The organism is Acinetobacter sp. GG2 (assembly GCF_000292385.1).
Classification (GTDB): Bacteria; Pseudomonadota; Gammaproteobacteria; order Pseudomonadales; family Moraxellaceae; genus Acinetobacter; species Acinetobacter seifertii.
The window spans coordinates 1-57671 of the sequence record NZ_ALOW01000025.1; the positions used below are offsets into that span (position 1 = coordinate 1).

56 protein-coding genes, 2 tRNA genes and 1 riboswitch (1 of these 59 running past the window's edge) are annotated in these 57671 nt (G+C 38.7%); of the genes, 23 read left to right on the forward strand and 35 right to left on the reverse strand.

The features are described from left to right. The first annotated feature begins 2 nt into the window (after positions 1-2). The 6 genes from B554_RS0103795 to panD all read left to right on the forward strand — a co-directional run bounded on the left by B554_RS0103795 (position 3) and on the right by panD (position 2738). Positions 3-77: transfer RNA gene (locus B554_RS0103795), tRNA-Gln, on the forward strand. A 92-nt stretch (positions 78-169) separates the two neighbouring features. Beyond that, positions 170-244, forward strand: a tRNA-Gln gene (locus B554_RS0103800). A gap of 36 nt (positions 245-280) precedes the next feature. Further along, positions 281-1231 carry a ribose-phosphate pyrophosphokinase gene (locus tag B554_RS0103805; RefSeq protein ID WP_002050293.1) on the forward strand — a complete coding sequence of 317 codons (951 nt, stop codon included), beginning with the start codon at positions 281-283 and terminating at the stop codon, positions 1229-1231. Positions 1232-1328: 97 nt separating this feature from the next. Then, entirely contained in the window at positions 1329-1625 is a 297-nt protein-coding gene (gene rplY / locus B554_RS0103810) for a 50S ribosomal protein L25 (RefSeq protein ID WP_002050375.1), read from the forward strand. 20 nt (positions 1626-1645) lie between these two features. Continuing rightward, entirely contained in the window at positions 1646-2227 is a 582-nt protein-coding gene (pth, locus tag B554_RS0103815; protein ID WP_002050315.1) for an aminoacyl-tRNA hydrolase, read from the forward strand. 130 nt (positions 2228-2357) lie between these two features. Continuing rightward, the gene (gene panD / locus B554_RS0103820) at positions 2358-2738 is read left to right on the forward strand and encodes an aspartate 1-decarboxylase (RefSeq protein ID WP_004703382.1); all 381 of its coding nucleotides are present in this window, start codon (positions 2358-2360) and stop codon (positions 2736-2738) included. Positions 2739-2791: 53 nt separating this feature from the next. Here the strand turns inward: panD and B554_RS0103825 are convergent, their stop codons facing one another. Both B554_RS0103825 and B554_RS0103830 read right to left on the reverse strand, forming a co-directional pair. Then, complete coding sequence (locus tag B554_RS0103825) at positions 2792-3352, reverse strand: GDYXXLXY domain-containing protein (RefSeq protein ID WP_019457031.1); 561 nt, start codon at positions 3350-3352, stop codon at positions 2792-2794. Continuing rightward, on the reverse strand, positions 3352-5133 hold the full coding sequence (locus B554_RS0103830) for a DUF2157 domain-containing protein (protein WP_019457032.1): 1782 nt from the start codon (positions 5131-5133) through the stop codon (positions 3352-3354). Before B554_RS0103830 ends, B554_RS0103825 begins: the two co-directional genes overlap by 1 nt. Positions 5134-5309: 176 nt before the next feature. Beyond that, positions 5310-5460: riboswitch (FMN riboswitch) on the forward strand. A gap of 90 nt (positions 5461-5550) precedes the next feature. Here B554_RS0103830 and ribB point away from each other — a divergent pair. Next, on the forward strand, positions 5551-6210 hold the full coding sequence (ribB, locus tag B554_RS0103835; protein WP_019457033.1) for a 3,4-dihydroxy-2-butanone-4-phosphate synthase: 660 nt from the start codon (positions 5551-5553) through the stop codon (positions 6208-6210). A gap of 58 nt (positions 6211-6268) precedes the next feature. On the opposite strand, the gene B554_RS0103840 is transcribed toward ribB, so the two are convergent. Further along, positions 6269-6943, reverse strand: coding sequence for an HAD-IA family hydrolase (locus B554_RS0103840; RefSeq protein WP_019457034.1), 675 nt, complete (start codon positions 6941-6943; stop codon positions 6269-6271). Between the two features lie 97 nt (positions 6944-7040). Between B554_RS0103840 and B554_RS0103845 the strand changes: the two genes are divergently transcribed. Further along, entirely contained in the window at positions 7041-7808 is a 768-nt protein-coding gene (locus B554_RS0103845; RefSeq protein WP_019457035.1) for a hydroxymethylpyrimidine/phosphomethylpyrimidine kinase, read from the forward strand. Between the two features lie 45 nt (positions 7809-7853). Here the strand turns inward: B554_RS0103845 and lysM are convergent, their stop codons facing one another. The 6 genes from lysM to B554_RS0103875 form a co-directional block, all read right to left on the reverse strand. Then, the gene (gene lysM / locus B554_RS0103850) at positions 7854-8327 is read right to left on the reverse strand and encodes a peptidoglycan-binding protein LysM (RefSeq protein WP_004703391.1); all 474 of its coding nucleotides are present in this window, start codon (positions 8325-8327) and stop codon (positions 7854-7856) included. A gap of 189 nt (positions 8328-8516) precedes the next feature. Continuing rightward, on the reverse strand, positions 8517-8753 hold the full coding sequence (gene acpP / locus B554_RS0103855; protein WP_001279871.1) for an acyl carrier protein: 237 nt from the start codon (positions 8751-8753) through the stop codon (positions 8517-8519). Between the two features lie 84 nt (positions 8754-8837). Continuing rightward, entirely contained in the window at positions 8838-9572 is a 735-nt protein-coding gene (gene fabG / locus B554_RS0103860; protein WP_000191300.1) for a 3-oxoacyl-ACP reductase FabG, read from the reverse strand. Continuing rightward, positions 9569-10555, reverse strand: coding sequence for an ACP S-malonyltransferase (gene fabD, locus B554_RS0103865; protein WP_019457036.1), 987 nt, complete (start codon positions 10553-10555; stop codon positions 9569-9571). Before fabD ends, fabG begins: the two co-directional genes overlap by 4 nt. A gap of 152 nt (positions 10556-10707) precedes the next feature. Then, complete coding sequence (rpmF, locus tag B554_RS0103870) at positions 10708-10893, reverse strand: 50S ribosomal protein L32 (protein ID WP_000290730.1); 186 nt, start codon at positions 10891-10893, stop codon at positions 10708-10710. Positions 10894-10967: 74 nt separating this feature from the next. Continuing rightward, positions 10968-11528 carry a YceD family protein gene (locus B554_RS0103875; protein WP_019457037.1) on the reverse strand — a complete coding sequence of 187 codons (561 nt, stop codon included), beginning with the start codon at positions 11526-11528 and terminating at the stop codon, positions 10968-10970. Positions 11529-11624: 96 nt separating this feature from the next. Here B554_RS0103875 and B554_RS0103880 point away from each other — a divergent pair, with 96 nt between their 5' ends. The 5 genes from B554_RS0103880 (at position 11625) to rluB (ending at position 15566) form a co-directional block, all read left to right on the forward strand. Beyond that, entirely contained in the window at positions 11625-12287 is a 663-nt protein-coding gene (locus B554_RS0103880) for an elongation factor P hydroxylase (protein ID WP_019457038.1), read from the forward strand. 89 nt (positions 12288-12376) lie between these two features. Beyond that, entirely contained in the window at positions 12377-12994 is a 618-nt protein-coding gene (locus tag B554_RS0103885; RefSeq protein WP_019457039.1) for an L-threonylcarbamoyladenylate synthase, read from the forward strand. A 225-nt stretch (positions 12995-13219) separates the two neighbouring features. Then, entirely contained in the window at positions 13220-14011 is a 792-nt protein-coding gene (locus B554_RS0103890) for a segregation and condensation protein A (protein ID WP_019457040.1), read from the forward strand. Beyond that, positions 14008-14601, forward strand: coding sequence for an SMC-Scp complex subunit ScpB (gene scpB / locus B554_RS0103895; RefSeq protein WP_004703403.1), 594 nt, complete (start codon positions 14008-14010; stop codon positions 14599-14601). The genes B554_RS0103890 and scpB overlap by 4 nt, the downstream gene beginning before the upstream one ends. Positions 14602-14642: 41 nt before the next feature. Further along, positions 14643-15566, forward strand: a complete 924-nt coding sequence (gene rluB, locus B554_RS0103900) for a 23S rRNA pseudouridine(2605) synthase RluB (RefSeq protein WP_004703404.1) — start codon at positions 14643-14645, stop codon at positions 15564-15566. A 64-nt stretch (positions 15567-15630) separates the two neighbouring features. On the opposite strand, the gene bioD is transcribed toward rluB, so the two are convergent. The 5 genes from bioD to B554_RS0103925 all read right to left on the reverse strand — a co-directional run bounded on the left by bioD (position 15631) and on the right by B554_RS0103925 (position 20286). Then, positions 15631-16275, reverse strand: a complete 645-nt coding sequence (gene bioD / locus B554_RS0103905; protein WP_019457041.1) for a dethiobiotin synthase — start codon at positions 16273-16275, stop codon at positions 15631-15633. After that, the gene (gene bioC / locus B554_RS0103910; protein ID WP_019457042.1) at positions 16276-17025 is read right to left on the reverse strand and encodes a malonyl-ACP O-methyltransferase BioC; all 750 of its coding nucleotides are present in this window, start codon (positions 17023-17025) and stop codon (positions 16276-16278) included. After that, positions 17022-18179: an 8-amino-7-oxononanoate synthase gene (locus tag B554_RS0103915; RefSeq protein WP_019457043.1), complete on the reverse strand. Its 1158-nt coding sequence runs from the start codon at positions 18177-18179 to the stop codon at positions 17022-17024. The genes bioC and B554_RS0103915 overlap by 4 nt, the downstream gene beginning before the upstream one ends. 1 nt (position 18180) lies before the next feature. After that, entirely contained in the window at positions 18181-19461 is a 1281-nt protein-coding gene (bioA, locus tag B554_RS0103920; protein WP_019457044.1) for an adenosylmethionine--8-amino-7-oxononanoate transaminase, read from the reverse strand. Positions 19462-19554: 93 nt separating this feature from the next. Next, entirely contained in the window at positions 19555-20286 is a 732-nt protein-coding gene (locus tag B554_RS0103925) for a hydrolase (RefSeq protein ID WP_019457045.1), read from the reverse strand. Between the two features lie 354 nt (positions 20287-20640). Here B554_RS0103925 and otsB point away from each other — a divergent pair, with 354 nt between their 5' ends. Together otsB and B554_RS0103935 are read left to right on the forward strand one after the other, a co-directional pair. Beyond that, the gene (gene otsB / locus B554_RS0103930; protein ID WP_019457046.1) at positions 20641-21492 is read left to right on the forward strand and encodes a trehalose-phosphatase; all 852 of its coding nucleotides are present in this window, start codon (positions 20641-20643) and stop codon (positions 21490-21492) included. Then, positions 21480-22910, forward strand: coding sequence for an alpha,alpha-trehalose-phosphate synthase (UDP-forming) (locus B554_RS0103935; protein ID WP_019457047.1), 1431 nt, complete (start codon positions 21480-21482; stop codon positions 22908-22910). Before otsB ends, B554_RS0103935 begins: the two co-directional genes overlap by 13 nt. Positions 22911-22978: 68 nt before the next feature. Here B554_RS0103935 and B554_RS0103940 read toward each other — a convergent pair whose 3' ends face one another. The 7 genes from B554_RS0103940 to B554_RS0103970 all read right to left on the reverse strand — a co-directional run bounded on the left by B554_RS0103940 (position 22979) and on the right by B554_RS0103970 (position 33550). Next, complete coding sequence (locus tag B554_RS0103940) at positions 22979-24172, reverse strand: MFS transporter (protein ID WP_081400295.1); 1194 nt, start codon at positions 24170-24172, stop codon at positions 22979-22981. Between the two features lie 292 nt (positions 24173-24464). Next, complete coding sequence (gene ftn, locus B554_RS0103945; RefSeq protein ID WP_001214863.1) at positions 24465-24929, reverse strand: heteropolymeric bacterioferritin subunit Ftn; 465 nt, start codon at positions 24927-24929, stop codon at positions 24465-24467. Between the two features lie 254 nt (positions 24930-25183). Continuing rightward, positions 25184-27220 carry an NAD-dependent DNA ligase LigA gene (gene ligA / locus B554_RS0103950; RefSeq protein WP_019457049.1) on the reverse strand — a complete coding sequence of 679 codons (2037 nt, stop codon included), beginning with the start codon at positions 27218-27220 and terminating at the stop codon, positions 25184-25186. Positions 27221-27314: 94 nt separating this feature from the next. Continuing rightward, a complete protein-coding gene (locus tag B554_RS0103955; RefSeq protein ID WP_019457050.1) occupies positions 27315-28337 on the reverse strand; it encodes a cell division protein ZipA C-terminal FtsZ-binding domain-containing protein in 1023 nt (340 codons plus the stop codon). A gap of 1 nt (position 28338) precedes the next feature. Beyond that, entirely contained in the window at positions 28339-31788 is a 3450-nt protein-coding gene (smc, locus tag B554_RS0103960) for a chromosome segregation protein SMC (protein WP_019457051.1), read from the reverse strand. Between the two features lie 10 nt (positions 31789-31798). After that, positions 31799-32494, reverse strand: a complete 696-nt coding sequence (locus B554_RS0103965) for a GntR family transcriptional regulator (protein WP_019457052.1) — start codon at positions 32492-32494, stop codon at positions 31799-31801. 252 nt (positions 32495-32746) lie between these two features. Continuing rightward, positions 32747-33550: a sulfite exporter TauE/SafE family protein gene (locus B554_RS0103970; RefSeq protein WP_019457053.1), complete on the reverse strand. Its 804-nt coding sequence runs from the start codon at positions 33548-33550 to the stop codon at positions 32747-32749. A gap of 30 nt (positions 33551-33580) precedes the next feature. Between B554_RS0103970 and B554_RS0103975 the strand changes: the two genes are divergently transcribed. Beyond that, on the forward strand, positions 33581-34333 hold the full coding sequence (locus B554_RS0103975) for a biotin--[acetyl-CoA-carboxylase] ligase (RefSeq protein ID WP_019457054.1): 753 nt from the start codon (positions 33581-33583) through the stop codon (positions 34331-34333). Positions 34334-34350: 17 nt separating this feature from the next. After that, positions 34351-35085 carry a pantothenate kinase gene (locus B554_RS0103980; RefSeq protein WP_019457055.1) on the forward strand — a complete coding sequence of 245 codons (735 nt, stop codon included), beginning with the start codon at positions 34351-34353 and terminating at the stop codon, positions 35083-35085. Between the two features lie 49 nt (positions 35086-35134). On the opposite strand, the gene ffh is transcribed toward B554_RS0103980, so the two are convergent. Then, complete coding sequence (gene ffh, locus B554_RS0103985) at positions 35135-36547, reverse strand: signal recognition particle protein (RefSeq protein ID WP_004703430.1); 1413 nt, start codon at positions 36545-36547, stop codon at positions 35135-35137. 140 nt (positions 36548-36687) lie between these two features. On the opposite strand from ffh, the gene B554_RS0103990 reads away from it, so the two are divergent. Next, on the forward strand, positions 36688-37497 hold the full coding sequence (locus B554_RS0103990) for an inner membrane protein YpjD (protein WP_019457056.1): 810 nt from the start codon (positions 36688-36690) through the stop codon (positions 37495-37497). A gap of 84 nt (positions 37498-37581) precedes the next feature. Further along, on the forward strand, positions 37582-38526 hold the full coding sequence (locus tag B554_RS0103995) for a tRNA dihydrouridine synthase (protein WP_025465075.1): 945 nt from the start codon (positions 37582-37584) through the stop codon (positions 38524-38526). A 77-nt stretch (positions 38527-38603) separates the two neighbouring features. Here the strand turns inward: B554_RS0103995 and B554_RS0104000 are convergent, their stop codons facing one another. From B554_RS0104000 to B554_RS0104030, 7 genes are all read right to left on the reverse strand, one after another. Then, positions 38604-39557 (reverse strand): DUF6160 family protein, encoded by a 954-nt coding sequence (locus tag B554_RS0104000; RefSeq protein WP_019457058.1) that lies wholly within the window; start codon positions 39555-39557, stop codon positions 38604-38606. A 159-nt stretch (positions 39558-39716) separates the two neighbouring features. Beyond that, complete coding sequence (locus tag B554_RS0104005) at positions 39717-42128, reverse strand: DUF6160 family protein (protein WP_019457059.1); 2412 nt, start codon at positions 42126-42128, stop codon at positions 39717-39719. A gap of 32 nt (positions 42129-42160) precedes the next feature. Then, positions 42161-42886, reverse strand: coding sequence for a DUF6160 family protein (locus B554_RS0104010; RefSeq protein WP_019457060.1), 726 nt, complete (start codon positions 42884-42886; stop codon positions 42161-42163). A gap of 15 nt (positions 42887-42901) precedes the next feature. Next, a complete protein-coding gene (locus B554_RS0104015) occupies positions 42902-45034 on the reverse strand; it encodes a hypothetical protein (protein ID WP_019457061.1) in 2133 nt (710 codons plus the stop codon). Between the two features lie 224 nt (positions 45035-45258). After that, positions 45259-46566 (reverse strand): hypothetical protein, encoded by a 1308-nt coding sequence (locus B554_RS0104020; protein WP_019457062.1) that lies wholly within the window; start codon positions 46564-46566, stop codon positions 45259-45261. Between the two features lie 301 nt (positions 46567-46867). After that, entirely contained in the window at positions 46868-47437 is a 570-nt protein-coding gene (gene dcd, locus B554_RS0104025) for a dCTP deaminase (RefSeq protein ID WP_002120290.1), read from the reverse strand. Between the two features lie 115 nt (positions 47438-47552). Further along, positions 47553-48146, reverse strand: coding sequence for a LysE family translocator (locus tag B554_RS0104030; protein ID WP_019457063.1), 594 nt, complete (start codon positions 48144-48146; stop codon positions 47553-47555). Positions 48147-48501: 355 nt separating this feature from the next. On the opposite strand from B554_RS0104030, the gene B554_RS0104035 reads away from it, so the two are divergent. Continuing rightward, entirely contained in the window at positions 48502-49068 is a 567-nt protein-coding gene (locus tag B554_RS0104035; protein ID WP_004703446.1) for a DUF2062 domain-containing protein, read from the forward strand. Between the two features lie 30 nt (positions 49069-49098). On the opposite strand, the gene B554_RS0104040 is transcribed toward B554_RS0104035, so the two are convergent. From B554_RS0104040 to B554_RS0104050, 3 genes are all read right to left on the reverse strand, one after another. After that, positions 49099-49971 (reverse strand): 5'-methylthioadenosine/S-adenosylhomocysteine nucleosidase, encoded by an 873-nt coding sequence (locus B554_RS0104040; protein WP_019457065.1) that lies wholly within the window; start codon positions 49969-49971, stop codon positions 49099-49101. A 142-nt stretch (positions 49972-50113) separates the two neighbouring features. Beyond that, positions 50114-51343 carry an iron-sulfur cluster carrier protein ApbC gene (gene apbC, locus B554_RS0104045; protein WP_019457066.1) on the reverse strand — a complete coding sequence of 410 codons (1230 nt, stop codon included), beginning with the start codon at positions 51341-51343 and terminating at the stop codon, positions 50114-50116. A gap of 146 nt (positions 51344-51489) precedes the next feature. Then, on the reverse strand, positions 51490-51990 hold the full coding sequence (locus B554_RS0104050; RefSeq protein ID WP_004703453.1) for a hypothetical protein: 501 nt from the start codon (positions 51988-51990) through the stop codon (positions 51490-51492). 348 nt (positions 51991-52338) lie between these two features. Here B554_RS0104050 and metG point away from each other — a divergent pair, with 348 nt between their 5' ends. Next, entirely contained in the window at positions 52339-54414 is a 2076-nt protein-coding gene (gene metG, locus B554_RS0104055; RefSeq protein WP_019457067.1) for a methionine--tRNA ligase, read from the forward strand. 82 nt (positions 54415-54496) lie between these two features. Here metG and B554_RS0104060 read toward each other — a convergent pair whose 3' ends face one another. The 3 genes from B554_RS0104060 to B554_RS0104070 all read right to left on the reverse strand — a co-directional run bounded on the left by B554_RS0104060 (position 54497) and on the right by B554_RS0104070 (position 55787). Further along, positions 54497-54832, reverse strand: coding sequence for a hypothetical protein (locus tag B554_RS0104060; protein WP_019457068.1), 336 nt, complete (start codon positions 54830-54832; stop codon positions 54497-54499). Then, the gene (locus B554_RS19035) at positions 54813-55001 is read right to left on the reverse strand and encodes an NF038215 family lipoprotein (RefSeq protein ID WP_019457069.1); all 189 of its coding nucleotides are present in this window, start codon (positions 54999-55001) and stop codon (positions 54813-54815) included. The genes B554_RS0104060 and B554_RS19035 overlap by 20 nt, the downstream gene beginning before the upstream one ends. 162 nt (positions 55002-55163) lie before the next feature. Further along, positions 55164-55787: a LysE family translocator gene (locus B554_RS0104070; protein WP_019457070.1), complete on the reverse strand. Its 624-nt coding sequence runs from the start codon at positions 55785-55787 to the stop codon at positions 55164-55166. A 179-nt stretch (positions 55788-55966) separates the two neighbouring features. Between B554_RS0104070 and B554_RS0104075 the strand changes: the two genes are divergently transcribed. Together B554_RS0104075 and B554_RS0104080 are read left to right on the forward strand one after the other, a co-directional pair. Next, complete coding sequence (locus tag B554_RS0104075; protein WP_004703463.1) at positions 55967-56530, forward strand: TetR/AcrR family transcriptional regulator; 564 nt, start codon at positions 55967-55969, stop codon at positions 56528-56530. A gap of 1 nt (position 56531) precedes the next feature. Then, on the forward strand, positions 56532-57671 hold the 5' portion of the coding sequence (locus B554_RS0104080; protein WP_004703464.1) for an MFS transporter. It continues 504 nt past the right edge of the window; only the first 1140 of its 1644 coding nucleotides appear in the window; the start codon lies at positions 56532-56534; the stop codon falls past the right edge of the window.

The following is a 57671-nucleotide window of genomic DNA, read 5'->3' on the forward strand; positions in this document are numbered from 1 at the left end:
TTAGGGGCGTCGCCAAGTGGTAAGGCACCGGGTTTTGATCTCGGCATCCGTTGGTTCGAATCCAGCCGCCCCTGCCATTCTTCTTATTTTAAAGACAGACTTAATTGCCTTGCTTTTTGTTGATTATCCTTGACATTGCATTGCAAAAATATTAAAGTTCTGCCGCATTAGGGGCGTCGCCAAGTGGTAAGGCACCGGGTTTTGATCTCGGCATCCGTTGGTTCGAATCCAGCCGCCCCTGCCATCTACTTCATTACATACCAACCGCCAAGGGTGCTTCATGCCCAATCTTGTCGTTTTTAGTGGAAATGCTCATCCACAGTTCGCTCAAAAAGTCGTAAGTCACTTACATATCCCTCTAGGTGCTGCATCAGTCGGTCACTTTTCTGATGGAGAAATTTCAGTAGAAATTACTGAAAATGTTCGTGGTAAAGACGTATTTATCGTTCAGCCTACTTGTGCCCCTACCAATGATAACCTTATGGAAATCTTGGTTATGGCAGATGCTTTGCGTCGTGCAAGTGCTGGTCGTATTACCGCTGTTATCCCTTATTTTGGTTATGCTCGCCAAGACCGTCGTCCACGTTCTGCACGTGTGCCGATTACAGCTAAAGTTGTTGCAGACATGCTTACCACTGTTGGTATTGATCGTGTCGTAATGATTGACTTACATGCTGACCAAATTCAGGGCTTCTTCGATATTCCAGTCGACAACATCTATGGTACTCCTGCTTTGCTTGCTGACTTACGTCAACAACAACATGATAACCTTATGGTGGTTTCTCCTGACGTTGGTGGTGTAGTACGTGCTCGTGCTGTTGCCAAACAGATGGGTGATATCGATTTAGCAATCATCGACAAACGTCGTCAAAAAGCCAATGAGTCGCAAGTTATGCACTTAATTGGTGATGTAAAAGATCGTGATTGCGTTATTGTAGATGACATGGTTGATACTGCTGGTACATTGTGTAAAGCAGCTGATGCGCTTAAACAATTCGGTGCACGCCGTGTTGTTGCTTATGCAACACACCCTGTACTTTCAGGTAAAGCAATTGAGAACTTACGTAACTCAGTCATTGATGAGTTAGTTGTAACTGACACAATTCCTCTTTCTGAAGAAGCATTGAACTTAGGTAAAATTCGCCAAGTTTCTGTTGCTAGCATGGTTGCTGAAACGATTCGTCGTATTAATAACGAAGAATCTATCAGCGCGATGTTCGATAGTTTATAATATTGCAGCTTTTCTTAACCCTGGCTTTGGCTGGGGTTTTCTATCACTAAACTGGTCGCAAGTTTAGTTTATTTAATCTTTAATGAGGATTTATCTCATGGCAAACTTCGTATTCAACGCTCAAGCGCGTGCTGAAGACAAACAAGGGAAAGGTGCGAGCCGCCGCCTTCGTCGCGAATCTTTAGTTCCAGCTATCATCTACGGCGGTAACGCTGAGCCTGTAAGTGTAACTTTAGAACTTCGTGAGCTTGTAAAAGCTTTAGAAAGCAATGCTTTCTTTGAAGAAGTTGTAGAAATCAAAGTGGGCGACAAAGTTGAAAACGTTAAAATCCAAGCGTTACAACGTCACCCATCTAAAAACACTCCTATGCACGCTGACTTCAAACGCGCATAAGTGTTTAAAGGCGTAAATTAGTGTCAAATATTTCGCTAATTGTTGGTTTGGGCAATCCTGGTTCAGAATATGCCCAAACCCGCCATAATGCAGGTTTTTGGTTCGTTGAACAGCTTGCAGATAAATATGGCATTACATTAAAAAATGATCCAAAATTTCACGGAATCAGTGGTCGTGGTAATATAGAGGGGCATGATGTTCGCTTACTTCTACCAACGACGTATATGAACCGTTCCGGTCAAAGTGTTGTTCCTTTCTCAAAATTCTATCAAATTGCTCCTGAAGCAATTCTGATTGCTCATGATGAACTTGATATGAACCCTGGTGTAATTCGTCTTAAAACAGGCGGTGGGCACGGTGGTCATAACGGTTTACGTGATATTGTCCCACATATTGGTCCAAACTTTCATCGTTTACGAATTGGTATTGGACATCCAGGTTCAAAAGAAAGAGTTTCTGGGCATGTACTTGGAAAAGCGCCAAGCAGTGAACAAAGCTTAATGGACGGAGCAATTGATCATGCTCTCTCTAAAGTGAAGTTACTTGTTCAAGGACAGGTATCACAAGCTATGAACCAAATTAATGCGTATAAACCAGCTTAAATTGTTGAACAATCAAGCTTGCTATCTTGCTTTTTTAGGAGCAAAATGCGCATCAGCCACCTTGCCAGAACGGCAAAGGCAAAAGATTTCACTATAAGATCTTCTTAGGTCTACTCAGGAGACGCTAGCCATGCTATCTCGTTTATTAAAATGCAAAATTCACCGTGCAGTTGTAACCCATGCTGAACTTCACTATGAAGGTTCTTGTGCAATTGATGGCGTATTGATGGATTTAGCTGGTATTCGTGAATACGAAGAAATCCACGTTTGGAACGTAACTAATGGCAAGCGCTTCACAACTTACGCGATCCGTGGTGAAGACAACTCTGGCATTATTTCAGTAAACGGTGGTGCTGCTCACCAAGCAGATGTTGGTGATTTAGTTATTATTGCTACGTTTGGTGACTTCACAGAAGCTGAAGCAAATGCTCACAAACCACGTTTGGTCTATGCAAATCCAAATAATACAGTCAACCACACAGCGAACTGCATTCCTGTACAAGTTGCCTAATTAAAGATTAAAAAAAACAAGAAAGCCCGTAATACGGGCTTTTTTTACAGTGTCTATAAACTCTTAACCGCACCCTTCCACCAACTTTGCTGCTGCTTACAATTTAAAGATTGTAGCTTTTCTCCTCGTAAATCAAACAGAATCGCCTCACCCTTTATATTTACCTTAAATTCAGCGTATTTTGCTTTTTCATAGCAATGAGCTAGACCTTCGGCAAATAAGAAGCTTCTAGAAGCTGGGTACAAAGCCTGCAAACGATTTTCAGGATTTTTTAAAATTAAGCTTTGCCCAGCAGATGAATTATTAGTGTCTAAAATTGTACGAATTACTCGATTTTGTGAATCTAAAATAACTTTTGCTGGAATATTTGCATGATTAAAAATCACTTGATCTAAAGCATCACCTTCGCTTACTGATGGTGATTTAAGAGATTGTAAATTTAATTCATACGCCAGCGCCATGTAGTCGCCTTGTAAAATAGAGCGAGGGTCAACTGGCTTAAGCTTAATAAAAATACTTTTACTCTGATGCAGGTGCCATTCATTTTTTACAACTAATCCTGCAAAGAATAATATGGTAACGAATGCAAGAATAAGAGAGAAATACTTTTTCATTAATTTTCTCCCTCAACAAAATTGCTCTTAGCTTCTTGTAGGAGCAACCTATATAAAGCCAACAATATAATTCCTGACACCAAGATTGATGCACTTTTAGCTAGAAAACTTAATTGCAAACTGTAATAAAGTTGCCAAAGTACAGTAGCGAACACAAGAAGTGTAATACCGTAAACAATGCGATCTTTATTTTTTAAAGCCCATGTCAAAATTACAAATAGAATGAATACATCAAAATAGCCGAGTGCAATAAGTACTATGCCAAAAATTAAAAAAGCAAAAAAAGTTATACTGTGAAGTTGCCTATAGAGATAAAAAAAACTAAAGCACAATAACCATAGACTTGGTAAGACATAGAGAAACCATAATGACTGATCAGCCAAATCAAGCAATGCTAACCCTATAAAATTATCAAAGAATGAGTTCACCAAAATCACAGCAAGTACGCATAAAAAGATACTCCGCTCATACGATACAATTGCTTTATTCCCTATCAGCAGTACTAAGCTAAAGATGAAATAGTTAAGTAAAGTTAAATTAAAATAAGTTTGAACAGAGTTTACTGACCATATTGAATGGTCTAGTTGCAATAAATAGAAAAATGCTATTCCATAAGTTGCGAGCATTTGAATTAAAATAAAGAACCAATGAGGCTTAAGAAAATAACTAATACATAGAATAAAAATCTGGGCAATCAACACCCATAAAATTTGATTTGTTTCAGATCCAAAATGGAATAAAAAAGCAGTTTGGCCACTAATAAATAAACAATATGCAAATTGCCGAATGAAATAATTTTGAGATTTTGTCAGTAAAGTTATAGCTATAGCAACAAAGATGATGCCAATAATTAAAGAAATAGTCTCCCAAAATACGAGTGTAAATGCTGCAAGTGCTAAACCAGCAAGCCAAGCACCAATTGCTAAAGGAATGACATAAAAACGGCTTTGGCGAAAAATTCTTATTAAGAAATAACTAATAAGTGCAAACCAAGTAAAAATAATGCCCGCAATCAGTAAAAAAATGAACTCATTAGAATCTTTAAATAAATGATTAATCCCATCTACAAGCCATATTGTTGCAGTCACGCCAAGAACAGCAGCCATTAAACTGGCACATAATTGATCATTTTTTTTGAAGAAATAATAAAAAGCGATTATTCCTAAAAAGAAAGCCGAGATCAGATAAGGAATGTTTGTATTCGATAAGTATTGAATCATTCCAATGATTGAAATGACAGTAAACCAAGCGATAAAAACAAAACGTAATGCACGATACTTCTTTATACAGACCCAAAACTCGATAAGGCTTAATAAATTTAGAGTGAATAGATATAAATAAGGAAATTTTTCTGCCCAAAAAGTCTGTCGAAAAAATAAAAAAAGTGTAAGTTGGCTGGTAATGCAAACTAAAGTAAAAATACCAATATTAGGTCGATATAACCAAGGTAATAAAAGCAAAGTCCAAATCAAGAACAATAAATAACTGTCTGCACCTGTTTGATAAACTTGTCCTATTACAGCCAAACTCAAACCGATCATCAAACCACAAATACCATGTAAAGTCTGCCGAACTCCCTCGCTTAAGGTATCTGTTACACTCACCCAAGCGGTGACAAGTAATATAACAGGTGGAATGCTGAGTTGAATGCTATCAGGAAACATCAACCAGTTAGCAGCAATCAAATACAGAATACTTACCGCCATAAATAGATAACTAAAAATATGGAGATGCTGAATAAATAAAGTATTCCTAAAGGGATAATAGTCTCTAATCTGCATGAAAAACCTGTTTTATTTATAATTTTCTATAAAAAACATAGCATTCACTTTAAAAACCAACAAGTAAGCTCTTGTTAAAAAACCTATTTCGATTTCTAAAAATACTTATTCATAATGAGACTTAGCATTCTACAAAAGCATCTAGCCAATTTTGCCAAGCGCGCTATAATAAAACCCATCGCTTCAGGGCGGGGTGTAATTCCCCACCGGTGGTAAAGTTAATTTTCATATATAAATTAACAAGCCCACGAGCTTAAATTATGTAATTTGAGCAGATTTGGTGAAATTCCAAAGCCGACGGTATAGTCCGGATGAAAGAAGACGACGAACTGGGATAAATCCGTTTTATTTCAGTGCCAGCCTGTTTTTACATCAGTCCTGAAATGTTCAACCGTATTTTTACGAGAGCGTTTCATTATGTCTAGCTTAATTCAACCAGAACTTTTTTTCTCAGCCCTCTCTCCTGCTGAACAACGCATTCAACAAGCATTAGAAGATATCCGTCAAGGCAAACCTGTCTTGGTGATGGATGACTTTGACCGTGAAAATGAAGCAGATTTAATTGTTGCAGCAGAAACTCTAACTGTTGAGACCATGGCACGTATGATTCGTGATGGCTCAGGTATTGTATGTTTATGCCTGACAGAAGAATTAGCAGATCATTTAGATCTTCCACCAATGGTTTCTCAAAACTCAAGTCAGTTTCATACTGCATTTACAGTGACCATTGAAGCCGCTCAAGGCGTTACTACTGGTGTTTCTGCTAAAGACCGTGTAACAACGATTAAAACTGCTATTAAAGATGGTGCTGTTGCAAGTGACTTAAATCGTCCTGGTCACGTTTTCCCATTACGTGCACGTAATGGTGGCGTGCTTAGTCGACGTGGTCATACTGAAGGAACAATTGATCTAGCCAGATTAGCTGGTCTCAAACCTGCTGGTGTGTTATGTGAATTGACTAATCCAGATGGCACTATGGCATCAGGCATTCAAGTTTTAGCATATGCACAAACTCATCACTTAACCGTGATTACGATTGAAGAACTTGTTCAATACCGTCAACAACACGGTATTTAAATAAAAAAGGTTTGGCTTTAGATCAAAGCCAAACCTATAAATTAAAACTTATTTATATTTAAGAAACTTTCTTTTGTGCTGCGAGTTCTTCAATATAGTCCAAAAGCTCAGAGAACTGATTAATCATTGCTTTTGGCTGTGCTTGAGCAAGTTCCTCTGCTGTTCCATAGCCATAAGTCACAGCTACCGCCTCAATACCATTGTGACGAGCACCTAAAACATCATATTGACGGTCACCTACCATTAAACACTCTTCTGGATTTAATTGCTCATGCTCAAGAATATAATGAATAAGCTCAGCTTTATTGGTCCGCTCACCTGTCAATTCACTTCCATAAATATGTACAAAATATTGACTTAATTCAAAATGATCTAAAATTCGTTTCGCATAAATCGTTGGTTTAGCAGTAGCAACAAATAAACGATATCCTTCGTCTTTTAAAGCGCTCAGTGTTTGTACTACAGATGGATATACTTCATTTTCAAACAGACCAATGACCGAGAAACGCTCACGATAAGCCAATAAAGCTTGTTCAGCTAAATCATCATCTTGAGTAGCCAATAATTTTGCAAGTGATGGTTTTAAAGGCGGGCCAATGGTCCAATCAATATTTAAATCGGCAGCTAATGGATAGCCAAGCTTGTCCATTGCATAGCGAATTGAAGTATGGATACCAACTTTAGGGTCTGTTAAGGTTCCATCTAAATCAATCAAAATATGTTTTATAGCCATTCAATCATTAACCCAGTAAAGTATTTAGTTCAATTGGTCGAGAGTTTAATCAAACTCTCTTATACTAACGTAAATTTAAATTGAAAAGGAAATAACCGTGCGTCCAACCGTACTTTGTTTCTCGGGTTTAGACCCTTCAGGTGGTGCAGGTTTACAAGCCGATATCGAAGCAATTGGACAAAGTGGTGCCCATGCAGCAATTGCATGTACTGCCCTCACCATTCAAAACTCACAACAAGTATTTGGCTTTGAAGCAACCTCAAAAGAACTATTACTAGCTCAAGCAAATGCCGTGGTAGATGACTTACCCATTAAATGTGTTAAGTCAGGTATGCTTGGCACCACAGATAATATTGCTGCACTTGCTGAATTTTTACGTGTTCATCCTGACTATCAATATGTACTTGACCCTGTTTTAGTTGCAAACAGTGGTGGTTCGTTAGGAGACCAAGCAACTTTAGTTAAAGCATTTGTTGAACTGATTCCCCTAGCGACTCTTATTACGCCAAATACAGTCGAATTACGTGCACTAACAGGTATTGACGACGTAGAACAAGCAACAGAAAAGCTGTTTCAAATGGGTGCTAAAGCTGTATTAGTGAAAGGCGGTCATGAGGATACCCCTGACTTCATTAAAAATAGTTTATATATTGATGGTGAACTTGCAGCGAGTAGTAGTTGCCCTCGCCTTGAAGGTGAATATCACGGCTCAGGTTGTTCATTAGCAAGCTTTATTGCAGGTCGCTTAGCTTTGGGTGATTCTTTAAAAATTGCAGTACAACATGCAGAAACATGGCTATTTGGTGTTTTGAAAAATGCTGAAACGCCTGTACCCAATGGACAAAAGATTCCAAAACGATTTTAACAACAAAATAAAAAGGCGCTTTAAGCGCCTTTTTATTTATTCCAATTACTGAGGAATACGTAAAACTTGTCCAGGGAAAATCTCATCTGGATCTTTTAGCATTGGTTTGTTTGCTTCAAAGATTTTTTGATATTGGTTGGCATCACCATAAAATTCTTTCGCAATTTTTGAAAGATTATCACCTGATTTTATCGTATAAAATTTACTTTCTGGCTCAGGAGTAGCAACCGTCATTTGATCATCTACTTGCGCAACGTGGTCTACGTTACCAACAATAAGAATAATTTTTTCTTTGTCTGCTTGGCTTTGTACTTGACCATGAAGCGTCGCAGTATCAGTTGAACCATTATATGTTACAGATAGGCCTTCCACCCCTAAGCCTAAACTTTTAATTAATCCTAATAATTTATTTGCCACTTCTTGTGCAGAAGGTTCTGCTGGTGTTGCTGGAGCTGGTTGTGGTTCTGCTGGTGCGGTATTTTTTTTACCAATACCTTTTACAAAATCAAAAAGACCCATCTTTTAGTCCTCATATTATTGTTTATAGTAAAGTCATTAAACTGACCTTTATTGTTATACTTGAAAAAAGAGACACCTCTGCTATCAATTGAGGTTGATCTTGTAAAAATATGTATCCCTATCAATGATTTTGATTAAATAAAAAAAGCCACCTTACGGTGGCCTTCTTTTTAATCAGCAATATGCGAATTAACCAAGTTTTTTAGTTACATAGTCAATTGCAGATTGAACTGTAGTGATTTCGTTTGAATCTTCATCAGGGATAGTGATGTCGAAGTCATTTTCGAAAGACATAACAAGTTCAACTAAATCTAAAGAGTCAGCACCCAAGTCATCCATGAAAGATGCTTCGTTTTTAATCTCTTCAGCTTTAAGACCAAGTTGTTCTGCAACTGCTTGTTTAACGCGTTGTTCGATATCGCTCACAGGAATTCTCCTCATTGCTTGTGGCGTTTGATTTGCCACTAGTTTAATTGAATATAAAAATTTTTAAAAGTTTATACATCGGCGTTAGGCCATGTATAAACCACCATTTACATGTAATACCGTACCGGTAATGTAACCTGCTTTATCACTTGCAAGGAAACTCACCGCATTTGCGATATCTTGTGGCTCACCTAAACGATTTAAAGCCACTTGATCACTCATTTTTTTGCGAATGTCTTCACTAAGTGCATCTGTCATTTCTGTTGCAATAAAACCTGGTGCCACACTGTTTACAGTGATTTGGCGGCTACCCATCTCTTTTGCAAGGCTACGGCTGAATGCTTCAATACCTGCTTTAGCAGCAGAGTAGTTTGCTTGGCCTGGGTTTGCAAAATGAGCAACAACAGAACTGATATTAATAATTCGACCAAAACGTGCTTTCGTCATGCCCTTAAGTACGCGTTTAGATAAACGATAAACGGCTTTAAGGTGGATATTGAGAATGTCATCCCAATCATCTTCAGACATACGAAGCAACAAATTGTCTTTCGTAATACCTGCATTGTTAACGAGAACAAGTACAGGACCATAATTCTGTTCAATATGAGACACTACTGCTTCAATCTCATCGAGATTACGCACGTCTAGCGCCAAACCTGCACCTTGTTCACCAAAGCTATCTGTTAGCTTTTGTGCACCAGATTCAGAAGTCGCAGTACCTACGACAAAATAACCGTCTTGAATAAGTTGCTGGGCAATTGCAGCGCCAATGCCCCGACTCGCGCCCGTTACTAATGCAACTTTGCGTTCTTGTGTCATGCAATTTTTCCTTCTGCCACTAAAACAGCATTTAGGGCATCTTCCATTTTGCTCTTACTATCAATAGAAAAAGCTTTTTCAATATTTGGTAAACGCTTTGCGAGATTACTCAATACTGTACCAGGACCACATTCAACAATGTACTGAATACCTTGGTCTTGAAGAGACTGCATGGTACGTGTCCATTGCACAGACTCGTACAATTGTGCTGTTAATGCCTGACGTAATTGAGCAACATCGGTAGCAATTCCCGCGTTGACATTTTGTATTACAGGAATGGTAGGCAGCTCAATGGCAGTTTGTTCCAAAGCTTCTGCAAATTTTTCTGCAGCAGGCTTCATCAATGAACAATGCGAAGGTACAGAAACTGGTAAAGCAATTGCTTTAGCAGATTGTTCTTTTGCCAATGCCATCACTTGCTGTACAGATGCAGTACTGCCCGCAATTACAACCTGACCTTGTGAATTATAATTTGCAGCTTCAACTGAACCTTGACCTGATGCAGTTACACTATGGCATAGTTCAACTACTTTATCATCGGCCAAACCAAGAATTGCAGCCATCGCACCTTCCCCTTGAGGAACAGCACTTTGCATGAGTTTTCCACGCAAATTAACTAATTTAACTGCATCTGCCAAACTCATTGAACCCGCTGCAACCAAAGCGCTGTATTCACCTAAAGAGTGACCAGCAAGGTATTTAGGCGCTAAACCACCCAAATCTAACCAAAGACGCCATAAAGCGATGCTAGCAGTTAATAATACAGGTTGGGTGTTTTGTGTTTGGTCTAAACCTTCACCACTTTGCGCAATGTGCCAAAGATCAAATCCTAGCGCGTCTGAAGCTTCAGCAAAAGTTTGCCCAACTCCACTAAACTGTTCTGCGAGTTCAGCGAGCATACCAACTTTTTGTGAACCTTGACCTGGAAACACAAATGCAGTTTTTGTGGCTAAAGCTACTTGTTCAAGACGTTTAGCAGACATAAGAAATCCTTTTTGGGTTTTCACTCATTTCTCTGGAGCGGAAATTTAACATTTAATTTGTATATTTATAATTGCGAAAAACAACAAAAAAAGGGAGCTTTCGCTCCCATTTTTTCTATACTTAAGCATCACGCTTAATGCATATCATGCAATTATTCAGCATCAGCTGCTTTAGCGAATAATTGGCGACCACGGTAGAAACCGTCTTTAGTCACGTGGTGACGACGATGAGTTTCACCAGTTGCTTGGTCTACTGTTAATGCATTCTCGGTTAAAGCGTCATGTGAACGGCGCATGTCACGGCGAGAGCGACTTTTACGGTTTTGCTGAACGGCCATGATGGCTCCTTACAAAGATCGAAAAAATGGATCAGAACAAATTCAGTTGTCTTATCTCATAATCATAACACAAATTATGAGTTAAGTTTACCCTTCAAACCTGCCAAAACATCAAACGGGTTATCCCGTTTCTCTTCGACAACGTTCTGAATGGTAGGTTGATGTTTATGTTCACAAGCATCATGCTTGGGAGATAAAGGCATCAACAATAACAGTTCATCTTCTAGTAATGCGAGCAAGTTAATCGAAGCAGGTGTATCAAAATCACCTTTTGTCGAAGACTCACTTTCACCTAAAACGATGAAATCAGCATCCTCATCCAAGCGCTCTATCAGTGACTCATCATCTACAAGTGCAATATGAAAGTCAGAAACAATTGGCATTTCAACAGGTTCCAAACAACGTTGGCACTCCATTGGAACTTTTGTTTCCATATGACCTTCTAACCACACAATGCGATGATATGCATCCATTGATAGCTTACAGTCTATGTTGATCAATTGGTTATCAATTGATCCAACAGCTTCACGAGCAATACGAGTAAGACGAGACAATGGCAGTTGACCTGACCATGTAAAGCCTTGCTCAGCCCATTTAAACGGCTCAATCTGTGCCGGAAAGGTATTTGCTGACATAATTAAGGCGGCAATTCTACAAATTCATCGGTACTCTGTCAAAGATTAAGATACAATTTTGTACTTCTTTAGACAGAACTCGGGGTAAATTAAGCAATGCACCTGTTGCAGCCGCAACCTGAAGTTAACACTTCATTACTCGTTTGCACCCATTCAACTCACCAAAACACTCTTTTACCTGACATGATGCAACTCTCACCATGGCCAAGCTCAAAATTAGAGTCTGAGCAAGTTGATTGGCTTATTTTACACTTTAATCACTGGTTTTCCCACCATAATGTGACATTAGTTCGTGGAGAATTTGAACCAGAATATTTCCCAGCAAACGAACATGAGCCAGCCAAAATTCAATTTGCCCATGGTTTTTTCAATAGTGCCCTGCATGAAATTAGCCATTGGACAATTGCAGGCGCAAAACGTCGTCTGTTGCCTGATTTAGGGTATTGGTACGCCCCAGATGGTCGAACTAAAGAACAGCAAGATTTATTTGAACAGGTGGAAATTAAGCCGCAAGCGATTGAATGGTTATTTTCCCATTCTTTTGGCAGAAAATTTAGAGTCTCACTCGACAACCTGACAGGTGATGGCGGGGATGGCAAAAAGTTTAAAGATAATGTTTATACACAAGTACAACGCTATTTTTCTGGAGAAGCTAAATTACCTGTTGATGCAGCGCGATTCATTGAATGTATTTGCCAATGTACGCGAGCAGGTGCAGCGTTACAATCAAGTGAATTTAAACGTGAACTCCTTGATTAAATGACAAAAAAACTACGTAAGTTACTTGCTTCCCAAGTTTGAAAAGTCTAATACTATTTTTAATACTGGCGTGATGGAGTCTCTAAAATATGCTGCATTTACATGTACATCCTGAAAATCCACAGCAACGCCTCATTGACCAAGCGGTTGAGCGTATTCGTGCAGGCGATGTTGTGGTCTACCCGACCGATGCCGCCTATGCAATCGGATGCCAGATTGGTAATAAAAATGCGATGGAACGTATTGCCCAGATTCGTGATTTAGGCCCTAAGCATCAATACGCAATTATGTGTTGTGATTTATCAGATATCGCGACTTATGCAAAAGTTGATAATGCGACTTATAGATTATTAAAGGCAAATACACCTGCTGTTACGACTTTCATTTTACCTGCAACAAGTGAAGTTCCACGCAGGTTAATGCATCCTAAAAAGAAAACGATTGGTTTACGTATTCCAAGTAACCCAATTTGTCAGGCTTTATTAAAAGAACTTGGTGAACCTTTACTGACAAGTACACTAATTTTACCAGGACACGAAGACCCTCTTGATGATCCTTACGATATTGAAAATCAGTTAGCTAAACGGATTGATGTATTTATTGATGGTGGGTTTGGAACTTTGACAACCACCAGTATTGTTGATTTATCGGGTGAACATCCAGAAGTTATCCGTCATGGTGCAGGAAACGTAAGTGCTTTCGAATAAGCACTTATCCTCCTTTTTACCAACAGTTAAAAAAAAAGTATTATCAAGAAAAAAAATACTCTTTATTTAGTTTGGATTTTTTTTACACTTTAGTCGTTAAGCAATTTATTAAAAGTCACAATTCCTTTAGAATGTTTTGCACTATCTGCTGTTCTTCTGCTACAGCTCTTATTGACTTGAAAACAAGTCTCATGCTTTTGAAAATTCGCGTGGCTTATAATCGTAATGAACCAATCACTTCATCAATCCATGGAAGACGTTCCACACATCCGTGTTTTAGATGAGTGGCACGACACGATTCCTGAAGATCTTTATATTCCTCCAGCTGCCTTCGAGATTTTACTTGAACAGTTTGAAGGACCGCTCGACTTTTTAATTTATCTGATTCAGAAAAATGGTTTCGATTTGGTTCAGCTCGATATCGCCCCTATTGCCACTCAATATTTAGCTTATATGGATAGCATGAAATCCCTAAATATTGAGCTGACTGCCGACTACATGGTCATGGCTGCTTTATTGGCCGATTTGAAATCTCGCTTACTTTTACCTAAGCCAACTGTTATTAGTATTGAAAAAGATCCTAAACAGGATCTGATTGATCGACTTGAGACTTATTTACGTATTAAGCAAGCTGCTGAGCGTTTAGGGCAAATGCCGGTTCTTGACCGTGATACATTTAGTGCCAATGTAAGTTTAGGGCATATCGCACCTGTTTATGAAGGTTATGATGTTTCGGCGTTACATGATGCTTTGTTTTGCGTATTTAACCGCCCAGAACCTGTAACACATACAATTGCACAAGAGCCTGTACTGTTAGAAGAACGGATTGCATATATTGAAGAGAAATTAGAGTCAGGCGACGTGTTAAGTTTTAAAGAATTACTAAATCCGCAACAAGGTCGTATGGGCATGGTTGTAACTTTTATGGCTGTGTTAGAGTTAACCCGACAACAAAAGATTAAAATTATTGCGACAGGTGTTGAAGCTCCATTGGCTATTCAAGGGGCTGCGGCATGAGTTTTGAACAAAATAATACCGATTTGTCATTAGCTGACATTCATCACGAAGTTTTATTGCAACTTGAAGCGATTATTTTTGCCAGTGAAGCACCTGTTTCGATTGCTCGTTTAAAAGAAGCTTTTAATAATCAATATAACAAACAACAGCTTCGTCAGCTTTTACAACAACTTGCCCTCTTACAACATGGCCGCTCTATTGAGTTGATAGAAACTGCGCAAGGCTTTCGTTTTCAGGTAAGATCCAAATATCGCAATATTATTGCGCAGATTTGGCCAGAGCGACCAACAAAACTGTCGCCATCTTTACTAGAAACGTTGGCTGTCATTGCGTATCATCAACCAGTCACGCGTGCTGATATTGAACAAATTCGTGGTGTATCTAATAATAGTCAGATTCTCAGAACGCTATTTGACTGGAACTGGATTAAAGAAGCCGGTTTTAGAGATTTACCCGGAAGACCTGCGTTGCTAATTACAACGCCTCAATTTCTGAATGCTTTTGGTCTAGCCTCTTTAGGCCAATTGCCTCCCCTACAGAACGCCAAGGAAGCATTTATGGCTCTCGATGCAAATGCACCGAAATCATAAAGAGGTGGACTGTTGATCATTATGTCTAAGGTTGTGCTGTCATGAGTGAAAAATTGCAAAAAGTATTAGCGCGAATCGGATTAGGTTCCCGTCGATATATGGAAGAGGTTATTGCCGCAGGACGCGTGAGTGTAAACGGCAGCGTTGCCCAAGTGGGTGAACGCATTGAACCAGGCGATGAATTACGCATTGATGGTCGTAAAGTTCAGTTTCAAATCGAAGACGAAATTCGTCGTCGTGTACTGATTTATTATAAACCTGAGGGTGAAATTTGTTCACGTAATGATCCTGAAAAACGTCCAACCGTATTTGATCATTTACCACAAATTGCAAATGATCGTTGGGTAATGGTAGGTCGTCTGGATATTAACAGTACAGGTTTATTATTATTTACAAATGATGGTGAACTTGCTAACCGCTTAATGCACCCATCCAATGAAATTGAACGTGAATACGCTGTACGTGTAATGGGTGAAGTAACACCAAAACTACGTCAAAACATGGTGAATGGTGTAGAGCTTGAAGATGGCCCAGCTAAATTCGAATCTTTCTCTGAAATTGGTGGTGAAGGTATTAACCGCTGGTATCAAGTTGTGGTGAAAGAAGGTCGTAACCGTGAAGTACGCCGTATTTTTGAATCACAAGGCCTTAAAGTAAGTCGTTTATTACGTACTCGCTACGGTACTGTGATTTTACCACGTGAATTACGTACTGGCCGTTGGATGGAACTCGACAAAACTGATATCGACAACTTAGCAAAATCTGTTGAGTTAAAACCGCGTCAAGGTACAGGCTTATTTGGTATGGCGAAACGTCGTACTGACCGTATGACTGAAAAGCCAATGGCAGCGCGTCGTGGTGGCTATTTACGTCAACAACGTCGTGATGATGAAAAAGAAGCACCAGCAAACACCGGTAATCAGCGTAAATCGACTGGTCTTAACCGTGGATTTAAAAAGTTCTAAGCTCAGCTTTTGAATTAAAAAACCGCTCAAATTTAGAGCGGTTTTTTAATAGTTTGTTGTCAAATTAACTCATTTTTGCTAATTCAATCCACTCTGCTTCTGGAAAGTGAATAGCTAAATAATCTTTCAAGTAATTTGAAGTATCTTTAGAAATTAATGGATCTTTTGATTCATCTTTTAGATTATAAACTAGAGCCTTTAATTTCAGCCCACGAGACTTAAGCGCCTCAAGACTAAGTAAAGTATGGTTAATACTTCCTAGACGACCAGAAGTTACTAAAATAACGGGGAATTGATGCTGAGCCACATAGTCAATGGTGAGTAGACTGGTGGTTAAGGGCACCATTAAGCCCCCTGCACCTTCTAACAATACAATTTCAAAACGCTCGGCCAATGTTTGAGTCGCATTTTCAATTTTTTGAAAATCAATTTCTCTATTATCCAAGCGTGTTGCTAAATGAGGTGAAGCTGGATAGCTGAAGATTTCAGGCATAGTCAGCTTATCGTGATCTTCCTGAAACCAACCTTGTCCCATAATTTCACGATGCTTCTCGATGTCTTCAGAAATATCAGCATTACCTGTTTGAATGAGTTTTTGGGTAATTACTTTTTTACCTTGCTCAGTCCATAATTTTGCTAAAAAACCTGTCGCGTAAGTTTTACCAATTTCAGTATCAATCCCACTGACAAAATAGATCTGACCACTCATTTACTTCACTCTCCGGGCAATACAATAAATCGGATGGTATGTTAGGGCATATCCCTCGGCCTGCTTAAACCGATCATAATCTTGATAAAACTGCTGTAAACTTTGCTTAGTCCAACGATGTTGAGCGGTTGCCGTTACACCTGTTGCTTTCAAATGTTGTAATACAGCTTTAGGCGAATCAAAATAGAGCTGAGTTTCTGATTCAGATAAATGCAAAACTTCAAAACCAGCCTGAGTTAAGGTATTGTTCCAACTTTCAAGATTCCAATAACTTAAACCTTGTCCAGTTAGCTCTTTAATTTCAAATAGGTTCTTAGGGCCAAATGTTGAAAAGCATAGCCAACCACTGTCATTTAAAGCATCATTACAACGCTTAAGCAAACGCGGTAAATCTTGCATCCATTGCAAAGCCGAACCTGAAACAATCATATCGAGCTGTTGGGGCAAATCTAAAGTTTCAATATCCCCAATCAACCATTTCAAATTTTCTTGATGATTGAAGTGCGTCTGCACCTCTGAGTACAGATCATTCAAAATTAAATCTTCAATTTGAAAAGCTTCAACAAGCAGACGAGTTAAATTGCCAGAACCACAACCAATTTCAAAAACACGTGACATCGTACTTGGGCAAAACTGCTTTAGTAAGCCCGTTAAATTTTGGCAAATTTGTTTTTGAACAACCGCATGCTCTGAATAGCTTTGCCCTGCTTTAGCAAAACGCTCGGCAACTAAGTTTTTATTCAGACTCACAGAAAACTCACCAGTGCTTCAAGCTCGCGTTGTTCGACCATTGACGTTAAAGAAATACGCAAACGTGAACTATTTTTAGGTACTGTTGGTGGGCGTACAGGCATGGCATAAAAGCCGCTTTCTTGAACGTGTTTTGCCTTATCGATCGCAGCCTGACTCTCTCCCACAATAATTGGAACAATATGACTAGTCGACGGACTTACATAACCCTTTTGTACAACAGCTTGTTGAAGATATTGGCTAATATTTTTTAAGTGTTCACGCTGAGGTTGAGCAACTAATACTTTTTGGAATATAAAGTTTACCCAGGCTACAATAATAGGAGGTTGAGAGGTCGTAAAAATAAGCGGACGCATTTTATTAATGAGATAATCTTTAATAATTGGATCGCAAATAATGTAACCACCGACTGCTGCCAATGCTTTACCGAAGGTACCAACTAGAAAATCAATTTCCTGAATGACATTATATTGTTCAGCACATCCCAAACCTTGCTGACCACGTACACCAATTGAGTGTGCCTCATCGACATAAAGCATGGTTTTAGCAAAACGTTTTTTAAGCTGGACTAATGCAGCTAAGTCCGTTTCATCACCATCCATACTAAAAATACTTTCTGTGACCACAATGATTCGTTCAATCTTGTCATCATCATGATACTTTTGCAGAAGTTGTTCTAAGTGCTGTAAATCGTTATGGCGATAACGTACATACTGCGCACCAGACAACCGAATCCCGTCAATCATACTGGCATGGACTAATTTATCTGCCAAAATTAAAGTTTTGCTATCAGAAACAGCTGGCAAAATACCAATATTCATGTGATAGCCACTATTAAATAGTAAAGCCGACCGACCACCAAATGCTTGGCTTAGGCTATTTTCCAACTGTTCATATTCATCAAAGTTACCCGTCAATAAACGGGCCGATGAAGAACTAAAATAGCTCCGCTCTAACGGCAAGCTATCTAAAAACTCTTGACGAAGATTAAGATCAGCCGCCAGTCCAAGATAATCATTTGAAGCTAAGTTGAGCATTGTTTTATTTTGAATAGTAATAAAACGGTCATGCTGCACATTTTGAGTAAATTGTCTGAAATTACCTTGTTGTTTTAACTCATCTAACTCGGTAGCAAAATGATCAAGCAATGACATATTAATGCGCTCCCTGCAATGTTTTAACAACTTCAACCAATTGTTCAAGCAAAACGCTTAGCTCTTGTTGAGTAATAACATAAGGTGGCATCACATAAACCAGTTTGCCAAAAGGGCGAATCCAAATTCCACGGTCTACAAATTGTTGCTGTAAAGTTTTCATATCAACATTAAAGGTGAGCTCTACTACGCCAATTGCACCCAGCACTCGTACATCAGCAACATAATCAAGCTGATTTAAAGGCACTAAATGTTGGCTAAGCTGTTGTTCAATTCGCTTAATATTGGCCTGCCAATCTTGCTCAATTAATAATTGCGTACTTTTTAAGGCAACAGCACAAGCAAGCGGATTGGCCATAAAGGTTGGGCCGTGCATAAATACTCCAGCCTCACCGCGACTAATCGTTTCTGCGACATGCTTTGTAGTTAAAGTCGCAGATAACGTCATATAGCCGCCTGTTAATCCTTTACCTAGGCACATAATATCTGGTTCGACTTGAGCATGTTCCCACGCAAAAAGCTTACCGGTACGGCCAAAGCCAGTAGCGATTTCATCAAAAATTAATAACAGATGATATTTCTCACAAAGCGCCTTAGCCTGACGTAAATATTCAGGATGATAAAAACGCATGCCCCCTGCACCTTGAACAATTGGTTCAATAATGAGTGCGGCAAGATGTTCATGATTTTGCTGAATGGCTTGTTCTAGCTCGGCAATATCTTTTTGGTTCCATTCTTCATGGAATTTAGTTTGTGGTGCAGCCACGAAAAGACGGTTCGGTAAGCTGGTACCAAAAATTTGATGCATACCTGTAACTGGATCACATACAGACATCGCATTCCATGTATCACCGTGGTAACCAGAACGTGTGGTAATAAAATTTGTTTTTTGTGGTTGGCCTTGGGCTGTCCAAAATTGCACAGCCATTTTCAAAGCAACTTCAACGGCAACCGACCCTGAATCTGCATAGAAAATTTTATCGAGACTTGGCGGTGTAATTTTTAAAAGAATTTTACCAAGTTCAATCGCAGGATCATGGGTTAGCCCACCAAACATGATATGTGACATGTTCTGTAATTGATCGGTCACTGCCTGATTGAGTTCAGGATGATTATAGCCGTGAATTGCACACCACCAAGAGGACATGCCATCAATTAAAGTTCTACCATCATCGAGTTCAATGGTCGCACCATAAGCACGCTTAACTTTGAATGTTGGTAACGGTTGGGTCATTGAAGTATATGGATGCCAAATATGTTCCAAATCAAAATTATCGGTCATCCTCTATACCCTTTTACAGCGTTCAAATCTCTCATTGAACACATGTTAAACCTGTTAATAATGAAAGAAAATTGCGATATCAATCAAAGCTTATTAACTTTGCTGATGAATTGTTAAAAATTGGCAGATTTCTTCAATTGTTCTTTCTACCTGTAAGTACGGAAAAGCGTGGGTAGCGTCTTTTAGTAACTTATAAGTCATGTTTTCTGTAGCGAAATCCTTAAAATTCTCGATAATTTTGCAAGGAATGACATTGTCTTGCTCAGCAAACAGATGAAGCTGTAGACCTGAATAGTTTTTCAAGTTATCTACTAAGTTTAACTGTTCTAGCATTTTTAAACCGTCTACCAGTATTTCCTGTGCGGGTGGATTTGCGATGTTTTGTACACTCATCCAATCTTGTTTCGCTTGAGATGAGCCAAGTGTAATCAAATAATAAAAACGCTTTAAAGTGGCTTTCGGGTTCTGTAAAAGAGACCCTTTAAATTGACTAAATACATCAGCAGGCATTGCGGTTTGCCAATTATCATGAGCAACGAAACATGGATTCGATGCGAGCGTAATTAAAGTTTTTGTTTGCCCTGTTTGCTTGTAAAAAATATCAACCAGTTGAGTTGCTAACTGCCCACCTAAGGACCAGCCTATTACTACATCAACTTCAGCAACTAAATCAAGCTGTGCTTGAAAGTTACGATCTAAAACATTAAAAATATTAATCAGTTGTGTTTCAAAACCAGCTTTTTCCATGTGCAATTTAAGTGATTGCAAAGGTTCTATGCCTACTCCCCACCCTGTAATCAATAAAATTTTATTTTGTAACTTCATATACCTGTCCACAGCCAACTTTTGCAAGATTATATATTAATATCAATTTTAAATATCTTTTAAAATCAACATAAAAATTAAATTTCACAAAGTAAAATCAGACATTTAGAGGTATTTAATATTCTGAAATATATTGATAAGTAAAGCCTAAATTATTCATATGAAACATACAAAACTTTAATTATCTAAACATTGAAGCAAATCAAAAAACAACATAATCCACACTTCACCCATAAATCCATTGTGCAATGTAATCAATGTTAATACTTATGTTTTTTTATTAAAAAAAATGACTCATTAATTCATTTTAATGATAGAAGATTAATTAATGATCAAAATATTGGGCAGGTTAATATGAATAGTCAAAGTATAATATCTGATGGGAGAAAAAAAGATACATATTTTGTTACACCCAATGATATTATAAATACCTTACCTTCAGATAAAAATTATTGTTTATTTCTAGATATTGATGGAACATTAGCTCCATTTCAAATTCATCCTGAACATAGTTTTATTCCTAATACTACATTAGAAGTTATAAAAAAAATTATTGAATTAAATATACCAGTGGTTGCTGTAACAGGTCGCGATGTTGAAACGGCTAGTAAGCTGCTTCAGTCTATTGAAGTTCCTATAGCTGGACTACATGGTTTAGATATTTGTTTTGACTCTAGCACTTATATTCGCCCAGACTTAAGTGATATTAATTTTAATAAATTAAAAGAAGATATTATAAAATCTTGTGAAAAATATCCCGATTTATTAATTGAGGATAAAGGATATTCTATTGCTTTACATTATCGAAAAAATCCAGAATTAGAAAATAATGCAATTTATATTATGCAACAGGTTAAATATTTTCATCCTCAACTAAAATTAAATAGAGGAAAATTTGTAGTTGAATTAGTACCTAAACAGGCAGATAAAGGCAAAGCAATTCAAACTATATTAAATCATCTTAATTTACCGTTAATTCATCCGATATTTATAGGAGATGACTTAACAGATGAATCGGGTTTCATATTTATTAATCAACAGTTTGGCACTTCAATTAAAGTAGGTTCTGGTGAAACAGAAGCTCAATATAGATTAAAAGATATTAACAGCGTTTCTAATTTTCTTTTTTTCTTTCTCGAAAAAATAAAAAAGTTATACGTCAAAAATAGTCAAGATCAGAATGGAGAACAAATATGTCTAAATTAATCGTGTTATCGAATCGAATAAGTATGCCATCAGGTAAGGCTTCAGCAGGTGGCCTTGCAGTAGCTGTACAAGACGCATTAAATGACAGTAACGGTATTTGGTTGGGCTGGAATGGTCAACAAGTTACCGATACTGAAGCGCCTGAATTCGATCAGGCATATTCTCATGGAATTGACTACATTACCTGCCCTCTTACACATCAGCAATATGCACAGTATTACTGCGGTTTTGCTAACAAGGTCTTATGGCCTGCTATGCATCATAGAGACGATCTGATTGAATATGATGCTGAAGAATATAATACTTACCAACGGGTCAATCGTTTATTTGCTGAACAATTAAAACAAATTGCTCAGCCGGATGATGTTATTTGGGTGCATGACTATCACTTTTTTAGTGTAGCTCGTCATTGCCGCGAATTAGGAATGCAGAATAAATTCGGTTTCTTTTTACATATTCCTTTTGCAAGCTTAAACATTTGGCGCAAAATTCCAGTTGCGTTACAACTAGTACAAGACCTTTGCCAATATGATGTAGTTGGTCTACAAACCCAAGCTGACCAAAACACATGTATGCAAACCTGTATGGGCTTACTTGAAGCTCAAAAAATACTAAGCGACCGAATCAGTTATAAAAAGCGTCAAGTATTGATTAAGTCCTACCCTATTGGTGTACAACCTAAACTTATTCAGCGCCAAGCCCAACAGGCATTTCAAACAGCAAATGTATTTAACTTTGAAGATATTCCACGTCAAAAAACTATTATCGGTGTTGACCGTATTGATTATTCAAAAGGTCTACTTGAGCGTTTCAATGCATTTGCAACCTTCTTGGAAACCAATCCTGAATATCATAGGCTAGTACGTCATCTACAAGTTGCAACACCTTCACGTACAGATATTCCAGCTTATCAACGTTTATATCAACGTTTTAAAACCAAGCTAGAGCTGATTAATCAAGAGTTTGCACAGGAAGACTGGCGTCCAATTGATTGCTGCTATGACACCGTTAAACATGACAGCCTAATGCATATTTATCGCAATTCTGATATTTGTTGGATTAGCTCACTACGTGATGGTATGAATTTGGTCGCAAAAGAATATATTGCGGCTCAAGATCCAGAAAACCCAGGTGTACTAATTTTATCTAAATATGCTGGTGCAGCTGAACAAATGACTCAGGCCTTGATTGTTGACCCAATAGATCGAGCAGCAATGATGGATACTCTAAAAACCGCTTTAGAGATGTCTAAAGCTGAACGTATTAATCGTTATGAACAGTTAATAGAGGGTTTAGCAACCACGGACTTGAGTGATTGGCGTAATAATTTCTTGAAAGATTTAGAAAATGCTCCGACTTTCACGAAATCTAAATTCTCATTACAAGATAAGTATTTACCCACTTATCATGTCTTATAATAATTCACACTTATAGAACATCGAGAAGTTTTTCTCGATGTTCTTTTCGGCTGGGGAGTTAGCTTAAGTTACTTTGCCTTCACAAGCGTAAAGCGATTTAGTACAGCAATCATGATTAATAAAACAGCTACCCCAGATAGGACTGTGGTTAGACTAGTCCACTGACCAATTAAACCGATTAAAGCTGGACCACTTAATGACCCTGTGTATGCAATAGTTGAAACCAAAGAAAGCGCCGCTGCTTTAGGCATGTCATTTTGACGGCCAACACGAGAAAACATAACAGGCACAATGTTAGAGCAGCCTAAACCTAAAAGTGCATAACCCAATACTACAACTTGCCAAACAGGTGCCATCACAATAGTGACCATAGCAAGCGCGGCAACAATTGCACTATAGGTCACAATGGTTTTCTCCCCCCATTGTTTTAACAAGAGATGTCCTGCAAAACGACCACTTGTCATACTAAGTGCAAAGAATGTATAAGCCAGCCCCGCAAAGGCAGGATTCAGCTGATATTTACTAGTCAAATAAATACCACCCCAGTCCATTGCTGCACCTTCTGACAAGAAGGCAATAAAACACATCATTCCAATCAAGAGAATAGTGCCATTCGGGCGCGAAGTTTTTTTAGGTGCGTCAGTTATTTCAGCTGCACCTTGTTCATCTTGCTCAAATGTTGTTAAAGCAGATGGAATAGCAACAAAGCTAACGACCAGTAAAATCATGACCACAGACAGCGTACTCATGAGTGGTGAAAGGCCAATTGCTAGTAGCGTGGTGACAAGCATGGCACCTATTAAACCACCAAGGCTGCACATACCGTGGAAACTAGACATGAGCGCACGTAAGCTGTGTTTTTCCACCACAACTGCCTGCAAATTGATAGCAACGCCAAGGCTGCCTGCTGCTGTACCAAAAATAAATAACGCCACAGCCATCGATACAAGACTATGCCAGATCGTTAAACTTGGTAATAACACCATTAAAAGTATGGTTGCCACTGCAATTAATGGACGGCATCCCCAACGCTTAACTAAAGCCCCTGTCGCAGGCATAGCGATCATTGAACCGATTCCCATGCAAAGCAGCAATAGACCAAAATTTGCATGATTTAGGTTTAAGCGTTGCTGTGCATAAGGAATGAGTGGTGCCCAAGCAGATATCGCAAAGCCCAAGCTAAAAAAGCTGAGACGAGTTGCTAATCGTTGTGTACTTAAGAGAGAAGCTGTATCTAAAACAGCAGACTTGGAAAATAACATATACGCGAAGCTCACCATAAAACCATTGGCGATCCATACCAACCGATTCCCCATAGAAAAACCCTTGCCATATTAAGTTTCAGGCAAGGGTTTTTATTGGCGAAATTATATCCAATTCCATAAAAAAAACATGGGGTCTGACACAATTTTTCTGACTTTTTTGTAACTGCCAAAGCCTTATATAGTAAGGCTTTGAATATATTCAATTTGACAATATTAACGTCTAGCAGTGACTTTGTTTTATTAAAACGAGTGAATAAAAAACCCAGCTTAAGCTGGGTTCTTCAAATCATTAAATTTGAGACTGAATATAATTTTGTAGGCCAATCAGTTCAATTAAACGCAACTGTTTTTCAAGCCAGTAAGTATGGTCTTCTTCGGTATCTGATAATTGTTGACGTAACATGTCACGACTAATGTAGTCGCCTTTTTCTTCACACAGTTTAATACCTGTCGCTAATTTTTCACGCACGTGATATTCAAGTGCTAAATCAGCTTTTAAGCAAGATACAACGTCTGTACCGACATTGATATCTTCACGGTGCATGTTTGGTTTGGCACCTAAAAACAATACACGACGAATAATTGCATCGGCATGAGAAGCTTCTTCTTGCATCTCATGGTCAATACGCTCATAAATCTTATTTAGACCCCAATCCTCATACATACGAGAATGGATTAAATATTGATCACGGGCAGCCAACTCTCCGCCAATGAGCATATTTAAATAGTCTATGACTTCTGGATTGCCACGCATAATAAATCTCCTATCGTATGAGTCTATTATGGGCAAACTTAAAAATGATTGCAAAACAAAAAATAGTTAAGTTTATGATTTTTATCAAATTAAAATGAGAAACATACGCATTTGCAGTTTAAGTTATTTAAATTTCCTCTGCAAAAAGAAACGCTTGTCCGATTTATAAGCTCAAACAAGCGTTTAAAAATGGCATGAACCATCAATTTATAAATTTGTAACTAAAATCAATGGTTCTTATTTCGCTAAGACTTTTAGCTCAAAGTCTGCCCATAACCCGCCATAAGCGATAAGAAGTCTGTTTCATTCATGACAGGAATACCTAATTTCGCTGCTTTTTCTAGTTTTGAACCAGCCTTTTCACCCGCAACCACACATTTAGTTTTACTCGATACACTACCACTTACACGTGCACCTAATGCTTGCAGCATTTGAGTCGCCTGATCACGTGTCATTTGCTCTAGTGTACCTGTAAGTACCCAGCTTTCACCGTTTAATGGTTGTCGTGTTGGTGCTGTTGGTGCATCCCAATGAATACCAGCAGCAATTAAACGATCAAGTACTTCAATGTTATGCGGTGCCAAGAAGAAATCAGCAATCCACTCAGCGGTAATATCACCGACATCTGGGGTTTTCTTCAAAGCTTCAATATCAGCAGCTTTAAGAGCCTCTAATGTCTGGAATGTATTGGCTAACATTCTGGCAGTTGTCTCACCCACCCCACGAATACCTAAGGCATAAATAAAACGCGCAAGCGTTGTTTTCTTACTGGCTTCAATGGCATCAATAAGGTTCTGTACCGACTTTTCACCCATTTTTTCAATACCCAACAGCGTTTCTCTGTGTTCATGTAAATGGTAAATATCAGCAACATCTTTGAGTAAATCGAGGTGTAATAAAGACTCAACCCAACGATCACCCAAACCTTCAATATCCAGAGCTTTACGCGATACAAAGTGACGAATAGCCTCAATACGCTGTGCAGCACAATATAAACCACCAGAACAACGTGCAAGAGCCTCACCTTCAGGCATAACTACAGGAGATGCACATACAGGACAGTTTTCTGGTAAATGAACAATCTCTGCTTCAGCATGACGGAACTCTGGCCAAACTTTTTCTACTTTAGGAATAACGTCACCCGTACGATAAACACTTACCGTATCTCCAACGCGTACATCTAGACGATGAATTTCACCAATATTATGCAAAGTCACATTAGAAACAGTCACACCACCCACAAAAACAGGGTTTAAGCGTGCTACAGGTGTTAAAGTCCCAGTACGGCCTACTTGCCAGTCAATCTGCTCAACAGTAGTCAGTGCCGCTTGTGCAGGGAATTTATAGGCGGTTGCCCAGCGTGGTTCACGGCTTAAGAAACCAAGTTGCTGTTGCTGTTTAAGGTCATCGACTTTAACCACCATGCCATCAATTTCAACTTTGAGACTTGGACGCTCTTGCTGAATTTGTTCATAGCGCTGCTGTACTTCTTGAATTGAGTTACACAAGTATTGACGCTCAGCAATTTGGAATCCAAGCTCTGTTAGCCATTGCAAACTATCATGCATGGTCGTTAAGTTATGATTTGGCTCACACTGCGCAATACCATATGCGTAAAATGCTAAAGGTCGACTAGCAGCAATATTTGGATCTAGCTGTCTTAAACTTCCTGCTGCTGCATTTCGAGGGTTAGCAAAGGTTTTCTCGCCTTTTGCTTCTTGGTCAGCATTGAGTTTTTCAAAACCAGACTTCGGCATGAGTACTTCGCCACGAACTTCGAGCAACCGTGGAATTTCGTACTTTTCAGAGTGCAGAACTTTAGGCAAGTTACGAATAGTTTTTACATTTTGTGTAATGTCTTCGCCCGTTTCACCATCGCCACGCGTTACACCACGAACTAGGACTCCATTTTCATACCATAGAGAAATCGCAAGACCATCAAGTTTTAACTCAACTTCGTATTGTACTTTTTGGTTTGGTAGTCGCTCTTCTACACGGCGTGCAAATGCAAATAAATCTTCTTGCTTAAATACGTTGCCCAGTGAAAGCATTGGCACCACATGAGTCACACTCTCAAATTTTGAAAGTGCTTGTCCACCTACTTTCGTTGTTGGTGAATCAGCTTGGATAAGTTCAGGATTTTGCTCTTCTAAAGCTTTTAGCTGATGAAATAAATGATCGTATTCACTGTCCGAGATGGTCGGCTGATCCATGACATAGTAGGCATGGTTATGCTTTGCAATCAGTTGAATAAGCTGACGCATCTGTTCGATCACGGAAGTTATTGCCATTATATTATTCACCATAAAAAAGGGTGGAAATTTCTCCACCCTGAGCTGCGACTAGATATGTTGCAATTATCGCAACCTATACAAAAAATTTAAACTAGGCTGTTGCCTGTGCAGGACGATAATCAATCACATGATGGCGCCAATGTTCTTTTAACTGTGGCGTAAACTCAAGGTTATTTTCATCATAAACCTTACCATCAATTTCACGAGCAATTAGGCCTGCAATACTGGTCATCATGTCAAAACCAGTCACAGCTTTACTGTTTGGAAGTGCAAGGAAAAATGCCAAGCCTTGAACTTGTTCAGCAGATAAAGTTTCTAAATCAAAACCAGCTGGACCGTTATCTGTCATACGAAGTACAGAGAACATGAGTGCACTTGGTTCATCGGTATTTTCATAACGATGGAAACAAGACATTTCACCGTAACGTAGGCCATATTTTAAAAGCACTTTCAGCGCTTTATCACCCGATAACGCACGGCGCGGATTCGGATAAACATTTAATGCAATAATTTGCTCTGCTACTGCTAATGCACTTTCATCGTCATAACGTTGTTGCTCATGTAAATGAACATCCAAAATATTACTTTCACCTTCAAATTCAGCAATTTCAGCAGTTTCAATATTTGGATTTAAACTTAATTCTGGTTCAGTTTTTGGCTGATCTTCTACAACTTTTTGTTCAGATGAGCTTGTAGCTTCTGGTGCAGCAGAAACAGTATCAGTTAACTCAACTGAACTATTTTCACTTGCAGTTGGACTTACAGTAGTTTCTTCAGCTTTAACTTCTTCTACTGGCGTATTTACAACGGGTGCTGGTGTCTGGTCTATTTGAACTTGTTCTACTTCTTTTGTTTCCTTTTCTTCTAGTTGTACTGGCTCGCTTAAAGTTGGTTCCACTCGTTCAGCCACATTTGCTGATGCTGCGACCGCTTCAGGCTGTTCAAGTTGGTCTCGTACATGACGAGGAATAACCGGTTGATTACTTTCAGGATTAATATGCAAATCACTGTCTAGCGAGGGTTCAGCGTGGTTCGGCTTTTTTAAAATCATTCTTAAGCCAACTAGCATGATAATAATGGCAACAACGATGCCAATAATCGTATTGATTTCCATTCTATGACTCCGAAACTAACCCGTATTCTTTTGCCTGTTCTAAATTGACAGTGACTAATTTTGATGTGCCCGGTTCAGGCATAGTAACACCCAACAAGTCAGTTGCCATGGTCATCGCCAGCTTATTATGTGTAATGTAAATGAATTGTACATGTTCAGAAAGCTCTTTTACCAAATTACAATATCTCTGTACATTCGCATCATCGAGTGGTGCATCTACTTCATCGAGTACACAAAACGGTGCTGGGTTTAACCTGAAAATAGCAAATACTAATGCTAACGCCGTTAACGCTTTTTCTCCACCGGAAAGTAATGCTAGAGAACTATTTTTCTTTCCAGGTGGTCTCGCCATGAGCTTAACCCCAGATTGCCAGTCATCTTCCAGACTTAAACTTGCCTCACCACCATTAAAAACCTTTGGAAACAGGTTTTGCAACTCTTGATTGATCTGGTCAAAAGTTGTCATAAACAGCTTACGGGTTTCTTGGTCAATACTTTTCATCGCATCTTTTAACTGAGTTACCGTATTTTCTAAGTCTTGGATTTGGTGGCTCAAATCATCAAAACGCTGAGAAACTTCTTCAAACTCTTGTGAAGCTGCCAAATTAACTGCACCGATTTTTTCAAACTGCTTTTGTACCTTTTCCAGTTTTTGCTGGTGCTCGGTTAAATCTATTTTCAAGCCCGTTTGAAGTTCGGCATTTAACTCTTTTAACTGCTCTTGATAGTGCTCACGGTCCGACTTAGCTGCTTGCCATGCTAAACGTTTGGCTTCAAGCTGCTCTCTGAGTTTTTCATCTTGCTGTTGGTACTGATGGCGCTGATCTGTCAGGGTTTGTTGTTTTTCCTGCACACTATTGAGTTCAAGCTGCCATTCATTCCAGTTCTTTTGCAACTTTTCAGTTTGAGCAAATTGTTGCTGAAATTCTGACTCAAGATTTGGTAACTCTAACTGAATAGGGTCAACAAACTTTTTCGCCTGTTCCATTTGAGCTGCAATTTGTTGATATTGACTCTGCAAGAACGAAATATCTTTTTCAAGCAACTCGATTTGTTGAGTCGTCTGCGTGCTGTTACGACGTAAAATTTCGCGCTCTTGTTGTTGCTGTTGTAAGACTTGTTGCTGTTCTTCAAGCTTCTCTGTTAATTCTTCTACCTGAAATTGCAAAGTTTTATAGTCAGGTAAAATGGTTTCTAGCTTCATCGCAAGCGCATGCAAATCAATTTCAAGATCGTCTTTTTGCATTGCATCTTCTTCAAGCTGCATGTCTAACTGAGCTAACTGATCTTTCAATTGCTGTTTTTGCAGTAAAAATGCTTGTGCCGCAGTTTGCTGTTTAGCAATTTGCACGTCTAGCTGCTGCAAGTCTTTTTGTTTTTGTTTAATAACCTGTTGTTTCTGGTGTAAGTCAGCTTGTACCTGTGCAAGTTTTTCTTTTTGCTGAACTGTAATTTGATCTAATGCTTGTAGTTCAGGTTGCTGCTTTTGAAGAACTTGTTCAATTTCATCTAGACGAATACGATGACTAAGCATACCTTGCGCACTTTGACTTTCGTCATCATACATAAGAGCAATTACCCAATCCTGCCCGACATGATAGCCATCTAAAGTCAAAACAGACTGGCCATGTTGTAGTTGCTTTTGCTCATTTAAAGCATCAGATAAATTTTGCGCAATTGCTACATTTGAAAAAATTGAAAGCTGCGGTGACGCAATCCAGTCATTTAAACAGGCCAAATTTACTTTAAATTTGCTTGTTTGTTCTGAAGGCTTTAACTGGCGAGCAATTCCTTCCTGAAAGACTTGTTCGGTTTCAACAATTTGCGCCTGTAACCATTTTGCTAAAAACTTTTCAATAATCTGCGCGTGTGGCTTACCCTGCTCCGTTAACTCTAAAGCCTGCATTAAACGTAGCGTATCTTGGTTTTGCTTTGGACTTTGTTTAGCAACAAGCTGGCTTAAGTTTTTCTGCTCAGATAATAAAACCTGTATTTCTGTTTTCAGTGTTTGTTGCTGATTTTTGGTTGCCTGATGCGCTTGTTGAGACTGTTCAATCTGTTGCACAGATTGCTCAATTTCAGCCTCTAACGTTGAGATTTCACGACCAAGCTGCTGCTGTAGTTGCTCAAGTTCGCCTTGTTCATCTTCGTGTACTTGCGATTGAATCTGGTTTGCCTGATGTTGCAGCGTTTCTTTTTGCTGTTCAATACGCTGAACATTTTTGCCTAGTTGCTCAATGTGAGCAGACATTTGCATTTTTTGCTGCTGTTGTTTTTCAACTTGAACTTTTACTTGTTCAAACTGTTGCTGTGCTTGTTTTTGCTGTGCTTGTAAACCAGCAAAGTTTTGTTCTGCTTCGGCTGCGGTATGTTCAATCGTTGTTAAAGCTTCAGTTTGTTCTTCTAACTGATTATTCAGTGTTTCAAGCTGTAGTTCGGAAAGTTGTAAACGCTCTTTCGTCTGAGCTTTTTGCTGTTCTAATTGAACCAGTGTCGTACTATTTTGCTGAAATAAACTCTGTTTTTGTTCTAGAGTCATTTTAAGTTCAGACAGTTTCTTTTCAGCTTGCTGCCACTCTTGTTGTAGTGGGGAAGATTGCTGAATAAGTCGCTGAAATAAAGCACTGGTCGATTCTAAATCATGTTCAATTGTACTTAACTCAGAGCGAACTAACTTAAAAGTTTCGCCCAGTTCGTTCATTTGGACTGTATATTCTTCTTGTAGGCGTACACTTTTATCTGCCTGAAAAGACAAAATTTCAATTTTTAGGGTACGAATCTGACTTTCTAAGGTTTTATATTGAACCGCAGTTTCTGACTGGCGTTTTAGCGTTTTAAGCTGTGATTTTAACTCAAGCGCAATATCTTCTAAACGTGAAAGGTTTTGCTCAGTATGTTCAAGATGCTGCAGAGTTTCACGGCGACGCGCCTGATAACGAGAGACACCCGCTGCTTCTTCAATGAAAATACGCATTTCTTCAGGTTTGGCATCAACCAAACGGTTAATCATGCCCTGTTCAATCACAGCATAAGAACGTGGTCCTAAACCCGTTCCCAAGAAAATGTCGGTAATATCACGACGACGACAACGTGTACCATTTAAAAAATATTCCGACTTACCTTCACGGGTGACCTGACGACGAACAGCAAGCTCATTATAAGCGTTATAGGCTCCACCTAATTTGCCGTAGGTATTGTCAAAACGCAGTTCCACACTGGCTACACCCACTGGCTTACGCTTGGATGTTCCGGTAAAAATAACATCTTGCATGCTACCACCACGAAGTTGACGAGCGTTTGACTCACCCATCACCCAGCGGATTGCATCAATAACATTGGATTTGCCACAACCATTTGGACCAACCACTGCTGTGCGGTTCGCCTTAAAATTTAAAGTTGTACTATCTGCAAAAGATTTAAAGCCGGAAAGTTTTAAACTGCTTAAACGCATAATGCCCTAACTAACGGCGTGAGCGTCTCGCCCAAGCCAATTCAATCTGTTTCATTCGTGTCAGCGATTCCAACACAAGGTTACGTAAGTGTCGACAAAAATCTTCCATAAATAAAGCGGCTTGTTGTGATTTTCGGATCAAAATTGCATCAGTCACGAGTTTAAATAATGCAAACGCTTCTTGTAGTTCCCGCTTAGAGGTATTTAAGGTCAAAAAATAACTGCGACGTAGTGAAGGTAGTAATTCTTTATAGAATTTCATTAGGTAAGGATTACCCACCATATCTTGCTGTTCAGCCAGATATTGGAAAATGGCATCGTAGAATTTTTCGATATCGCCTGCTTTTACATGCTCAAATAATTGTTCTTGTAACAGCTGTAATTGATCAGCTTCGTGTGCACGCCATGTTTCACTGATGCGTTGCACAATGTGTCCTAGTAGCATTACGTTTGTATCAAACAGTGCTTTCACTTGTTGTGCAGACATTTCTGAGACAATTGCACCGCGACGCGGAAAAATTTCAATTAAATGCGTACGTTCGAGTAATAATAATGCTTCACGAACTGATCCCCTGCTTACATCGAGCTCTTTCGCAATACGAAGCTCTTGTATGCGTTCACCTTCGACCAATTCGCCGCTAATAATCTGTTCGCTAATATATTTGACAATTTGCTCAGAAAGACTTTCTGTCTCTTCGAGATTCATAAATCACCCGCTACTTTTTATATGCATTAATCCATGCTTTTCTTTCGCATTCTTGTTTTTAACTGATCCCATCTATTAAAAACTATGTCATTGTCTGACAATTTTATTGCATTTTAAGCCAACCCACCCAAAATCCATACTTAAATCGGATAAAAAACCTATCTTTAGACTTTTAAAAGCTTCAAATAAAAAAAGCTTAAACTTTGTGAGTCTAAGCTTCCTTTTCTATATTTTTCTAAATAAAAGCGATTTTTAATTCATAATGCCTTTATAAATAAAGTAACTTCCAACCACCACGAGTAAACAAGCAAAGCATTTTTTTAGCATTTGTGGTGATAGAGCATGCGCAACCTTGGCACCAAGTTTGGCCGTCACAAAACTCATGACACTAATACCAATAAATGCATAGATGTGCACATAACCAATCGTGTTAGGTACAGAAATGTGCTCTTTAGCACCAAACCACATAAAGCCAATTGCACCCGCTACAGCAATAGGTAAACCACAAGCGGCAGAAGTCGCGACTGCTTTTTGTATGACTACGCCATGACGGTTTAAATACGGAACAGTTAAGCTACCGCCACCAATACCAAAAATTGCAGAGGCAATACCAATGCCACCACCTGCCATAAATTGCATAGGTGTTGAAGGAAGTTGGCGTGATGGGTCAACAACCACATTTGCGCCTTTAAACATACGATAGGCCATTACAACAGCAAAAACACCAATAAGAAGCTGTAAATGCTGACCAGATAAGAGGTCGGCAATACCTGCCCCTAAGAATGAACCAATCACTAGCCCAGGTGCCAAATTACGAAAAACAGGCCAAAGTACTGCACCTTTTTTATGATGGGCAGAAACTGAACTAAATGACGTCACAATAATGGTGGCAAGCGATGTTCCGACTGCAATATGCATGATTACCGCAGGGTCATAGTGCAACTGGGTAAAAACAACATAGAGGATTGGTACAATAATTAGTCCACCACCAACCCCAAACAATCCGGCAGTAAAACCAGCAATTGCGCCAATGAGTAAATATATGATTAACTCCATAAATGTTTTACCACTCTGCTCATATTCAACATGGATTTAGAGACTCGCCAACTACAACAACTTTTAAGCGCAAAAAACCAGCTTCCAGAAGTGGTTTTATTAAAAGCAACCACAACTTCGACCAATGATGATATTCGTGAAATTGCCCAAAAAGGCATTACAACAGGCTTGGTTTGCAGTGCTCAACAAACTCAAGGGCGAGGTCAACATCAACGGCAGTGGATTTCACCTGAAGGAAACATTTATTTAAGCACATTGGTGCAAACTCGAACACCCTTAGATGGTCGCTTAGCACTTGAAGTTGCTTTAAATATTTTGCAAATCCCGCAGTTACAAGCTTTAAGCTTACAAGTGAAATGGCCAAATGATTTGTATAGTGCGCATGGGAAATGGGGTGGAATTTTGGTCGAACCACTTTCCCAACATCAGGCTATTGTTGGCGTAGGGATTAATTTAAAAACACCACCAGTGACTGATAGTGACCAGCCAATCACCTCTTTAGAAGATTTAGGTCTAGAGCAAATGAGTCGGCTTGAACTCATTTCAGAACTCTATATTGCAATTCAAAATGCAGCTCGCTGGTTTGATCATGGTTGCTACAACTTGGCAGGACGTTTTAACCATCATGCAGCTTGGCTAAATCAGTTAGTTCAGTTTGAACATAGTCAAGGACTGATACATGGCCGTTTCGTCGGAATCTCCAATGAAGGTGCAGTCATTCTTGAAACTCCAGAGCCACAGCAGTTTTATCAAGGTCGTTTAAGACCACAGACAACTCAGTAATCAGGTATTTTTCCCCCATGAAAAGTTTATGGCTTGATATCGGAAACACCCGTTTAAAATACTGGATTACTGAAAATCAGCAAATTATTGAACATGCAGCTGAGTTACATTTGCAGTCTCCTGCCGATTTATTACTTGGATTAATCCAACACTTTAAACATCAAGGTCTACATCGCATTGGCATTTCTTCGGTACTCGATACTGAGAACAACCAACGTATTCAGCAGATTTTAAAATGGCTTGAAATTCCAGTGGTTTTTGCCAAAGTTCACTCAGAATATGCAGGCCTACAATGTGGCTATGAAGTTCCTAGTCAGCTCGGGATTGACCGCTGGTTACAAGTACTTGCTGTTGCAGAGGAACAAGAAAACTATTGCATTATTGGATGTGGAACAGCGCTTACGATTGATTTAACGCAGGGCAAACAACATTTAGGTGGTTACATCCTCCCTAATTTATATTTGCAGCGCGATGCACTCATTCAAAATACCAAAGGTATTAAAATTCCAGATTCAGCTTTTGATAATCTGAACCCAGGCAATAACACCGTAGATGCAGTACACCACGGTATTTTATTAGGTCTGATTAGTACCATCGAAAATATTATGCAACAATCTCCTAAAAAGCTGCTGCTGACTGGTGGTGATGCCTCTCTTTTTGCTAAATTTCTACAGAAGTACCAACCTACTGTTGAAACAGATCTTTTACTTAAAGGGTTGCAACAATATATTGCTCATTACCCTAAAGACTAAAACACAGAACAAAATAAAAGGCGCTCTAGGCGCCTTTTATTTTATGAATTTATTTCTTTTGGTCGTTGTTACCAAACAGTGGTCCCATTCCGCCACCGCCGCCGCCAAACTGCTTTTGCATATTGCCTAAAGAACGCATCATTTTGCTCATACCAGATGGATTCGCAAATTTCTTCATCATTTTAGCCATTTGCGCTTGTTGCTTAATGAGTTTATTCACTTCCGCAACATCCATACCACAACCTGCCGCAATACGCTTTTTACGACTTGGGTTCATCAGGTCAGGGTTACGGCGCTCTTTAACAGTCATTGACTGGATAATAGCTTCCATCTTTTTGACTTGTTTTTCAGGGTTCGCTTGCTCAATTGCTTGCTGAATTCCTGCACCGCTCATGCCAGGCAACTTGTCTAAGAAGCCCATCATGCCGCCCATTTTTTTCATTTGCTCAAATTGCATTAGCATATCTTCAAAGTTGAAGCTTCCGCCTTTTTGCAATTTTTTCGCCATCTTTTCGGCTTTTTCTTTGTCGATTTTACGTTCAACTTCTTCGACTAAAGAAAGTACGTCACCCATACCTAAAATACGTTGAGCAACACGGTCCGGATGGAATGGCTCTAAGGCATCAAGCTTTTCGCCCATACCCAAGAACTTGATTGGCTTACCAGTAATAGCACGTACAGAAAGTGCCGCACCACCACGCGCATCACCATCAGTTTTGGTAAGAATCACACCCGTAAGTGCTAAAGCATCGTTAAATGCTTTAGCAGTATTTGCAGCATCCTGACCTGTCATGGCATCAACCACGAACAGCGTTTCAGTCGGCTTAACTGCTGCATGTAATTCTTTAATTTCGTCCATCATGTCTTCATCGACATGTAAACGACCCGCTGTATCGACAATCAACACATCAGCAAACTGGATTTTTGCCTGTTCAATTGCACGGTTAACGATGTCAATTGGCTTTTCAGAAGGATCTGATGGAATAAAGCCTGCACCAACTTCTGCCGAGACAGTTTCTAACTGTTTGATTGCTGCTGGACGGTAAACGTCGGCAGAAACCGTCATTACTTTTTTCTTTTGACGTTCTTTTAAGAAACGTGCCAGCTTGGCAGCAGTTGTCGTTTTACCTGCACCTTGTAAACCGGCAAGTAATACAACAACTGGAGGTTTCGCACTTAAATCCAGTGTTTCATTCGCCTCACCCATCATCTTGGTGAGTTCGTCATAAACAATTTTTACAAATGCCTGGCCTGGAGATAACTGAGTCATCACTTCTTGGCCCAATGCCTCTTCCTTAACTTTCGCGATAAATTCACGAGTTACAGGTAACGCGACATCGGCTTCAAGAAGAGCCATACGTACTTCACGTAAGGTATCTTTAATATTGTCTTCGGTCAGCTGCCCTGAGCCAGTAACATTTCTTAAACTCTGTGTGAGTCGTTCTGTTAAGGTATCAAACATTGCAAAATCCGCTTAAAATGGCTAGTTGCAAAAAAATCTTTCTCGAAATAGAAAATTTATGCATAGAATGCTATAGGATACTTTAGTTCGCAGCGAATTTATATCTTATCTAGATGAATTAATCCTGAAAAAGGTTTGACATGATTAGCCTCCCCTTGGTTTACACAATTTTGGCACTCATCGCATATACCACTTCTTTCTGGTATCTGTTCATACGTTTAATGTCAAAACGTGAACCAAACCCATGGTTATTTGCTTTTGTTACAACCTTGGCACTGCTATTACACGGTACAGTTTTATGTAATGCCATGCTGACACCATTAGGAATTAACTATGATGTTTTTAATTTAGTCTCTTTTACATCATGGCTTATGTTGTTGTTAAGTTTAATTTTTAGTACTTTTCGTCCAATTGTACCTTTAAACTTACTCGGTATTCCTGTAGCAGCGATTGGACTTATTTTAGGTTTTGGCTTTAGTAAACCTGATCAATTTATTGAACAGCATTCGTTAGGCCTAGATACGCATATTATTCTTTCACTTTCCGCCTATGCAGTTTTACTGATGGCAACCATACATGCGATCTTGATATGGTTCCAAAATCGTGAACTCAAAAAGAAACAAAAAAAACGCTTTTGGGTCAATTTACTCCCGCCTATTCAGGCCATGGAATCCTTGTTATTTGACTTAATTATTACTGGTTTTATTTTACTCACTATCGCTCTCACATTTGGCTTTTTAACTGTTGATAGTTTCTTTGCTCAGCATCTCGCTCATAAAACTGTATTTAGTATTATTTCATGGATTATTTATGGCTCATTATTGATTGGGCACTACAAACTTGGATGGCGCGGTCAAAAAGCGATTCGTTTTACCCTAATTGGTTTTGCACTTTTAGCAATTGGTTTTATTGGCAGTAAATTTGTACTCGAAATGATATTAGGCCGATAAAACAATTAAAATTTCAGCACTACTAGACAGCGTTATACATATCCCGTATAACGCTGTTTTTGTTTTAATCAGGTGGCACAGACTGTGAAACTCATACTCGCTCCAATGGAAGGTTTAACTGACCCGATCATGCGGGATACTCTCACATCTGTTGGTGATTTCGACTGGTGTGTAACCGAGTTTATTCGAGTTACAGACAGTATTTTACCAGACCATATCTATTATAGTTTTTGCCCTGAGTTAAAGAGCGACGGTAAAACAGCAGCAGGTACACCTGTTCATGTGCAGTTCTTAGGAAATAATCCAGATATGCTGGCAGCAAATGCAGCAAAAGTGGTTGAACTAGGTGCTCCTGCGATCGATCTTAATTTTGGTTGTCCTGCCAAAACCGTAAATCGACACCGAGGTGGTTCCGTACTTCTTGATGAACCAGACGTGGTACATATGCTGATTAAAGCTGTCCGTGATGCTGTACCTGCACATATTCCTGTTTCAGCAAAAATGCGTTTAGGTTATCTCGATGAAAACCACACCATGGAAAATGCCCATGCGGTCGAAGATGCTGGCGCAAGCTGGTTAACAGTACATGCGCGAACGAAAGCAGATGGCTATACGCCACCAGCTTATTGGGAAAAAATTCTACCGATTAAAGAAGCTTTAAAAATTAATGTCATTGCTAACGGCGAAATCTGGACCAATGCCGATGCAAAGGCCTGCCAACAGCAATCTGGTTGTGAAGATTTAATGATTGGTCGCGGTGCTGTGACGACTCCTGATTTAACACAATGCATTCGTAATAATATGGATGAGGCATTATTTAGTTGGGAACAACTCGTTGACTTACAAATTCGTTTTTTAAATGGTCAAGCCAAAACAGAAATTGGGATGGTTGGTCGTTATAAACAATGGTTAGGTATGATGACCAAAGCCTACCCTCAAGCGAAAGAACTGTGGGACCAAGTTAAACGAATTAAAGCTTTAGATGAAATTGTTCATCAATTAGAACAAACCAGTTCATCTCATCGTTAAATACTTAAAATTTATAAAATAGGGTGGCTGTTGATATAGCCACCCTATTTTGGTATTTCAGGTTAAGTAATTATTTTTTAGAAACCGCTTACTTTCATTTTAAAGTCAGTCACTGAAGCGCCTGTAACTCCAAAACTCCCCATAGACCCGTTAGGTAAATTATTAAAAGTTGTTGTACTTTGTGTTGCTAAATTTCCTAAAGTGACATTGTTAAGCGATGCATCAAATTTACTAGATGCACCTGTATTACCAAAAGTTAATCCTGTTGGATCGACCCCAGCATAAAACCCATCAAGAAGAAAACCTGTAGCTGCATTTGTTCCTGCAAATTTAAATCCAAATGAAGCACCTGTAGTATCAGACACTAACGTAATTGGACAACCCGCAGCGGCAGAACAAATAGATTGAAGTGCTCCACCAAATTTAACCATAACAGACTGAGCAGCATGCCCCAACTGAATGTTTAAACGAGGTTTATTGGTTTGCACAAAGTTAATATCAAGATTACCTGTAGAGCGAACAAGCTCCTTTACTCCTGTATTTACCGTGGTTCCCGAACTAAAAATGTATTTTGGCGCATAACTAGTCACCGCATAATCAGTAGGGCTAGATACTGAAGTGTTAGGTGCCAAATAAACTGAAAACGGTGTAAGTCGAATCCCATTTACGTCACTACCCATCGTGACAGCTAAATTTACAAAAGGCTTACCCGCACCTGCATCGGTATCAATAGCAATATTAAAAGAAGGATTGGTCGATACAGTTGCTTTAATAAATTCTATGCTTGGAACAGGATTCGTAGAGTTCCCTGCAATGACAAGACCAGCTTTACTATTGTAAGACGTAGAGGCGATGCCATTGGTATCAATCAATGCAACCTGATTAAATTTAACTTTATCGGCCTGAATGCCTAGCGTTAAACCATTTTGACCTGTCGCCGCTGAAAGACTTTGGTCATCCAAAGGCTGCATCGCAAAAACACTTGAACTACTGGTAAGTAATAACCAGCACACTATATTTTTATTTTTCATGTCGCTCTAATCCTTAAGAGACAAACGTTTATTATTTGTTCAGATTATCAGAATAATAGATGGGTACAAAACAATTATCGATATAACCCGACGAATGCAAATCCAATCACATTCAAAATAAATTTTTATAAAAAGTGGCGATATCGCCACTTTGCTTTATTAGTTAAAAGCACCATTTCTCGGTACGATGCTAAAGTTACTATTTAAACGCCCACCCGTAATAGCAAGCTCACCTAAACGTGCGCCTGCACCTGTTGAAGGTGGATAGAAATTAATATCTTTAACACGTAAAGCACCGTCAATACTCTTATCAGGGTTAAAGTAGACTGCGGTATTTACCCCCACTTTACCTAAACCACTTGCTGTATCTTTACCCACTACTAAAGCAGTATTAAACGCTAGCTTTCCGGTAATATTATCAAAACCAATTGCCGAACCATCAATTGGGTCACTAATTTGAACTGTATTTCCAGTTGCTGTGGCTGGCATTGTGAAGTCACCGAGTACAGTTAAAGCACTACCATCAGCGATTGAACTATTTGGCACAATCGATAAATTTAAATCACCACCTAAGCGTAGTTTTAAGCCAAATAAAACGTCATTATTTCTGGCAAAGTTATCAATTGGTGAGGTACAAGACCCTGTTGCCGGACAAGTTTTATATTTAGCTCCTGGTAAATAGCCCGCTGCAATTTCAGTTGATAAAGCAATGAGCATCTCTCTTAAACTAATATTGAGACTGCCATTTTCTAAACCAATACTGCCATTACCCTTTAAGAACATATCGATATTACGTAAGCCCATGTAATAGTCGGTAGGGTTGCCTGCATTATTTGCATTTGGAGAACCATCAATTAATAAAATTGAAGTTGTTTTTGTACCGCCTGTATCTCGACCTGTTGTTCCAACAGCAACACCAAATCCTAAACGCGAAGTTGTTCCGGAAGTACCTACAACATTTTGAATGGGTTTACCGTTAGCATCTTTTGTATAGTAAAAAGCGCTATTTGCAGGCGCATCTAAACCGTAAACTGCAGCATTAGCATTTAAATTATAAAAAGGTAAAGCCAAGCCCCATTGGTTAGTTAAACCATTATCTGCAAATTGATTGGCAGCAGCAACATTTGCACTTGTGGTAAAACGTCCTCGTCTTGAAAATGCTTGAAACTCTGCTCCACGCATTGCAAGAATTAAACTAAATGGATTAGTCACCGTATCGCGGTGAATATTATGTTGATAATCGGCGGCGGTTGTTAAAGTACCCGTCCCTAAACGAATACTGTTTAAGGTCGCATTATTTGGCATTAATAAGGTTTTTGTATCAGCAAGATTTAAATAAATATTTCCGCTATCAAAATAACCGCGCGTAGCTGAATTAAGACCTGTTAAATTGCCGAACTCGAAACCGTAAGCATTTAAACCGGCCCCACCAATTTCTAAAGTCGTGGCTTTACCATCTGAACCCAGCATTGAATCATTATCTTTAGTAAATTCACCTTTCATTCGGAAGGCAATTCCAGTATTACCCAAAATACTATTACTTGAACTCGTACCCGAAGCAGTATTTGCAGTACCTAAAGTTGTAGTGTCTAAAGAGCCATCCATACCACGGACTTGTAAATAACTATTTACCATACGTCCACTGGCACCTAGCCGAATTAAACCTTTTGAATTTTGCGGTGTATTGGTCGCATCTAGTCCATAAGGATTAGTTTTATCAACATTAGAGCTAAGCATTACTTCAATGTTAAGACCCGAATTAGTCGCTTTACCATTGCTATCTACATACGTACCAGCTGTTAAACCCGAAGCTGAGTCTGCTACCCGATTAAAGTCTACATAACCATAAGTCGTACTTGGTGTTTGCCCAACAGCAGCTACATTTGATCCAGTATTAGTTTGTAAAACAATGCCCCTAACGGGATCGATGAACATGACACCTTTACCAACAAAATTAAAGTTAAAATTCTTTAAAATTAGTTGGTTAAGCTGACTTCGTGCATCTAACTGTCCTAAATAAATATTTGCGTTGTTTATTCCTAATGTCATATTTGACTGGCTATTTGGACTAAATAGACCATCTTGAGTAGTCAGTGCTAAATTTAAAGGAGAAGTTGTTTGTATAGCCAACTGTCCTAGCGTAGGTGAGCATGTAGCAGAGCTATTACAAACTTTAACGCTATTTACTGTAATGAGGGATGGGCTACTTTGCATAGAAAAATCAATTCCAGCTTTACCTGTAGCTGTATTACTTCCCACATCTAAACGGTAGTTTGTTCCTAAGGTTTGAGTGGACGCATTACTTTTTTGTATTTTTACGCCACTGGCTTGCGCTCTTAAAACCTGATCAGCACTTGTTGGTGTGCCCGCATGGTCATCCCAATAAGCATTATCAATATTAATTTCATTAAAAGTCGTTTGAATCGAGATTCCATCTTGACCGTTTACCGCACTCAAATCAGCATCTGTTAAAGCTTCTAAAGCAAACACTTGCCCACTCACTAACAACATGCTGGTTGCTAATGTATTTAAAATAAACTTTGAGCTGTGACTTTCTTTATTTTTGTTCATCACTTCAGTTCCTTTGAAATCTACATTAAGCGTTAACAACGGGGATGGCTACCATCACAGCTAAACACCATGACTTTTCCTTGAATTGCCAAATTTCCGTTCATCATTAAGCCCATAAAGCCTGTTTCACGTCCATAGTCATAGGCTGAAGGTGTAGCCGTTGCAACTTGCTGATTTGCACTATTTGCAGTTGCCGCATACGTTGGCTTTTTGAAATATGCATAATCATACATATTGGTACTTGAGCCTTGGGTCGTGGTTGAGCTTGTAAAGTTATCTTGCTCAATAGATAACGCGTTAAAACCAAAGTTACGGATTAAAATCGGCTGTGCTGCACTAAAACTAAGTTGAATCGCAGGTTTTATAATTTCGGTATTGGTTTTATCAAGATACTTTAAATCAGCACCATCCAAACCCATTTTTTGAATATTTAAAGTTCCTTGTACGCCTTTAAACACTAACCAAAGTTTATTACCACTATCACTATTTTCGGCCCAACCACTTGGTTTAGTCGCATCTGCTTGCACAAAACGCTTATTAATTGCTAATCCAATGTGGCAGAACTCAAGGTTTTCACAAACACCACCGCTACCATTATCAAATATACCGTTACTGATTTGGTTTAAATTGAGCATTAAAGACAAATCAGCACCAGCTTGGCCATTAATCGCCTGTAAAGCATCATTATCCAAGGTTTGTAACTCTGCATGAGTCGCAGTTGCACACAGAGTAAGGAGCAAAGCAGTTATTTTTTTCATCGCATTATCCTCCTCTTATAGACCTTTTGTGGTGAGTTTTAAATGCTGAATGAGTAAACCATCTACCACAGCAGAACCTAAATTGTTCAGAGGAGTAATGTTATTTAATGCAGGCGCCTGATTCGCAGTTGGAATTACATAGCCAGTCGTACCATTACTACTTCCAATTAAATCGTTGACTACGGCATTTCGTGAAGTCAGCCAAGGAATAGATGCATTACTCCAATCGCGGTTTGAAACCGTTCCATATATTGGCGTAGAACCAGAAGTACTTGTGCACCCTAATACGCCAGAACAAGTTGCGGCATCTGCTGGCTTGGCTGTTGGATTTGTAATAACCCAAGTACCTGTACCTTGGTTATATTCCCACTGATATAAATAACCAGCTGTTTTATAACCACAACTTGTATTAAATAAACCACAACTATAGGTTTGATTCCATGTTTGAGTATTCTGTTGTCTTTGTTTGAAACGGACTTCTGTCATGGTTGCAGAGGTCGTTCCAGACACAGAGTTAGTCAATGACACAAGACTACCAGCAGAAGTTCCAGAAACCTGTGTACCTGTTGAAATTAAGCGACCAAATGAAACTCCAATTGCACCTTCACTTGTATCTGCTAATAAGGTTTTCCCACTATCAGGACTGTAAACTGTCCCAATTGCAATACTACTATGCGTAGGGTTTGCACAAGAATAAACGTTGCAAGTAGAGCCTTTATATGTAGTATCAGCGCCAGTGTAATCGGTGTAGATCTGTTTATATATTTCCGGCTTATTCGCAATTCGTGCAATTTCTATACTAAAGTTTTTCCCATCAGAACCTAAAATAAGGGGTTGATATAAATTACCTAACACTAAGTTAATATTTGGATTGTATAAATACAAACCTTCAGTATCTGCAAACTTCGGTGCTACAGCACCTGTAGCATCTAATGCTGGTGTATATAAATTATTTGATGCATTTGGTGAATCTGAGGTTTCACGGGTACTAAATCGTAAGACTTTACTTGTATCATTAAAAGCACTTCTAATCTTACTTGAAGTTTTTGTATCTGTTCTGGTGCGATTTTCTACATAATAGCGACAGCCACGTAGTGTACTAAAGCTTCCTGTACCACTATTGCCACAGTCCCCACTACTGCTTGTACTTAAGGTTGAATTTGCACCAGCATGTACTGTTTGCCAACCATTATTCGCACTCGTTGCATAAGTTTGGGTTTGACTCGTAACATTTTCAGTCACAATACTTGTATTCTTACTATCGCCTGTATTTAAGCGTACTAAGCCAGACATACCCAATGTATTGTTATAAAAAGGACTCATTCCACCCGCAGTAGTTGCTCCTCCTAGCGTTTGGAACATGCTAATTTGGCTACCATTTAGACTAAAGCCATTTAGAATACCTTGTAACCGTAAACGGTTAGCACGACTTGTATCAATGCTGGTACCAATTAATCCATTACTATCGCCATATTGAAATTGTGCTAAAGAACCATTTGTAGTTGCCACAATATTAGGGTTTCGTACAAATGCATCAGCCCATAAACCTAATTTTAAATTATATGCATCTGCTCCCGCTGCACCATCAATCGTAGGCTGGTATAGAGGAGCCTCTAAAGATAAATAGGTGACAGGATAACCACCACTATCTGTAGTGCTAAAGTTAGGAATATTATTTGCAGTTTTTACTTTAAATATCCACGGGTTAGCACCTGTCCCCCAGCTTGAAATCGCCGCTGCTGTTGCAGTATTGGCAATACGCGAGTTTGCATCACCATCTGACTTAGAAAGGGCTAAGCCATAAAGAAAGATATCCGCTTTTCCGACAGCTTTATCTTCAGGTCCAACAGAGCCATTACCACTAGTATCAGCAGCTGCAACACTTAAGGGGCCTACGGGTACATAGTTAATGTAGCCTGTATCTTTACTACGGTCGGTAATAATTTGATTTACAGATTCATTGGGGCCAGCACCACGGAATACCATAAATGCATTTTGGGGTAATATTGCAATACCCTCACCCGTAGTTTCACTTAAACCGGCATCAGAGAGCTCTTCAAGAGCAAAACTCGATTGACTTAAACAAAGTCCAATTAAACTTGCTAAAACGGTTTTTTGAAAACTGACCGTATAATTAAGTGTAGTCATCGTGACCTTCCTGTTTTATACGATGCCACGCACCATATTTCTTTTTCTTTAACAGTCCTTGATGTGAGATGAAATTATTTCCTTTTCCATCTCTCAGAGGCAAACTTCAAAATTGCCAACTTTTCCACATTTCCATTATGCTGAATATTTAGTCAAATGCAAAATGAAATCAGCAAAAATACATTTTTCCGATGAATGAAAACTATCAGTTTAATTTACTGTAATTAACAGAATTTTAAAGAACCATAACAGTTAGAAGAAAAACTCTGTTTTTGTAACACTACATTAGTTAAAGCCATCGAAGCTGGTGTTTTACCAGTCAAATCAACCGTTCCAACTGGAAGATTTCCTGCAATTAAACAATTAGCCGCTAAAATTCCACATTCTACCGCATGACCTGAGCTATTTAAATAAGAACTCACTTGTCCTAAGGCATCAACGATGGTAGAAAGTGCAATATCCACGCTTCCTGTTGGTGTAATTTGACCAATATCAATTGGGTTTGTAAGCTCTAGCCACCACCCTGTTTGGGCAGTCGATGCAGCCTCTGGCCACAATATATTCACACCTTGTACAGATAAATAACCAGCAGAACCATTTAGTTGCGCGGCATGGAAATAACCCAAACTTTGTTTGATCGCTACGTTAACATCTAGATTATCCACAGAACCAGTTACATTTCCTGAAATAGGAAGTGGCGCACCTAATACAGAAGCGGTTGCATCTAAAGTTCCTGTAATAGCCAAACCTCCAACGCGTGCAGTCGCATTTAGATTAGCTGTATTTATGCGTTTACCAGTAATGATTTGCTGCCCCATCGATAACGTACCAGTACCTACACCTAAATTTAAATTATAACCAGTAGAAGTAAATGGAACCGTTACCCCTTGTCCTAAAACAGTTGCTCGACCAGTAATTGCAGTATTTGTTTCATCTTGAGTAATACCGTAGTAAGGATTTGTAGTTACTGTTCCCCCTGTTGGTTTCGTCACTAAGTATCCACTCAATGAATTAATACCACTTGCAGCATCACCATTTTGTAAACCAAAAGTGAGCAAACCAGAAAGTGATTTGGCACTTAAGCGGAAACCCTGTATTTCACGTGTAGAAGCTGAATTTGGGTTTTTAACTGCGAACTCTAAAAATGGATTGGTAATAACAGCAGATGACGCAGCTCGCTCTGCACTAGTACTATCGACAGTACCACCACTTAAGCTCAAGTAATCGATATCGATATCGCATGCCCCTGCACCATTAACACCACCACAACCTAATTGTAATTTTTTAATGTTGGCATTCAGTTCTAATTGAGCATCTAGAGCAAGTCGATAGAATCCCATGTTTCCGTTAGTACTTGAATTACTTGCAGCATCGGTAGGCGCAATATAAGACATACTCATCAAGGCTTGGCCACGAGTAGCTGACAACTCAGCATCTGACATTGGAACTAAGGTAGAACCAGCATAGGCAGAAGAAAAGTATAAACTTCCAAGTGCTAGAATAGCTGCATGAAGGGACTTAAACTGTCGCATGACCGACCTCCGTATCCTTGGGGGCATAATCTAATTTGATTTCTTTTTATTTGGCTTCTCTTGCTTTAACCTTGAATTAAATACATAAAGAAAACACCGATATTTACGATCTAGTTTCTTTTAATTTGTGTGATACAACTCAAAGAAACAAATCAATTATTGATCATTTTATATCATTTTTTACAAAAGAAAACGTTCATTTATTAATATTCCGATGAACGCCACTTTCTCTACTTTTCAACAAAAATGGGCCACTTAAAGTGGCCCATTTTTTTAGAATTCAATCAAAATTAAAAACAACTTAGGTTTTAGGAAGTGTCACACCAGTTTGACCTTGGTACTTACCACCACGGTCTTTATAAGATGTTTCACAAACTTCATCACTTTCAAAGAACAACATTTGTGCTACACCTTCACCTGCATAAATACGTGCAGGTAAATTCGTAGTATTTGAAAATTCTAAAGTCACGTGACCTTCCCATTCTGGTTCTAAAGGTGTCACATTGACAATAATACCGCAGCGTGCATAAGTCGATTTACCAAGACATACAGTCAAAACATTACGCGGAATACGGAAATATTCAATGGTACGTGCTAAAGCAAATGAGTTTGGTGGAATAATACAAACATCAGACTCAATGTCGATAAAACTTTTATCATCAAAATTTTTCGGATCAACAATTGCAGAATGTACGTTAGTGAAAACTTTAAATTCGCGGGCACAGCGTACGTCATAACCATAGCTAGAGACCCCGTAAGAAATCAATTTTTCGCCATTCTTATCAAAACGGACTTGATTCTCTGCATAAGGTTCAATCATGCCGTGTTTTTCGCTCATTTCGCGAATCCAACGATCAGACTTAATAGCCATGTATTTTCTATCCAAAAGGTAATTTCATTGATTGCGACGTACTTTAACGTAAAAAAGCAATTATGAAAACAATGCTTGAGCTACTCTTCTCGATAAGAATAGCTCAGTAAGACTTTTAAAGGTTTAATAAAGCAGAATAGCTAATCGGAATTGAGAAACTGACTAAGATCAGCGAGGCTGTTTTTTGTAAATTCGATTGATTTAACCAACGTACTTTATTGCCTGCCAAAATTGACCCCAAGAAAATCCAGAACAATGCAATCGGTGTAATTAACGCTAAATAAGCCAGCATATGGATGAAATAAATATGAAAATCAGTCCATGCGGTAACAGGGAAAATCGCTGAAGCAAAAAGTAATGCTTTAGGATTCAGTAAAGTTGCACAGAACAATTCACGCGGGCGAATCGTTGGCTGATCTAACTCAAATTGCTGATTGGCTGTATGCCATAATTTAATAGCTAAGAAAATGATGTAACAAGCACTTAGCAATTTAAGCATAGGAGGTAAGAAAGGAAGCGTTGCGGATACCTTCCCAATTAACATTCCCCAAGCTGAAATAGAAATTACATATCCAAGAACTTCTGCCGGAATTAATTTCGCAGACTTCTTAAGACCTACTTGTACTCCTGACGATGCGAGTAAAGTATTGGTTGGGCCTGGGGTAAGTAAAATTGTGGCAACTAAGCCAATAAATAGCCATGAAATCATTGAATGACCTCATAATGTAGTCATTTCAGATTAATAGATATTTTTCGCCAAGGCAAAATCTAATTGTAAGACAATTTTTTAAAAAATTGACATTCCATATTTTAAAATCAATATTAAACAATAGGATAGGTAATTTTTTAAAATTTTAATCTAAAAAACTTAGCAGTCAGTTGTTGAACTTTGCGTACCAAATTGTATTAAGTAATATAAGTATTTTTATTTAAAATCTATTTTTACCTCGAAAAGATCTATAATGAATTATTACTGCAGTAAGTTTAATTTTTAAGCTTTCAATAAGTTTCAATTAATATATTGTTTTTTTGTGTTTATATGAGTCACCAGACTCTACTATCCTATGATTATGGCAAAGCAATTTTTTCAGTCTTGGCTTCCTTCTCCAGAGAAAGTTTCAAATATGAAATTTTTAAGGATTTTTGGGAAAAAAACCCTTAATCCTGTGCTTTGGTATGTCAACCGTAAATCAATTACAAGAGCCGTTTTTGTAGGAACATTTTTCGGTTTACTGCCTATTCCATTTCATAGTGTCTTTATTGTGATGGCAGTATTGCTATTTGAAGTGAATTTACCTATTAGTCTAATGCTTGCTTGGCTCAGTAATCCTCTCACCTTAGTTCCCATTTTATATACTGGATTCTGGTTTGGTTCACATATTTATCATGTACATATGATCAATAAAAAGATGCTTTTAGGTGTACTGCATCAAATTTCTAGGTGGATTACTCACTTTGGTCATGGGCATATAGATTTCAGTCTCGCCAAAATTTTAATGTCAGGGCTTGTAGTTGAAGCATTTGTATTTGCAATCATACTTTATATAGTGACTGAAGTTTTTTGGCGTTGGATGGTCATTCGAAATTGGAAAAGTCGAGCTGGTTATAAGAAACAAGAAGATGCCCTTTAAGAACTCATCTTCTTGCATAGAGTTAAATTATTATTTTGCTAGTTTAGATTTCATATATTCTTCTGCCACATTAAGCACATAGTCTTGGCAAGCCTCTCCAGTACCTGGGTCATATGCGCCATTATTGGTAATATTATTAGATAAAATTCGAATTCCTAAGAAAGGAACATTAAACTGGCTTGCAATTTGTGCAACTGATGCTGCTTCCATTTCCTCAACAGAGGTACCATAACGTTGATGGAAAAATTGAATACGATCCAATTCATTATTCCAAACATCTGCTGATCCAATCGTTCCTTCAACTACTTGACCTTTGTCATAACGAACTTTATGGGCCGCCATTAATAACTCTTTATCGCCTTCAAATTTGCGAATTGCAATCGGTTCGGGATCAGACTCATCGGTTGGTAAAACATCAAATGCTTCAACCCAAGTGAGTGAATTTGATCCAGCTCCTAATGGTTGTTTAGGAGTTCTAAATGCACCAATATTAGTTGCGTACTTTCCTAAAACAATATCGTAAACATGTAGATCTGGGTCATGTCCACCTGATGTCCCCTGATTAATAATTGCAATCGGCTTATAACGCTCGATGGCTAAAGCTGTTGCAGCAGCAGAGTTACTCATACCCATACGTGTTTTGGATATAATCATTGGATAACCATTGTGTGTTCCTTTCCAAAAGGTCCATCCACCAACATTTTCAACAGTCACATTCTGTAATTTAGCTGCCATCTGTTGCGATTCTACAGGTAGAGCACCTTGAATAATAATCGGCTGTAGTTTCTGTTTCTGTTCTTCAACTGTCGCTGTTTGTGAGACAGTTGAGTTGTCATCATTACATCCCATTAAAAATACCGCACTACATAAACTGATGACGCCCAAAGTATATTTAAATTGCATTTTTCACCTATTTCTTTTTAAAAGCGTAAACTAGCAATCTACATGCCAATTTCAAGATAAGCTTTGTTATTTAGATTCAGTGATTTAAATTTTTCTTTTAACCAAACAATAAAAAACCCGGCTTAAAGCCGGGTCGGATGAATCAAAAGATTCGTTTATCATCACGCGTGCGTTGAGGGATTTTTTCAATCTGTTGCCATACTGCTTTAGCAATATCGATGTAGCTATCCGCTGCGTCATCCATTGCTACAACACTCGGTTTACCCTGATCTGCATGTTCACGGATTTGAGCATTTAAAGGCAAACGTCCTAATAATGGAATATGGTATTGCTCGGAAAGCTTATCACCGCCACCGATACCAAAAATTTGTTCTTCATGCCCACAGTTAGAACAAATATGAGTCGACATATTTTCAACAACACCCAATACTGGTATACCAACTTTATTAAACAACTCAATTCCTTTGGTGGCATCCAATAAAGCAACATTTTGCGGAGTCGTCACAATAATTGAGCCAGTCACAGGAATACGCTGTGCAAGTGTGAGTTGGATATCACCTGTACCCGGCGGCATATCAATCATCAATACATCTAAATCTGGCCAAAGTGTTTGATTAAACAATTGCATTAGAGCACCTGTTGCCTTCGGTCCACGCCATGCGACAGGTGTATTGTTATCACCAGTGAGATGTCCAATAGAAAGTACAGCCATACCATATGCATCTAAAGGTACAAAATTTTCACTTTCAATAAGAGGTGTTTTGCCAGCATTACCTAACATGGTTGGAATACTTGGGCCATAGATATCGGCATCTAACACCCCAACCTTGAGTCCCATTTTTTGTAAGGCAAGCGCTAAATTGACCGTAGTGGTCGATTTACCAACACCACCTTTACCAGATGAAACCAAAATAACGTTCTTAATTCGAGGATGAGCTGGAACATCTCTTTGTTGAGGAGCAGCTTTTTGAATCGGTGGATTGTTTGAATCAGGTACAGATTTAGTTGAAGCATCAACTACTGGTGGTAAGTTCGAATTTTCTTTCGGTGCTTTAGATGAACAACCTTGACCTGCGCTTTCTTGTGCTGGGCGCTTTTGCTGAACTACGTGCAAATTAAGTTCTTCAATACCACACTTTTCTAAGGCATCGGCTAATTCATCATGAATTTGCTGCAGATGCTCTTTTTCATCAGGAAATGTATTAATGGTGAGTTGTAGAACTCGACCTTGCACCTGAAGCTGACTAATGCGCTCTTTTAAGGCATCTTTGGAATGGGGTAGCAAATAATTTTGGAGTACGGTTTGGATTTCATCTTCTTTCACTTCTTGTGCCGGTGAAAAAACAGACTTTAATGAAGAAAGCCAAGACATATTGTTTACTCCAAAAACAGATCATTACAGCTTATTGGAGCTAGTGTAACAGTATTGGTCCGTACTCGCTCAACTCGAAATGAATAATTGCTAATTTTAAAGCCTCAACATTTGAGTGAGCAGCACGGATTTTAGTTTAAATCAGCTTATTCAGCAGAATCGTGATTTTTTAACTTATTTAGTTTATCTGTTGCTGTTTTCTTCAATTCATCAAACTTTGCAGTTGCTTGGGTTTTTAACTCATCAAGTTTTGATGCAGCTTCTTCCTTCAATTCTGCGGCTTTGGCTTTAGCATCATCAAGCTTATGGGCCGCTTCAGTACGTAAGTGATCAAACTTATCTTGCAGACTATGCTGAGCATCATCAAGTTTGCCTTTCAAATCAGTGGCTTTATCTTCAACAGCATCTTTTGCAGAAGCCTGTTTTTCTTTTACATTGTCCTTCAAATCATCCAAGGCTTTTTCACCTTGTGCTTTTGCATCTGCTGCCTTTGACTTTAATTCATCTACTTTATCTTCAACAGCATCTTTTGCAGCGGCCTGTTTCTCTTTAACATTTTCCTTTAGGTCGTCCAAAGCTTTCTCACCCTTTACTTTTGCATCTGCCGCTTTTGCCTTTAATTCATCTAATTTATTTTCAGTAGTCATCGTTGTTATCCTCATCGTTAATTAAAAAAATTACCTGAAGTAAGTTAATAGTTATACATCGTTATGACTTATTTTCTGACCGTAACTGCAATTTGAAACAAAGACAATACAGGAAGATTCAAATATTTTTTGATTTGTTTATCTTTTCTAAAGAGAAATAACTTTTAACTTAAAATATGTTTTGCTTCCCCTTGCTTCTAGCCAAAGATTATTAATCTTTGCTTATCCAACTACTCAAGCTTAGCTCTTGTTTTGCACTCGCCCCCCCTTATGAAGCAATCTTTCTTATGCTTTGTTTTTCTTTACTCATCAGTTAAAATCTTCCACCTTATAAATACGAATGAGAGAATGAAATCCGTGCGTAAAATTTTAGTCACTAATGCCCTCCCTTATGCGAATGGTCCAATTCATATGGGTCATTTACTCGGTTACATCCAGGCAGATATCTGGGTTCGTGCCATGCGGGCAATGGGTCATGATGTGACTTATGTGTGTGCGGACGATGCTCATGGTACAGCGATTATGCTACGTGCCGAAGCGAATGGTATTAGCCCAGAAGAGCAAATTGCGAATGTTCAAAAAGAACACATTCGTGATTTTGACGGTTTTGGCGTTCATTTCGATCATTACGATTCAACACATAGCGATGCAAACAAAGCACGCTCAACAGATATCTACATTAAAAACCGTGAAGCTGGAAATATTGCAGTTCGCCCTGTAACTCAATTATTTGACCCAGAAAAAGGGATGTTCTTATCTGACCGTTTCATTAAAGGCACATGCCCGAAATGTAAGTCAGAAGATCAATACGGTGACTCATGTGAAGTATGTGGTACAACTTATAATGCAACAGAGTTACTTAACCCGCGTTCAACTTTAAGTGGTGCAACACCAGTTGAAAAATCATCAGACCACTATTTCTTCAAGCTTCCAAACTTCTCTGAATATTTACAAAAATGGACGCGTGATGAAGGTCGCTTACCACTTTCAATTGCGAACAAGTTAGATGAGTGGTTTGAAGCTGGTTTAGCAGACTGGGATATTTCTCGTGATGCACCATATTTTGGCTTTGAAATTCCAGACGCACCAAATAAATATTTCTACGTGTGGGTAGATGCACCAATTGGTTATATGTCTAGTTTTGAAAACTACATCAAAACTAAACGCCCAGATTTAAACTTTGATGATTTCTGGAAAAAAGATAGTCAAAACGATGTTTATCATTTTATTGGTAAAGACATTGTTTATTTCCATGCTTTATTCTGGCCTGCAATGCTTGAAGGTGCGAACTATCGCACTCCAACAGGCTTGTTCGTAAATGGTTTCTTGACTGTAAATGGACAAAAAATGTCTAAGTCACGTGGTACTTTCATTAAGGCCGAGACATATTTACAGCATTTAAACCCAGAATATTTACGTTACTACTTTGCCTCTAAACTTTCAGATAAGGTTGAAGATTCTGACTTGAACCTTGATGACTTTGTTCAAAAAGTAAATTCAGACCTAGTCGGTAAAGTCGTCAATATTGCTAGCCGTTGTGCAAAATTCGTCAATAGTAGCTTTAACAATACTTTATCTGCTGGATGTACAGAATCTGAGTTAGTACAAATCTTTATTGATGCAGGCGATTCAATTGCTAAAGCATATGAAGCACGTGAATTCTCTACGGCGATCCGTGAAATTATGGCGCTTGCTGACCGTGCAAACCAATATATTGATGAGAAAAAACCTTGGGCTCTTGCTAAACAAGAAGGTAAAGAACAACAAGTTCTTGATGTATGTTCTGTGGGTATCAACTTATTCCGTCAATTAGCGGTGTACTTGGCTCCAGTTCTGCCAACTTTGGCAAAGCAAGTTCAAGATTTCTTAAAACTTGAAAGCTTCGATTTCGAGTCACGCAAACAAATTCTTGTAAGCCATGAGATTGCGCAGTTCCAGCCACTTATGCAACGTGTTGATCCAAAAGCTGTTGCAGCTATGGTTGATGCTTCGAAAGAGTCTTTAGGTGCTCCTGCTCCAGAAGCAACAAAAGCAGCAACAAAAAAAGAGAAATCTGCCGAGAAAAAAGCAGTGCCTACTCCGGCAGTTGGTGAAGCTGAAATTATCGGTATTGAAGATTTCTTAAAAGTTGACTTACGTGTTGCTCAAGTCGTTGAAGCAGGTACAGTTGAGGGTTCAGATAAATTGCTACAACTGACGTTAGACGTAGGTGAAGCTGAACCACGTAATGTATTTAGTGGTATTCGTAGTCAATATGCGCCTGAAGACCTAAAAGGTAAGCTGGTTGTTATGGTTGCCAACCTTGCACCACGTAAAATGCGTTTTGGTATTTCAAACGGTATGGTACTTGCTGCTGGAAATGATGAAGGTATTTTCATTATTTCTCCAGATAGTGGTGCAAAACCTGGCGATAAAGTGTCTTAATTTGCCTTCATAAAAAAGCTCCCTAATTTGGGAGCTTTTTTTAACTATAAATTTTCTAGAAACATCTATAAGAAGATTTAAATTATGTCCATGGCCGCCCTTCACAAGGGTTACTAAGTAAAACGTGTATATTCCCCAATTCATCATTTGTTAAATAACCATTCTTATTTTTATCTAAATAATGAAATAGTTCTGTTTGCTTATTCTCTCCCTGAAAACGCTTATCCGTAGGCCAATTATACGGGTAGAAATCTTGGACACGTTCAAATTCTTTTAAGCTGTACATTCCATCATGATTTACATCATATTTTTCCTGAAAAAGCTTCCAATCTAAAGATGCAGGCTCACAGGCACTTACTACATTTAAAATGCAGTAAGTGATGCAAGCTGTGAGTAACTTAATAGTTGGATTGCTCATGATTATTGGCTTGTAAATCGGAAATCTTGTAATCTTTTTCATGAACAGGTGTACCAACAATGCTCATGGTCCGCTCATTTGCTGGTTGTGGTTTACTCATTGTTTTCATCTCACACCCTGTAGTTAAGATGAGAAAAACTACAGAAATGCTCACCATTAGTTTTTTCATAACGTGATCCTCATTTCTTTTTGTTTTATTTATTAAGTTACCACTTTTTAAATATTTAAGTATAAAAAAAGATATTTCAATTTGTATATATTTTACTCAAAAATAAAGCCAGACTTTAAATAGCTGGCTTTGTATTTTTTAGATATTTTAATTAAAGACTTATCATTTGAAGAAAATTAACTTTAAACCCAATAAACTCACAATGCTTCCAGCCACTCGGTCAACGCCAGTTTTTGCTTTTAAGTACATTGTTCTAGGCTTCTCTGAAGAGAGCAGCATTGCAACACATGAATACCACCCCGCATCAATCATAAAACAAATCACTGGCAATGCAACGTAGTAGTAATTTGGAATTTCTTTTGGCAATAAAGCAGTAAATACACTCGCTAGAACGACTGCAATTTTCGGGTTGCTTAACTGGGTAATCAGGCCATAGCGATATGCCTGTTTATAGGTCATTTTTGATTTGCCATCATTTTCCATGGCAATTGGTTCTTTAGCGTGTTTAATAATTTTAAAAGCCAGCCAAAGCAAATACAGCCCACCACCAATTTTTAAGATTAAATAAGCAGAAGGCACTGCTAATAAAACTGCCTGCAACCCCATAACAGCTAGAAAACCAAAAAAAGCTGCGCCTGTACCTGTACCTAAAGCTGTAAACAAACCATGTTTACGTGATTTAGAAATTGAATTTTGTGCTACGTAAATAAAGCTTGGCCCAGGACTTATTGCTCCAAGCATCAATGCCATCGCAATTGAAAAAAGAGGAATAAGGGACTCAAACATTGTATTGACCTAGCATTACGCAATTGCGCGGTATTCTAACAGCTTTTTATGTCACATATAAAAATGGAAAACATATAAATGATGAAAATTGAATTTTCATGTTTTTACAATTTATATCTTCACAACGGACAAAAATGTCCGTTAAATATATCGGTCTTTAAAACTCTCAAACCAAGAACATGAGTACCCGCCAAAAAATAGCTGCCCATAATCGGGATGAATTACTCAATGCTGCCGAAGAATGTTTTCGTATTCATGGCATTAATGTCCCCTTACAGGTTGTGATTGACCATGCAGGTGTAGGTAGAGCAACTTTTTACCGCAACTTTTGTGATCGTAAGGCTTTAATTAGCGCCCTTTTAGAGCGTGCAATTACACAGCTAGAGCAAAAAGCAGCTCATTTTCAACAATTCGAGGATGGTTTATTTCGTTTAATTGAAGGACATATTGCACAACTTCCTAAGCTTGCAATTTTGCAAGATTTTTGGAGAGTGATTGATCGACAAGATCCAATTATGTTAAAAATTTATGAACGGCGAAATAATGCACTTAAACCACTGATTGAAAATGCCATAGAACAAAAACTGTGTCGAGCTGATCTCACTGCCAATGACTATGCAATGGTCACTGCAATGTTAGGTTCTTCATTTCAAGGACATGAGCCAGAAGAACAGACTCGCTTAGCAAAACGAGCAATTGAATTACTATTTAATGGTATTCAAGTACAAAAATTCGAGGGATAGAATGAGTAAAACGCCTCGTTATTTAGAAACACCACCCGACTGGACACCAGACGAGCAACCGACTTTGCCTGGTTCACCAGCAGCGATTGCACACTCTGTACCTAAGCGGTTTATTTACTTTTTTATTGGTTTATTTATCGCCCTGTCGGCAAGCTTAAGTAATGGTTTTATTACGGCGAATTTACCTTTAATTCAAGGTGAGTATGGACTGACGCCTTCCGAAGCTGCTTGGTTACCTGCTGCTTATGTCATGGCAAATGTCAGCTCAAACCTGATTTTGTTTAAAGCCCGGCAACAGTATGGCCTGAGAGTATTTTCAGAAATAGGTTTGGTTATTTTTATTGCCGTGCTGGTTTTACATATTTTTGTGCATACCTACGAAATGGCCCTGTTTGCTCGAGTTGTAGCGGGTTTAGCGGGAGCACCTCTCAGCTCTTTAGGTATGTATTACACCATGCAAGCTTTTAAAAAAGCAGATATGGCAAAAGGCATCTATATCGCTTTCGGTTTTCAACAATTAGGGGTTCCAGTCGCTTGGATTATTTCTCCATTTCTTGTCAGTACAGACAGTTGGTCTGTTCTTTACACCTTTGAGCTAGGTTTAGCACTTTGTTGTTTAGCCATGGTTGTTTCATTGAAATTACCACGTAGCTTACGAATCTATGTATTTGAGAAGCAGGATTTCTTTACCTTTGCTTTACTGGCTCCTGGTTTTGCATGCTTATGTATTGTGCTTACACAAGGCCCAATTTTATGGTGGTTTAACAGTGAATGGCTTGCTTACGTTTTAATTGCTGGGTTTAGTCTAGTTGTTCTTGGTTTGCTCTATGAACACTATCGAGCTAATCCATTAATTATGACACGTTGGCTAGGTACTGCTTCGACCTTGCGTTTCATTTTTGGTGCTTTTGCTATTCGACTTCTAATGTCAGAGCAAAGCTATGCTGCGGTTAACTTCTTAAAAGCTATGGGAATGGGGCCTGATCAGTTTGTACCTCTTTATGTAGTGATATTCATCGGGATTTTAAGCGGAACGCTGTTTAGTGCACTGACTTTTTCACGTGAACGAATTATCTTCCACTTACTTTTCGCAGAGTTCCTCATTCTGGTTGCCTGTGGACTAGATTATCACTTAACCAGT

Coding starts and splice junctions, on each gene's coding strand:
- B554_RS0103805 (WP_002050293.1), top strand. CDS start 281: ATGCCCAATCTTGTCGTTTTTAGTGGAAATGCTCATCCACAGTTCGCT.
- rplY (WP_002050375.1), top strand. CDS start 1,329: ATGGCAAACTTCGTATTCAACGCTCAAGCGCGTGCTGAAGACAAACAA.
- panD (WP_004703382.1), top strand. CDS start 2,358: ATGCTATCTCGTTTATTAAAATGCAAAATTCACCGTGCAGTTGTAACC.
- B554_RS0103825 (WP_019457031.1), bottom strand. CDS start 3,352: ATGAAAAAGTATTTCTCTCTTATTCTTGCATTCGTTACCATATTATTC.
- B554_RS0103830 (WP_019457032.1), bottom strand. CDS start 5,133: ATGCAGATTAGAGACTATTATCCCTTTAGGAATACTTTATTTATTCAG.
- ribB (WP_019457033.1), top strand. CDS start 5,551: ATGTCTAGCTTAATTCAACCAGAACTTTTTTTCTCAGCCCTCTCTCCT.
- B554_RS0103840 (WP_019457034.1), bottom strand. CDS start 6,943: ATGGCTATAAAACATATTTTGATTGATTTAGATGGAACCTTAACAGAC.
- lysM (WP_004703391.1), bottom strand. CDS start 8,327: ATGGGTCTTTTTGATTTTGTAAAAGGTATTGGTAAAAAAAATACCGCA.
- fabG (WP_000191300.1), bottom strand. CDS start 9,572: ATGACACAAGAACGCAAAGTTGCATTAGTAACGGGCGCGAGTCGGGGC.
- fabD (WP_019457036.1), bottom strand. CDS start 10,555: ATGTCTGCTAAACGTCTTGAACAAGTAGCTTTAGCCACAAAAACTGCA.
- rpmF (WP_000290730.1), bottom strand. CDS start 10,893: ATGGCCGTTCAGCAAAACCGTAAAAGTCGCTCTCGCCGTGACATGCGC.
- B554_RS0103875 (WP_019457037.1), bottom strand. CDS start 11,528: ATGTCAGCAAATACCTTTCCGGCACAGATTGAGCCGTTTAAATGGGCT.
- B554_RS0103880 (WP_019457038.1), top strand. CDS start 11,625: ATGCACCTGTTGCAGCCGCAACCTGAAGTTAACACTTCATTACTCGTT.
- B554_RS0103885 (WP_019457039.1), top strand. CDS start 12,377: ATGCTGCATTTACATGTACATCCTGAAAATCCACAGCAACGCCTCATT.
- B554_RS0103890 (WP_019457040.1), top strand. CDS start 13,220: ATGAACCAATCACTTCATCAATCCATGGAAGACGTTCCACACATCCGT.
- scpB (WP_004703403.1), top strand. CDS start 14,008: ATGAGTTTTGAACAAAATAATACCGATTTGTCATTAGCTGACATTCAT.
- rluB (WP_004703404.1), top strand. CDS start 14,643: ATGAGTGAAAAATTGCAAAAAGTATTAGCGCGAATCGGATTAGGTTCC.
- bioD (WP_019457041.1), bottom strand. CDS start 16,275: ATGAGTGGTCAGATCTATTTTGTCAGTGGGATTGATACTGAAATTGGT.
- B554_RS0103915 (WP_019457043.1), bottom strand. CDS start 18,179: ATGTCATTGCTTGATCATTTTGCTACCGAGTTAGATGAGTTAAAACAA.
- bioA (WP_019457044.1), bottom strand. CDS start 19,461: ATGACCGATAATTTTGATTTGGAACATATTTGGCATCCATATACTTCA.
- B554_RS0103925 (WP_019457045.1), bottom strand. CDS start 20,286: ATGAAGTTACAAAATAAAATTTTATTGATTACAGGGTGGGGAGTAGGC.
- otsB (WP_019457046.1), top strand. CDS start 20,641: ATGAATAGTCAAAGTATAATATCTGATGGGAGAAAAAAAGATACATAT.
- B554_RS0103935 (WP_019457047.1), top strand. CDS start 21,480: ATGTCTAAATTAATCGTGTTATCGAATCGAATAAGTATGCCATCAGGT.
- B554_RS0103940 (WP_081400295.1), bottom strand. CDS start 24,172: ATGTTATTTTCCAAGTCTGCTGTTTTAGATACAGCTTCTCTCTTAAGT.
- ftn (WP_001214863.1), bottom strand. CDS start 24,929: ATGCGTGGCAATCCAGAAGTCATAGACTATTTAAATATGCTCATTGGC.
- ligA (WP_019457049.1), bottom strand. CDS start 27,220: ATGGCAATAACTTCCGTGATCGAACAGATGCGTCAGCTTATTCAACTG.
- B554_RS0103955 (WP_019457050.1), bottom strand. CDS start 28,337: ATGGAAATCAATACGATTATTGGCATCGTTGTTGCCATTATTATCATG.
- smc (WP_019457051.1), bottom strand. CDS start 31,788: ATGCGTTTAAGCAGTTTAAAACTTTCCGGCTTTAAATCTTTTGCAGAT.
- B554_RS0103965 (WP_019457052.1), bottom strand. CDS start 32,494: ATGAATCTCGAAGAGACAGAAAGTCTTTCTGAGCAAATTGTCAAATAT.
- B554_RS0103970 (WP_019457053.1), bottom strand. CDS start 33,550: ATGGAGTTAATCATATATTTACTCATTGGCGCAATTGCTGGTTTTACT.
- B554_RS0103975 (WP_019457054.1), top strand. CDS start 33,581: ATGGATTTAGAGACTCGCCAACTACAACAACTTTTAAGCGCAAAAAAC.
- B554_RS0103980 (WP_019457055.1), top strand. CDS start 34,351: ATGAAAAGTTTATGGCTTGATATCGGAAACACCCGTTTAAAATACTGG.
- ffh (WP_004703430.1), bottom strand. CDS start 36,547: ATGTTTGATACCTTAACAGAACGACTCACACAGAGTTTAAGAAATGTT.
- B554_RS0103990 (WP_019457056.1), top strand. CDS start 36,688: ATGATTAGCCTCCCCTTGGTTTACACAATTTTGGCACTCATCGCATAT.
- B554_RS0104000 (WP_019457058.1), bottom strand. CDS start 39,557: ATGAAAAATAAAAATATAGTGTGCTGGTTATTACTTACCAGTAGTTCA.
- B554_RS0104005 (WP_019457059.1), bottom strand. CDS start 42,128: ATGAACAAAAATAAAGAAAGTCACAGCTCAAAGTTTATTTTAAATACA.
- B554_RS0104010 (WP_019457060.1), bottom strand. CDS start 42,886: ATGAAAAAAATAACTGCTTTGCTCCTTACTCTGTGTGCAACTGCGACT.
- B554_RS0104015 (WP_019457061.1), bottom strand. CDS start 45,034: ATGACTACACTTAATTATACGGTCAGTTTTCAAAAAACCGTTTTAGCA.
- B554_RS0104020 (WP_019457062.1), bottom strand. CDS start 46,566: ATGCGACAGTTTAAGTCCCTTCATGCAGCTATTCTAGCACTTGGAAGT.
- dcd (WP_002120290.1), bottom strand. CDS start 47,437: ATGGCTATTAAGTCTGATCGTTGGATTCGCGAAATGAGCGAAAAACAC.
- B554_RS0104030 (WP_019457063.1), bottom strand. CDS start 48,146: ATGATTTCATGGCTATTTATTGGCTTAGTTGCCACAATTTTACTTACC.
- B554_RS0104035 (WP_004703446.1), top strand. CDS start 48,502: ATGATTATGGCAAAGCAATTTTTTCAGTCTTGGCTTCCTTCTCCAGAG.
- B554_RS0104040 (WP_019457065.1), bottom strand. CDS start 49,971: ATGCAATTTAAATATACTTTGGGCGTCATCAGTTTATGTAGTGCGGTA.
- apbC (WP_019457066.1), bottom strand. CDS start 51,343: ATGTCTTGGCTTTCTTCATTAAAGTCTGTTTTTTCACCGGCACAAGAA.
- B554_RS0104050 (WP_004703453.1), bottom strand. CDS start 51,990: ATGACTACTGAAAATAAATTAGATGAATTAAAGGCAAAAGCGGCAGAT.
- metG (WP_019457067.1), top strand. CDS start 52,339: ATGAAATCCGTGCGTAAAATTTTAGTCACTAATGCCCTCCCTTATGCG.
- B554_RS0104060 (WP_019457068.1), bottom strand. CDS start 54,832: ATGAGCAATCCAACTATTAAGTTACTCACAGCTTGCATCACTTACTGC.
- B554_RS19035 (WP_019457069.1), bottom strand. CDS start 55,001: ATGAAAAAACTAATGGTGAGCATTTCTGTAGTTTTTCTCATCTTAACT.
- B554_RS0104070 (WP_019457070.1), bottom strand. CDS start 55,787: ATGTTTGAGTCCCTTATTCCTCTTTTTTCAATTGCGATGGCATTGATG.
- B554_RS0104075 (WP_004703463.1), top strand. CDS start 55,967: ATGAGTACCCGCCAAAAAATAGCTGCCCATAATCGGGATGAATTACTC.